The organism is Pseudomonas sp. GCEP-101 (genome assembly GCF_025133575.1).
GTDB classification, from domain to species: Bacteria; Pseudomonadota; Gammaproteobacteria; order Pseudomonadales; family Pseudomonadaceae; genus Pseudomonas; species Pseudomonas nitroreducens_B.
This window is the reverse complement of record NZ_CP104011.1, coordinates 4,237,808-4,295,478: the sequence shown is the minus strand read 5'-3', so window position 1 is coordinate 4,295,478 and position 57,671 is coordinate 4,237,808. Positions and strand designations below refer to the sequence as shown.

The 57,671-nt window shown below is 67.1% G+C and carries 46 protein-coding genes and 2 pseudogenes (2 of these 48 running past the window's edge); 25 read left to right on the top strand and 23 right to left on the bottom strand.

Going from position 1 to position 57,671, the window contains the following annotated elements; all coding sequences use genetic code 11:
• On the bottom strand, positions 1-1,220 hold the 5' portion of the coding sequence (locus tag N0B71_RS19675) for an amidohydrolase (RefSeq protein WP_259754389.1). The gene continues 529 nt to the left of window position 1, outside the view; 1,220 of the gene's 1,749 nt are visible here — the first part of the coding sequence; it begins with the start codon at positions 1,218-1,220; its stop codon lies off the left edge, out of view.
• A 111-nt stretch (positions 1,221-1,331) separates the two neighbouring features.
• Here N0B71_RS19675 and N0B71_RS19670 point away from each other — a divergent pair, with 111 nt between their 5' ends.
• On the top strand, positions 1,332-2,378 hold the full coding sequence (locus N0B71_RS19670; RefSeq protein WP_259754388.1) for an AraC family transcriptional regulator: 1,047 nt from the start codon (positions 1,332-1,334) through the stop codon (positions 2,376-2,378).
• A 482-nt stretch (positions 2,379-2,860) separates the two neighbouring features.
• Here the strand turns inward: N0B71_RS19670 and N0B71_RS19665 are convergent, their stop codons facing one another.
• Positions 2,861-3,277, bottom strand: coding sequence for a VOC family protein (locus N0B71_RS19665; protein WP_259754387.1), 417 nt, complete (start codon positions 3,275-3,277; stop codon positions 2,861-2,863).
• Positions 3,278-3,294: 17 nt separating this feature from the next.
• The gene (locus N0B71_RS19660) at positions 3,295-3,720 is read right to left on the bottom strand and encodes a YciI family protein (protein WP_138216636.1); all 426 of its coding nucleotides are present in this window, start codon (positions 3,718-3,720) and stop codon (positions 3,295-3,297) included.
• Between the two features lie 246 nt (positions 3,721-3,966).
• On the opposite strand from N0B71_RS19660, the gene N0B71_RS19655 reads away from it, so the two are divergent.
• The 14 genes from N0B71_RS19655 to N0B71_RS19590 all read left to right on the top strand — a co-directional run bounded on the left by N0B71_RS19655 (position 3,967) and on the right by N0B71_RS19590 (position 18,416).
• Positions 3,967-4,617, top strand: a complete 651-nt coding sequence (locus N0B71_RS19655; RefSeq protein ID WP_259754385.1) for a hypothetical protein — start codon at positions 3,967-3,969, stop codon at positions 4,615-4,617.
• A 72-nt stretch (positions 4,618-4,689) separates the two neighbouring features.
• Positions 4,690-5,157 carry a YbaK/EbsC family protein gene (locus N0B71_RS19650; RefSeq protein ID WP_259754384.1) on the top strand — a complete coding sequence of 156 codons (468 nt, stop codon included), beginning with the start codon at positions 4,690-4,692 and terminating at the stop codon, positions 5,155-5,157.
• 871 nt (positions 5,158-6,028) lie between these two features.
• On the top strand, positions 6,029-7,252 hold the full coding sequence (locus tag N0B71_RS19645; RefSeq protein ID WP_259754383.1) for an SfnB family sulfur acquisition oxidoreductase: 1,224 nt from the start codon (positions 6,029-6,031) through the stop codon (positions 7,250-7,252).
• Between the two features lie 151 nt (positions 7,253-7,403).
• A complete protein-coding gene (locus N0B71_RS19640; protein ID WP_259754381.1) occupies positions 7,404-8,774 on the top strand; it encodes an LLM class flavin-dependent oxidoreductase in 1,371 nt (456 codons plus the stop codon).
• Positions 8,774-9,439, top strand: coding sequence for a methionine ABC transporter permease (locus N0B71_RS19635; protein WP_151186665.1), 666 nt, complete (start codon positions 8,774-8,776; stop codon positions 9,437-9,439). The genes N0B71_RS19640 and N0B71_RS19635 overlap by 1 nt, the downstream gene beginning before the upstream one ends.
• A gap of 128 nt (positions 9,440-9,567) precedes the next feature.
• Positions 9,568-10,338: a MetQ/NlpA family ABC transporter substrate-binding protein gene (locus N0B71_RS19630; RefSeq protein ID WP_243804850.1), complete on the top strand. Its 771-nt coding sequence runs from the start codon at positions 9,568-9,570 to the stop codon at positions 10,336-10,338.
• 137 nt (positions 10,339-10,475) lie between these two features.
• A complete protein-coding gene (locus N0B71_RS19625; RefSeq protein WP_259754379.1) occupies positions 10,476-11,711 on the top strand; it encodes an SfnB family sulfur acquisition oxidoreductase in 1,236 nt (411 codons plus the stop codon).
• Between the two features lie 9 nt (positions 11,712-11,720).
• Positions 11,721-12,938: an SfnB family sulfur acquisition oxidoreductase gene (locus tag N0B71_RS19620; protein ID WP_259754378.1), complete on the top strand. Its 1,218-nt coding sequence runs from the start codon at positions 11,721-11,723 to the stop codon at positions 12,936-12,938.
• Positions 12,939-13,233: 295 nt separating this feature from the next.
• Positions 13,234-14,631, top strand: coding sequence for an LLM class flavin-dependent oxidoreductase (locus N0B71_RS19615; RefSeq protein ID WP_259754377.1), 1,398 nt, complete (start codon positions 13,234-13,236; stop codon positions 14,629-14,631).
• Between the two features lie 20 nt (positions 14,632-14,651).
• Positions 14,652-15,449, top strand: coding sequence for a MetQ/NlpA family ABC transporter substrate-binding protein (locus N0B71_RS19610; RefSeq protein WP_259754376.1), 798 nt, complete (start codon positions 14,652-14,654; stop codon positions 15,447-15,449).
• Between the two features lie 206 nt (positions 15,450-15,655).
• Complete coding sequence (locus N0B71_RS19605; protein ID WP_259754375.1) at positions 15,656-16,717, top strand: methionine ABC transporter ATP-binding protein; 1,062 nt, start codon at positions 15,656-15,658, stop codon at positions 16,715-16,717.
• Positions 16,680-17,354: a methionine ABC transporter permease gene (locus N0B71_RS19600; RefSeq protein ID WP_259754373.1), complete on the top strand. Its 675-nt coding sequence runs from the start codon at positions 16,680-16,682 to the stop codon at positions 17,352-17,354. The genes N0B71_RS19605 and N0B71_RS19600 overlap by 38 nt, the downstream gene beginning before the upstream one ends.
• 160 nt (positions 17,355-17,514) lie before the next feature.
• Positions 17,515-18,024: a hypothetical protein gene (locus N0B71_RS19595; protein WP_259754371.1), complete on the top strand. Its 510-nt coding sequence runs from the start codon at positions 17,515-17,517 to the stop codon at positions 18,022-18,024.
• Positions 18,025-18,062: 38 nt separating this feature from the next.
• Positions 18,063-18,416: a VOC family protein gene (locus N0B71_RS19590; protein WP_259754370.1), complete on the top strand. Its 354-nt coding sequence runs from the start codon at positions 18,063-18,065 to the stop codon at positions 18,414-18,416.
• An 80-nt stretch (positions 18,417-18,496) separates the two neighbouring features.
• On the opposite strand, the gene N0B71_RS19585 is transcribed toward N0B71_RS19590, so the two are convergent.
• Complete coding sequence (locus N0B71_RS19585; RefSeq protein ID WP_259754369.1) at positions 18,497-19,318, bottom strand: alpha/beta fold hydrolase; 822 nt, start codon at positions 19,316-19,318, stop codon at positions 18,497-18,499.
• Positions 19,319-19,457: 139 nt separating this feature from the next.
• Positions 19,458-20,357 carry a LysR family transcriptional regulator gene (locus N0B71_RS19580; protein WP_259754367.1) on the bottom strand — a complete coding sequence of 300 codons (900 nt, stop codon included), beginning with the start codon at positions 20,355-20,357 and terminating at the stop codon, positions 19,458-19,460.
• 117 nt (positions 20,358-20,474) lie between these two features.
• On the opposite strand from N0B71_RS19580, the gene N0B71_RS19575 reads away from it, so the two are divergent.
• Both N0B71_RS19575 and N0B71_RS19570 read left to right on the top strand, forming a co-directional pair.
• Positions 20,475-21,467, top strand: a complete 993-nt coding sequence (locus N0B71_RS19575; protein WP_259754366.1) for an aldo/keto reductase — start codon at positions 20,475-20,477, stop codon at positions 21,465-21,467.
• A gap of 67 nt (positions 21,468-21,534) precedes the next feature.
• Positions 21,535-22,002: a thermonuclease family protein gene (locus tag N0B71_RS19570; RefSeq protein WP_259754365.1), complete on the top strand. Its 468-nt coding sequence runs from the start codon at positions 21,535-21,537 to the stop codon at positions 22,000-22,002.
• Position 22,003: 1 nt separating this feature from the next.
• On the opposite strand, the gene N0B71_RS19565 is transcribed toward N0B71_RS19570, so the two are convergent.
• The 5 genes from N0B71_RS19565 to N0B71_RS19545 all read right to left on the bottom strand — a co-directional run bounded on the left by N0B71_RS19565 (position 22,004) and on the right by N0B71_RS19545 (position 32,013).
• Positions 22,004-22,810, bottom strand: coding sequence for a substrate-binding periplasmic protein (locus N0B71_RS19565; protein WP_259754364.1), 807 nt, complete (start codon positions 22,808-22,810; stop codon positions 22,004-22,006).
• Positions 22,811-22,905: 95 nt separating this feature from the next.
• On the bottom strand, positions 22,906-25,623 hold the full coding sequence (gene mgtA / locus N0B71_RS19560; protein ID WP_259754363.1) for a magnesium-translocating P-type ATPase: 2,718 nt from the start codon (positions 25,621-25,623) through the stop codon (positions 22,906-22,908).
• Positions 25,624-25,877: 254 nt separating this feature from the next.
• Positions 25,878-29,543: a translocation/assembly module TamB domain-containing protein gene (locus N0B71_RS19555; RefSeq protein ID WP_259759624.1), complete on the bottom strand. Its 3,666-nt coding sequence runs from the start codon at positions 29,541-29,543 to the stop codon at positions 25,878-25,880.
• 14 nt (positions 29,544-29,557) lie between these two features.
• Positions 29,558-31,285: an autotransporter assembly complex protein TamA gene (locus N0B71_RS19550; protein ID WP_442964619.1), complete on the bottom strand. Its 1,728-nt coding sequence runs from the start codon at positions 31,283-31,285 to the stop codon at positions 29,558-29,560.
• An 80-nt stretch (positions 31,286-31,365) separates the two neighbouring features.
• Entirely contained in the window at positions 31,366-32,013 is a 648-nt protein-coding gene (locus N0B71_RS19545; RefSeq protein ID WP_259754362.1) for a GNAT family N-acetyltransferase, read from the bottom strand.
• A 127-nt stretch (positions 32,014-32,140) separates the two neighbouring features.
• On the opposite strand from N0B71_RS19545, the gene xthA reads away from it, so the two are divergent.
• Positions 32,141-32,953, top strand: a complete 813-nt coding sequence (xthA, locus tag N0B71_RS19540; protein WP_259754361.1) for an exodeoxyribonuclease III — start codon at positions 32,141-32,143, stop codon at positions 32,951-32,953.
• A gap of 67 nt (positions 32,954-33,020) precedes the next feature.
• On the opposite strand, the gene N0B71_RS19535 is transcribed toward xthA, so the two are convergent.
• The 4 genes from N0B71_RS19535 to N0B71_RS19520 form a co-directional block, all read right to left on the bottom strand.
• Positions 33,021-34,082 carry a DUF4200 domain-containing protein gene (locus tag N0B71_RS19535; RefSeq protein ID WP_259754360.1) on the bottom strand — a complete coding sequence of 354 codons (1,062 nt, stop codon included), beginning with the start codon at positions 34,080-34,082 and terminating at the stop codon, positions 33,021-33,023.
• A 309-nt stretch (positions 34,083-34,391) separates the two neighbouring features.
• The gene (locus tag N0B71_RS19530) at positions 34,392-35,015 is read right to left on the bottom strand and encodes a response regulator (protein ID WP_259754359.1); all 624 of its coding nucleotides are present in this window, start codon (positions 35,013-35,015) and stop codon (positions 34,392-34,394) included.
• A 226-nt stretch (positions 35,016-35,241) separates the two neighbouring features.
• The gene (locus N0B71_RS19525) at positions 35,242-38,022 is read right to left on the bottom strand and encodes a hypothetical protein (RefSeq protein WP_259754358.1); all 2,781 of its coding nucleotides are present in this window, start codon (positions 38,020-38,022) and stop codon (positions 35,242-35,244) included.
• A 171-nt stretch (positions 38,023-38,193) separates the two neighbouring features.
• On the bottom strand, positions 38,194-38,388 hold the full coding sequence (locus N0B71_RS19520) for a hypothetical protein (RefSeq protein WP_259754357.1): 195 nt from the start codon (positions 38,386-38,388) through the stop codon (positions 38,194-38,196).
• A 188-nt stretch (positions 38,389-38,576) separates the two neighbouring features.
• Between N0B71_RS19520 and N0B71_RS19515 the strand changes: the two genes are divergently transcribed.
• From N0B71_RS19515 to N0B71_RS19505, 3 genes are all read left to right on the top strand, one after another.
• On the top strand, positions 38,577-39,959 hold the full coding sequence (locus N0B71_RS19515; RefSeq protein ID WP_259754356.1) for a phosphate ABC transporter substrate-binding/OmpA family protein: 1,383 nt from the start codon (positions 38,577-38,579) through the stop codon (positions 39,957-39,959).
• Between the two features lie 212 nt (positions 39,960-40,171).
• Positions 40,172-41,215, top strand: coding sequence for a TerC family protein (locus tag N0B71_RS19510; RefSeq protein WP_259754355.1), 1,044 nt, complete (start codon positions 40,172-40,174; stop codon positions 41,213-41,215).
• A complete protein-coding gene (locus N0B71_RS19505; protein ID WP_017518018.1) occupies positions 41,181-41,381 on the top strand; it encodes a hypothetical protein in 201 nt (66 codons plus the stop codon). The genes N0B71_RS19510 and N0B71_RS19505 overlap by 35 nt, the downstream gene beginning before the upstream one ends.
• 244 nt (positions 41,382-41,625) lie before the next feature.
• Here the strand turns inward: N0B71_RS19505 and N0B71_RS19500 are convergent, their stop codons facing one another.
• Positions 41,626-42,855: an acyl-CoA dehydrogenase gene (locus tag N0B71_RS19500; RefSeq protein WP_259754354.1), complete on the bottom strand. Its 1,230-nt coding sequence runs from the start codon at positions 42,853-42,855 to the stop codon at positions 41,626-41,628.
• A gap of 167 nt (positions 42,856-43,022) precedes the next feature.
• On the opposite strand from N0B71_RS19500, the gene N0B71_RS19495 reads away from it, so the two are divergent.
• Positions 43,023-43,955: a LysR family transcriptional regulator gene (locus N0B71_RS19495; protein WP_259754352.1), complete on the top strand. Its 933-nt coding sequence runs from the start codon at positions 43,023-43,025 to the stop codon at positions 43,953-43,955.
• A gap of 454 nt (positions 43,956-44,409) precedes the next feature.
• Here N0B71_RS19495 and N0B71_RS19490 read toward each other — a convergent pair whose 3' ends face one another.
• The 8 genes and pseudogenes from N0B71_RS19490 to N0B71_RS19460 all read right to left on the bottom strand — a co-directional run bounded on the left by N0B71_RS19490 (position 44,410) and on the right by N0B71_RS19460 (position 54,480).
• Complete coding sequence (locus tag N0B71_RS19490) at positions 44,410-45,537, bottom strand: acyl-CoA dehydrogenase family protein (RefSeq protein WP_259754351.1); 1,128 nt, start codon at positions 45,535-45,537, stop codon at positions 44,410-44,412.
• A gap of 10 nt (positions 45,538-45,547) precedes the next feature.
• Positions 45,548-46,732: an acetyl-CoA C-acyltransferase gene (locus tag N0B71_RS19485; RefSeq protein ID WP_259754350.1), complete on the bottom strand. Its 1,185-nt coding sequence runs from the start codon at positions 46,730-46,732 to the stop codon at positions 45,548-45,550.
• Between the two features lie 13 nt (positions 46,733-46,745).
• On the bottom strand, positions 46,746-47,516 hold the full coding sequence (locus N0B71_RS19480; RefSeq protein WP_259754349.1) for a 3-hydroxyacyl-CoA dehydrogenase: 771 nt from the start codon (positions 47,514-47,516) through the stop codon (positions 46,746-46,748).
• 18 nt (positions 47,517-47,534) lie between these two features.
• The gene (locus N0B71_RS19475) at positions 47,535-49,199 is read right to left on the bottom strand and encodes an acyl-CoA synthetase (protein ID WP_259754348.1); all 1,665 of its coding nucleotides are present in this window, start codon (positions 49,197-49,199) and stop codon (positions 47,535-47,537) included.
• 304 nt (positions 49,200-49,503) lie between these two features.
• A pseudogene (locus N0B71_RS28310) lies at positions 49,504-50,016 on the bottom strand (methyl-accepting chemotaxis protein); the annotation flags it as partial.
• 393 nt (positions 50,017-50,409) lie between these two features.
• Positions 50,410-51,480 (bottom strand): annotated as a pseudogene (locus tag N0B71_RS28305) (PDC sensor domain-containing protein); the annotation flags it as partial.
• Positions 51,481-51,732: 252 nt separating this feature from the next.
• The gene (locus tag N0B71_RS19465; RefSeq protein ID WP_259754346.1) at positions 51,733-52,749 is read right to left on the bottom strand and encodes an AraC family transcriptional regulator; all 1,017 of its coding nucleotides are present in this window, start codon (positions 52,747-52,749) and stop codon (positions 51,733-51,735) included.
• A gap of 51 nt (positions 52,750-52,800) precedes the next feature.
• Entirely contained in the window at positions 52,801-54,480 is a 1,680-nt protein-coding gene (locus tag N0B71_RS19460; protein ID WP_259754345.1) for an AMP-binding protein, read from the bottom strand.
• A gap of 498 nt (positions 54,481-54,978) precedes the next feature.
• Between N0B71_RS19460 and pbpG the strand changes: the two genes are divergently transcribed.
• The 3 genes from pbpG to N0B71_RS19445 all read left to right on the top strand — a co-directional run.
• A complete protein-coding gene (pbpG, locus tag N0B71_RS19455) occupies positions 54,979-55,911 on the top strand; it encodes a D-alanyl-D-alanine endopeptidase (protein ID WP_259754344.1) in 933 nt (310 codons plus the stop codon).
• Positions 55,912-56,137: 226 nt separating this feature from the next.
• Positions 56,138-56,614 (top strand): PaaI family thioesterase, encoded by a 477-nt coding sequence (locus N0B71_RS19450; RefSeq protein ID WP_259759621.1) that lies wholly within the window; start codon positions 56,138-56,140, stop codon positions 56,612-56,614.
• Between the two features lie 18 nt (positions 56,615-56,632).
• Positions 56,633-57,671: the 5' portion of a thiolase family protein gene (locus tag N0B71_RS19445; protein ID WP_259754343.1), read on the top strand. The gene runs 95 nt beyond the window's last position; the window shows 1,039 of its 1,134 coding nt (coding positions 1-1,039); it begins with the start codon at positions 56,633-56,635; the stop codon falls past the right edge of the window.

Sequence of the window (57,671 nt, the reverse complement as noted above, 5' to 3'; positions counted from 1 at the left end):
TCCAGCTCGCGGAAGCGCTTGAGGTTGCCCGGATGCAGGATGGTGCTGTGCGCGCACTGGTGGCGCACCCCGCTGAAACCGTTGCGTCGGCGCGCTTCGGCCACCGCATCGAGGAACACATCGGACGCCGCATCACCGGTGCAGTGGGCGATGACGCGGATGCCGCGGCGGTCCATGTCCACCACCATGTCGGTGATGTGCTCGGGGGTCAGGTTGAGCTTGCCGCGCCAGGCGTCCTCGCCCGGCCAAGGCGTAATAAGGAAGGAAGAGCGCGGCTCGACCGTGCCGTCGAAGTGGAATTTCACCGCGTTCGCCGACAGCCGCGCGCTGCGGTAGTAGTGACGCTCGCCGCTGAGCAGCTCCCAGCGGCGCCGCACCGGGAAGATGTCGTCCTGCCAGCTGATCGCCGCTTCCACGCGCAGGGTCAGCTGGCCGGCGTCGTCGAGGTACTTCAGGGCGTCCAGGCGGTTCTCGCAGACATGCAGGTACTTGGCCGCCGTGACACCGCGGGAACTCTGGAAATGCACGCCATCGCGATAGGACTGGCGCAGCACCTTGGCCGGGGTCGGCGGCATGGCCGCGTGGATCAGCGCGTAGGCGCCGTCGATCAGCAGGCCGTTGGGCTCGCCGGTCAGTTCGTCGCGCTCCAGGTAGCCGTTGCGCGGGTCGGCGGTGCTGGCGTCGATGCCGGCCAGTTGCAGCGCGCGGGAGTTGACCATCATGGTGCCCCACATGCGGTCCAGCAGCGCCACGGGGCGGTCCGGCAGGATACTGTCGAGCCACTCGCGGCCGGGTTTCAGCCCGGCTTCGCGGAAGGTGTAGCGCACCCAGTACTGGCCGTAGACCCAGCCGTCGCCCGGGTGGCTGTCGGCATAGGCGCGAATGGCGCTGGCCAGTTGCTCCGGGGTCGGGTCTTCGATGCCCACGTCGAGGTCGTCGGCGTAGCGCGGGTTCAGCGCCAGGTCCGGGTGGGTGTGCATGTCGTGCAGGCCGGGCATGCAGAACGCGCCGTCGAGATCGCGCACCAGGGTGTCGGGGCCGATCAGGTGCTCCATGTCTTCGCGGCGGCCCACCGCCAGCAGGCGGCCGTCGCGGATGGCCACGGCGTCGGCCCAGGGCTGGGCGGGGTCGAGGGTATAGAAGCGGGCGTTGTGCAGCAGCAGTTCAGCGAAGCGGTCGCTGGGGGAATGGGAGGAGCGGAAGCGGTCCGGAGCGGTCATGGCAGGCCCTTGTTGTTCTTGTTCGTGGAGCCAGTATAGGGCTCGGCCTTCCCTCCCCGACTAGCATAAGATGACAACTCACTAGCACAAGACGACAGCTTGAGCCCGCCCATGCCCACCGCCTCCTTCGACATCGATTACGCCGCGCGCCAACTGTTCCGCCATTTCCTCGACGAGTGGCGCGCCCGCCCCACCCTACCGCCGCTGTTACCGCTGCTGGGCGGTCTCGGCCTGCCCTCGGACGGCGAGGCGGCCGCGCCGAAGATGAACTTCGCCCGCTATTACCGCCTGCTGCAGCAGGCCGCCGGGCTGCTCGGCGAGACCGACTTCTTCCTGCGCCTGGGCCAGCGCTACAACCTCTACGACCTGGGGGTGATCGGCTACGCGCTGATCAGCGCGGCCAACCTGCGGCGCTCCTGGGACATCTCCCTCGGCCAGCCGTCGAGCCTGATGCCCCACCCGATCCACACCCGCCGCGAGGAGCTCGGCGAGCATATCCGCCTGACACTCAAGCTCCCGCCGTTCAACGAAGTGGAGCGCATCGCCCTCTGCGAGGAGTGGCTGAGCAGCACCTGGCGCTGGCTGTGCCAACGCCTGCCGGACCTGGAACGCTGCAGCGACATGCAGCTGCACCTGCCCTACCCACCGCCGGCCCATGCCGCGGTGTATGGCGAACTCTTTCCCGGCCCGTGCCAGTTCAATGCCGAGCAGCCCGAGCTGTGGATTCCGAAGGCGTTTCACGACCAGCCCTTTTCCACCGCCAACCCGTCGGTCAGCCGGCTCTGCCAGGCGCAAGGCGCGGCCACGCTGGCCAGCTTCGAGCGCGGCCCGTCGCTGCCCGACGATGTGCGCTACTACCTGCTGCAGAACGCACGCATTCCCCTGCCGGACCTGGAGCAGACCGCCGCGTGGCTGCGCCTGCCGCCGCACACGCTGCAGCGCCGGCTGCGCGACCACGGGCTGACCTTCAAGGGCATCGTGCTGGAAGTGCGGATGGCGCTGGCCCAGCGCTACCTGCTGGCCAGCCGGATGGCCTTGCAGGAGATCGCCTTCCTGCTCGACTATGAGCATGTCACCAGCTTCCACCGCGCGTTCCAGCGGTTCACCGGGACAACGCCGGAGCGGTTTCGCGCCGCCGCCGGTAAAGACACCCTGTAGGAGCGGGCCATGCCCGCGAACGCGGACATCGTCCGCTCTGCAAGAGCCACGTCGGCGGACTCCGTCCGCGAAATTCCGGTGCTCGATCCGTCGCAGGCATGGCCAGCTCCTACAGAAGCGAGCCCGCCACCACCCTGTAGGAGCGGGCCATGCCCGCGAACGCGGACATCGTCCGCTCTGCAAGAGCCACGTCGGCGGACTCCGTCCGCGAAATTCCGGTGCTCGATCCGTCGCATGCATGGCCAGCTCCTACAGAAATGCGAGCCCGCCACCAGCCTGTAGGAGCGGGCCATGCCCGCGAACGCGGACATCGTCCGCTCTGCAAGAGTCCCGTTGGCGGACTTCGTCCGTGGAACTCCGGTGCCCGATCCGTCGCAGGCATGGCCAGCTCCTACAGAAAATCGAGCCCGCCCCCATCCTGTGTAGGAGCGGGCCATGCCCGCGAGCGCGCCCATGGGGCGCCCCTACAGGGAGATGCTGCGTCAGGCCTCCTTCTCGCAATTGATCATCCACGGCACGCCGAAGCGGTCTTCCACCGCGCCGAACAGCTCGGCCCAGAAGGTCTGATCCAGCGGCATGGTGACCTTGCCGCCCTTGCCGAGGGCTTCGAACAGGCGCCGCGCCTCGGCCTTGGTGTCGACATTGAGGGTGATCGACACGCCCTTCAAACCCTCGTACTGGCCGCATTGCGGCGAGGCGTCCGAGCCCATCAGCACGTGGCCGTCCACCTCCAGGCGGACATGAATCACGCGGTTCTTCAGCGCCTCGGGCATGTCCTCGCAGCCCGGCGCGTCGGCGAAGCGCATCAGCGCCGGCAGCTCGGCGCGCAGCACCTCTGCGTAGTAACGGAAGGCTTCTTCACAGTTGCCGTCGAAAACCAGATAGGCATTCATCAACATGGCGGTATCCTCCAGGCTCAGGATTTGCTGGCGATTTCAGCGCGCAGGCGCTCTTCCTGCTCGCGCAGTTCAGGGGTGAATTCGGCGCCGAAGTCCTCGGCTTCGAAGATCTGCCGGATCTCGATCTCGGACTCGCCGTCGAAGGGGTTGGGCGAGCGCTTGACCCAGTCGATGCACTCCTGCAACGACGCGGTCTGCATGATCCAGAAACCGGCGATCAGCTCCTTGGTTTCGGCGAACGGGCCGTCGATCACCTGCCGCGACGCGCCATCGAAGCGCACCCGTGCACCCTTCACGCTGGGGTGCAGGCCCTCCCCGGCCAGCATCACGCCGGCCTTCACCAGTTCCTCGTTGTAGGCTCCCATGGCGGCGAGCAGCTCTTCCTTGGGCATCACACCGGCTTCGGAGTCGGCGGTGGCTTTGACGATCACCATGAAACGCATGGTCTTTCTCCTCTTGTGAGTCTCTTGTAATGGCTAGCGGGGCGGCCGGTGGCTACCGGTTCCTGACAAGTAGTCGATGGGCGTGACGGCAGATCGACAGGCCACGCAAAAAAATTTCAGCAGGGCAACGGGGCTTTGAGCATAGGTCGCGCCACAGCTTCCTGGCGGCGATATAGGAAAATTCGCTATGGACGCCCAGGGCCCGCGCCATTAGAACGTGCCGCTCGGCAAAATCCCGGCGCCCCCATGCAGGTTCAGCTCATCCCCGTCATCGAATTGTTCTACCTCGTGGACAGCGTTCCGCCGCCAGCCGAGGGGCCGTACTGGGAACACCGGGAACGCTGGCGGGCCTATCATGAGCGCAGCCTGCAGGCCCACGGCTTCGGCCCGGCGCTCAGGCCGTACCTGCCGGGCAGCGCCTTTCACCGCATTGCCGAACTGAGCGATGCAGACATCGCGCGACTGATCCGCCTGCATTGCCATGACCAGCTCAGCGGATCGGCGGACTGGCGCCAGGTCCGCCCGCTGCCCGGCGGCTACGTGCTGCGTGCGGGCAATGTGGATGCGCTGTTGCCGCAATGCTGCAGCGACCTGGGCGACTTGCGCAGCTGGAAGCGCATCGCCGCCGGCACGGGCGCCTACCTCTATAGCGGGCACCCGTCGCCGGAGATCAGCCAGCAGCACCAGACCGTCACCTTTGATTTCCGCAGCGCGAGCGAGGCGTTCTCCCCACCGGCGCCGCAGCGCTCGGTCAGCGTGCCGCACAGCGCATTGACGCGCGCCGTGCAGGCCGCCGAGCGGGAGCTGCGAATCTTCGCCGCGCGCCTGGAGCTGGTGAATGCCGAGCAGGGACTGAAGGTGCCTGGCATCGAAGCCCTGCTGATCCATGGGCGCTGACCCTTCCGGTCTGGACAGACGGGGCCGCGCTCCCTAGATTCAGAGGTTTTCGCACCACACGGAGCATTGCCCATGAGCCTGGAATCGGTTCGCGCCTTCTTTGCCGAAAAGGCCCCCGACATTGCCATCATCGAGCTGGAAACCAGCACCGCCACCGTCGCCCTGGCCGCCGAAGCCCACGGCGTGGAGCCGGGCCGCATCGCCAAGACGCTATCCCTGCGCGTCGGCGAGCGCACCGTGCTGGTGGTGGCACGCGGTGATGCGCGGCTGGACAACCGCAAGCTCAAGGACGCCTTCGGCGGCAAGGCCAAGATGCTCGGCGCCGAGGAAGTGGTGGAGCTGACCGGCCACCCGGTGGGCGGCGTCTGCCCGTTCGGCCTGGCCACACCGCTGCCGGTGTATTGCGATGTATCGCTGCAGGCGTTCGACGAAGTGCTGCCGGCGGCGGGTGCCGTGCACAGCGCGGTGAGAATCGAACCGCAGCGTTTGGCGCAGCTGGTGGCGGCGGACTGGATCGACGTGTGCCAGGACATCGCCTGATCGTCGACAGCGCCACCCTGTAGGAGCGGGCCATGCCCGCGACCTGCAATTGAATCCATCGCACCGAAGTTCGCCGGGCATATCGATGTATCTGCAAGGGACTTCGCGGACAAGGTCTGGTTATCCGCCCTACGCGCTTGGGATCGGGTGTTTCTGCGCCGCTTCGGCGTGCGCGAGGGCTCTGTGTTTCGCCCCCTCGGGCGAGTCCCTTTTGGCAAACGCCCCAAAAGGAACCAAAAGGTCTTGCCCCGGACATCCGGTTTTTCGCTTAGGCGAAAAATACCCTCGTTCCAGCGAAGTTTCAGGGGTACGCGTCGAAGGGCCATCCCTGGCCCATCGCCGCTCTCGCGACATCCCTGTCGCTCAACCCCTGAAACTCCGCTTCCACTCGGCCTCCTGAACGGGGCATTCGGCGCGTGCGGACATTTCTCTGGAAGTCTCTAAGAGCCAAAGCCAAGCCAAAGCCGGATCGGTTGGGCTCTTCGTAGGAGCGAGCTTGCTCGCGAACCCGCCCAGCTCGGCGCCTCCCTGTAGGAGCAGAAACGGGTTATTTGCCTGCCTCGACGGCGGAAACGCTGGCGCGCCCTGCAGTGCAATTGATGGGTATCGCTGCGCTCCACGCCATCCTACGTTGGGGCTTCCCGGGGCTTCCCTGTGGAGGCGCTCCTGCACGGCCAATCGCTGCTAAAGCACTGTTGCCCCAGCAACACCCACCCAACACTTTGCTGTCCGCCCAGCGCCTCAACTGTTGGACTAAAAACACAAGTAGTTGATTTAAAAGGAAATTAATTTCCGGCACAGCTTGTGCAATGACCTGATCAGACAGACCCGAACGCCGGGTCGATTCATCTGCCGAGGTCGCTGTACTGCCATGCCCCAACTCCCCGAATCCGCCCATTACGACATCCGCGAACCCAACGCGCAGCGCATCGGCTCCGACGCCGAAGCCCTCTCGGTCGCTCACAAGGTCGCCGCCTTCCTGCTCGAAGGCGCCGCCGAGCGCGACCGCAACCGCGAGGTCCCGCCGGAGGTCGTCGAGGTCTACTCCAACAGCGGCCTGTGGGGCATCACCGTGCCCCGCGAGTTCGGCGGCGCCGAAGTGTCCTACGCTACCCTCGCCGAGGTCATCGCGATCATTTCCGCTGCCGACCCGTCGCTGGGGCAGATTCCGCAGAACCACTACTGCCTGCTGGAAGACATCCGCCTGCAAGGCACCGACGAGCAGAAGCGCTTCTTCTTCGACCTCGCGCTCAAGGGCAACCGCTTCGCCAACGCGCTGTCGGAGACCGGCGGCAAGAACGTCCAGGACATCCAGACCCGCCTGCGCCACGACGGCGACAGCGTGGTCATCGACGGCCGCAAGGGGTACTGCACCGGCTCGCTGTACGCCCACTGGATCGGCGTGCTGGGCCTCGACGAGCAGAACAACGCCCAGCTCGCCTTCGTCCCGCGCGGCACGCCGGGCCTCGTCATCGTCGACGACTGGGCCAGTATCGGCCAGCGCACCACCTCCAGCGGCACCGTCCTGGTGGAAGGCCTGCGCGTGCCGGCGTTCAACGTCTTCCCCACGCACCGTTCCTACGACGTGCCGACCCTGGCCGGCCCGTTCGCGCAGATCACCACCGCCGCCATCGACGCCGGCATCGCCCGCGCGGCGCTGCGCGACACCATCGCCTTCGTCCGCGAACAGGCGCGCCCGTGGATCGACGCCGGCGTGGAGAAAGCCAGCGAAGACCCGCTCACCATCATCCAGGTCGGTGAACTGGGCATCCGCATCGAGGCCGCCGACGCCCTGCTGGAGCGCGCCGGCAAGGTGATGGATGCCGCCCGCCCGGCACCGGACGAAGACAGCGTCGCCCGCGCCTCGGTCGCCGTGGCCAAGGCCAAGGTGCTGACCACCGAGGTCGCCATCGACGCCACGAACAAGCTGTTCGAGCTGGGCGGCACCCGCTCCACCCTCGCCCGCCATGCCTTCGACCGCCACTGGCGCAACGCCCGCGTGCACACCCTGCACGACCCGGTGCGCTGGAAGTACCACCTGGTCGGCAACTGGTTGCTGAACGATAAGCGTCCGCCGCGCCACGACTGGAACTGAAAACGGTGAATACGCCTGCTGCGCGAACCGATAGCTGCGTTGGGCGGTGCTCGCTCCTCGCCTATCAAACTCGATATGTCTCGTCGCTGCGCTCCGTCCGCCTTGCTCTCGGATCGCTCGCGACGGCCTATTCACCGTTTTGGTACCCGCTATGAAAGAGATCCGCCTCAACGCCTTCGCCATGAACTGCGTCGGCCACCTGTCGCCCGGCCTCTGGCGCCACCCGCGCGACCAGCAGGCCGCGCGCTACACCGACATCCACTACTGGATCGAGCTGGCGAAGACCCTCGAACGCGGCAAGATCGACGGGTTGTTCCTGGCCGACGTGCTGGGCGTCTATGACGTCTACCACGGCAACGCCGACGCCGCGCTGCGCGCCGGCGCGCAGGTGCCGGCCAACGACCCGTTGCAGATCGTCCCTGCCATGGCCGCGGCCACGGAACACCTGGGTTTCGGCATCACCGCCTCGGTGTCCTTCGAGCACCCGTTCCCCTTCGCCCGGCGCATCTCCACGCTGGACCACCTGACCCGTGGCCGCGCCGGCTGGAACATCGTCACCTCCTACCTGAACAGCGGCGCGCGCAACCTGGGCCTGAAGCAGCAGCTCAACCACCAGCAGCGCTATGCCCTGGCCGAGGAATACCTGGAGGTCTGCTACAAGCTCTGGGAAGCCAGCTGGGATGACGACGCGGTGGTCGCCGACCGCGCCAGCGGCGTCTACGCCGACCCGCGCAAGGTGCACCCCATCCAGCACAAGGGCGAGCACTTCGAAGTGCCCGGCTTCCACCTCAGCCAGCCCTCGCCGCAGCGCACCCCGGTGCTCTACCAGGCCGGCGCGTCGAGCCGCGGCAAGGCATTCGCCGCCGGCAATGCCGAATGCGTGTTCGTGGCTGCGCCGACCAGACGCATCCTCCGCGACCAGGTCGCCGACCTGCGCCGCCTCGCCGTGGAAGCCGGCCGCCAGGCCAGCGACGTGCTGGTGCTGAACCAGCTCACGGTGATCGTCGCGCCGACCGACGCCGAGGCCCTGGCCAAGCTGGAGGACTACCGCCAGTACAGCGACCGCGAGGGCGCCCTGGCGCTGGTGTCCGGCTGGACCGGCATCGACTTCGGCCAGTACGCGCCGGACCAGGTGTTGCGCCACGTACAGAGCGACGCCATCCAGTCCGCGGTGGATGCCTTCAGCGCCGCCGACCCGGAGCGCCAGTGGACCGCCGCCGAAATCGCCGACTACTGCGCCCTGGGTGGCGACGGCCCGCTGCTGGTGGGCTCGCCGCAGACCGTGGCGGACCAGCTGCAGGCCTGGGTCGAGGAAACCGACGTCGACGGCTTCAACCTCTCCAGCCTGGTGGCACCGGAAACCTTCGTCGACATCGTCGACCTGCTGGTGCCCGAGTTGCAGGCACGCGGGCTGTTCAAGCGCGAGTACGAGCAGGGCACCCTGCGCCACAAGCTGTTCGGCCAGGGCGACCGCCTGCGCGCGCCGCACCGCGCGGCGAAGCTCCGCAGGAGTGAGCAGTGATGGACGGCTGGTTCCGCAACCTCGACTGGCACGACCTCGCCCAGGCCTGCCTGGACACCCTCGCCATGCTCGGCGGCGCACTGGCCTTCACCGTGCTGCTGGGCCTGCCGCTGGGCGTGCTGCTGTACCTCACCGGCAAGCGCCAGCTGCATGCCCGCCCCGGCCTGTACCGCGCGCTGTCGGTGGTGGTGAACATGCTGCGCTCGCTGCCGTTCATCATCCTGCTGATCGTGCTGATCCCGGTCACCACGCTGATCACCGGCACCTCGCTGGGCGTCGCCGGTGCCATTCCACCGCTGGTGGTGGGCTGCACGCCGTTCTTCGCGCGGCTGGTGGAAACCGCCCTGCGCGAGGTCGACCGCGGCCTGGTGGAAGCCACCCAGGCGATGGGCGCCAGCACCTGGCAGATCATCTGGCACACCCTGCTGCCCGAAGCGCGCACCGGGCTGATCGCCGCCGTGACCGTCACCGCCATCGTGCTGGTGGACTACACCGCGATGTCCGGCGTGATCGGCGGCGGCGGCCTGGGCGACCTGGCCATCCGCTTCGGTTACCAGCGCTTCCAGACCGACGTGATGATCATCACCGTCGCCCTGCTGATCCTGCTGGTGCAGGCGTTGCAGATGAGCGGCGACCGCCTCGTCGCGCGCTACACGAGGCGCTGAATTCCCCGCCCACTCCCCGCCCGGGAGCGGCACTTGCGATCCAGCCGCCGGCAGCCGGCCCCGCTGCCAACAAGGCCCCACGTCCACCCCACGACGGCCCACCCACTACTGTTCAAGGAGCAACACCCATGAAAAAGGCCATCGCCATCCTGGCAGCCGTCGTCGCCTTCTCCGCTCACGCGGGGGAAAAACTCGTGGTCGGCGCCACCCCGGTGCCCCACGCCGAGATCCTCGAGTTCGTCAAACCGGAACTGGCCAAGGAAGGCGTCGACCTGGACATCAAGGTCTTCACCGACTTCATCCAGCCCAACCTGCAGCTCGCGCAGAAGAACCTCGACGCCAACTACTACCAGTACCGCCCCTTCCTCGATGACTTCAACAAGACCCGCCACACCGACCTGGTACCGGTGGTGGGCATCCACATCGAGCCATTCGGCGCCTACTCCACCAAGTACAAGTCCCTCGCCGAGCTGCCCGACGGCGCCAGCGTGGCCATCCCCAACGACCCGGTGAACACCGGCCGCGCACTGGTGCTGCTGGCCGAGAACGGCCTGATCAAGCTCAAGGACCCGACCAACCCGCAGTCCACCGAGCGCGACATCACCGACAACCCCAAGCACCTGAAGATCCGTGAACTGGAAGGCGCCCTGCTGGCGCGCGCGGTGAAGCAGGTGGACCTGGCGTTCGTCTTCGCCAACTACGCGCTGGAAGCCGGGATCGACATCAAGAGCGCGCTGATCGTGGAGAAAGGCAAGGACCTCTACGCCGAGTTCCTCGTCGCCCGCCCGGACAATATCCAGGACCCGGGCATCCAGAAGCTGGCCAAGGCGCTGAATTCGCCGGAAGTCCGCCAGTTCATCCTGACCCGCTACAAGGGCGAAATCGCCCCGGCGTTCTAAGCGCCGTGCATGACCTGTAGGAGCGAGCTTGCTCGCGAGCCTTTCGCTCCGCAGCGCAGTTCGTTCGCGAGCAAGCTCGCTCCTACAAAGAGCTCCCCAGGAAAGGAATTCCCTGCTCCACAACCACAGGAAACCGCATGACCTACGAATCCGCACCCAAGGACCTTCGTGACCAGGCGCCCCGGCTACTCCCGGCGCGCCGCATCGACAACGACGCCCAGGCCATCGACGCCGCCCACGAAGTGGCCCGCCTGGCGAAACCCGGCGCCGCCGCCCGCGACCGCGAGCGCGCCCTGCCCTGGCGCGAGCTGGAGCACTTCACCGCCCTCGGCCTGGGCGGCATCAGCATTCCCCGCGCCTACGGCGGCGCGCAGGTCTCCTACGCCACCGTGGCCGAAGTCTTCCGCGTGATCTGCACCGCCGACCCGGCGCTGGGGCAGATTCCGCAGAACCAGTTCGGCCTGCTCAACGTGATCGACAACATCGCCAGCGACGCGCAGAAGCGCGTGCTGTTCGGCGGCGTGCTGAACGGTCGGCGCATCGGCAATGCCGGCCCCGAACGCAACACCCGCAACACCCTCGAACTCAAGGCGCGACTGGTTCGCGACGGCGAGAACTTCCGCGTCAGCGGCGAGAAGTTCTATTCCACCGGTGCGCTCTTCGCCCACTGGGTCGCGGTGAAGGCCATCGACGAGGAAGGCCGCGCCGTCATGGGCTTCGTCGAGCGCGGCGTAGAAGGCCTGCGCATCGTCGACGACTGGTCCGGCTTCGGCCAGCGCACCACCGCCAGCGGCACGGTGCTGCTGGACAACGCCCCGGTTTCCGGTTCCCTGGTGATCCACAACGGCCGGCTCGCCGATGTGCCGAACGTCCAGGGCGCCGTCTCGCAACTGATCCAGGCCGCCATCGATGCCGGCATCGCGGCGAACGCCCTGGAAGACGCCATCGACTTCATCCGCACGCGCACCCGCCCCTTCATCGACGCGAACGTCGAGCACGCCAGCGAAGAACATTTCACCATCGCCGAAATCGGCCGCCTGCAGGTCGAACTGCACGCCGCCGAGGCGCTGCTGGAGCGCGCCGGCCATGTGCTCGACGAGGTCAGCGCGCGGCCCATCGACGACGAGTCCGCCGCCCGCGCGTCCATCGCCGTGGCCGAGGCCAAGGTGCTGACCACCGAGATCAGCCTGGCCGCCAGCGAGAAGCTCTTCGAGCTGGCTGGCAGCCGCGCCACCCTCGCCGAATTCAACCTCGACCGCCACTGGCGCAACGCCCGCGTGCACACCCTGCATGACCCGGTGCGCTGGAAGGTCCAGGCGGTTGGCGCCTATCACCTCAACGGCGCCCGCCCGGCGCGTCATTCCTGGATCTGAGGAGCGCCGATGAACAGCCTCGTACAATCTCCCCTGCAACAGAGCAGCCCCATCCACATCATCCGCAGCGACGACGAAGCCCTGGACGTCGCCCGCGCCCTGGCCGCCGACTTCCGTGAAGGCGCCATCGCCCGCGACCGTGAACGTCGCCTGCCCTGGGACGAACTGGAACGCTTCAGCCGCTCCGGCCTGTGGGGCATCACCGTGCCCCGCGAGTACGGCGGCGCCGGGGTTTCCCGCGTCACGGTGGCCCGCGTGATCGCGATCATCTCCGCCGCGGATGGCTCGCTGGGGCAGATTCCGCAGAACCATTTCTACGCCGTCGAACTGCTGCGGGTGAATGGCAGCGAAGAGCAGCGGGCCCGCCTGTTCGCCGAGGTGCTGGCCGGCGTGCGCTTCGGCAATGCGCTGGCGGAAATCGGCACGCGCACCGCCCACGACCGCACCACGCGCCTCACGCGCGAAGGCGGCGAGCTGCGCATTCACGGCCGCAAGTTCTACTGCACTGGCGCGCTCTACGCGCAGCGCATTCCCACCCTGGTCATCGATGACGAGGGCCTTCATCAGTTCGCCTTCATCGCCCGCGACACCCAGGGCGTGGAAGTGATCGACGACTGGTCCGGCTTCGGCCAGCGCACCACCGGCAGCGGCAGCGTGGTATTCGATGGCGCGCCCGTGAGCGAGGACGACATCGTGCCGTTCCAGAGCGCGTTCGAGCGCCCGACCACCGTCGGTCCCTTCGCGCAGATCCTGCACGCCGCCATCGATGCCGGCATCGCCCGTGGCGCCTATGAGGATGCGCTGGTGTTCCTGCGCGAGAAGGCGCGGCCGTGGATCGATTCGGGCGTGGACAAGGCCAGCGACGACCCGCTGGCGATCAACGAAATCGGCCGCCTGGCGATCCGCCTGCACGCCGCCGAAGCGCTGCTGGATCGCTCGGGCCGCGTGCTCGATGCAGCCACCGCCGAGCCCAATGCCGAGAGCGTCGCCGCCGCCTCCATCGCCGTGGCCGAGGCGCGGGCGATCACCACCGAAGTCTCGCTGCTGGCGGGCTCCAAGCTGATCGAACTGGGCGGCAGCCGCGCCAGCCTCGCCGAGCTGGGCCTGGACCGCCACTGGCGCAACGCCCGCGTGCACACCCTGCACGACCCGGCGCGCTGGAAGTACTTCGCGGTGGGCAACTACTACCTCAACGACCAACTGCCGCCGCGCCGGGGGACGATCTGATGCCCCGCGCCTTGCGCCCACAAGAATCCCTCACCCTAACCCTCTCCCAAAGGGAGAGGGGACCGTTCGATGCAGGGAGAAACCACAGCATCAGCCGGCACGGCCTGCCCCCTCTCCCTCCGGGAGAGGGCTGGGGTGAGGGGAAAACGCTCGCTCCAGTCGTCCTCGAAATCAGCATCGTAGGGCGCATAACGCCCCCGGCGTTATCCGCCATGGCGGTAAACAACCCGTTCCGGGTGATTCGCCCTACGGCTGCCGCAGAGCCCTTACCGAGCCGCCCTCGCAAGGACTTCCCATGACCCAGAAGCAGATCCTCCTCAACGCCTTCAGCATGAACTGCGTCGGCCACATCAACCACGGCCTGTGGACCCACCCCCGCGACCGCTCCAGCGAGTTCAACAAACTCAGCCACTGGACCGACCTCGCCCGCCTGCTGGAGAAGGGCCTGTTCGACGGCCTGTTCCTCGCCGACATCCTCGGCGCCTACGACGTCTACCAGAACGGCATCGAGCTGACCGCTAAGGAAGCCATCCAGCTGCCGGTTAACGATCCGCTGATGCTGGTCTCGGCCATGGCCGGCGCCACGCAGCACCTGGGCTTCGGCGTGACCGCCAACCTCACCTACGAGGCGCCCTACCCGTTCGCCCGCCGGCTGTCGACGCTGGACCACCTGAGCGACGGCCGGGTCGGCTGGAACATCGTCACCGGTTACCTGGAAAGCACCGCTCGCGCCATGGGCCAGGAGCGGCAGATCGACCACGACCGCCGCTACGACCGCGCCGACGAGTACCTGGAGGTGCTCTACAAACTCTGGGAAGGCAGCTGGGAAGACGACGCCGTGGTCGTCGACCGCCAGCGCCGCGTCTACGCCCAGCCGGGCAAGGTGCACAAGGTCCGCCACCACGGCGAGTTCTTCGACGTCGAGGGTTACCACCTCAGCCAGCCATCGCCGCAACGCACGCCGTTGCTGTTCCAGGCCGGCGCGTCCAATCGCGGGCTGGCCTTCGCCGCACGCCACGCCGAGTGCGTGTTCGTCTCGGCGCAGAGCCGCGAAGCCACCCGCGTGCTGGTGGACCGCATCCGCCAGGCAGCCGTGGATGCCGGTCGCCGCGCGGACGACATCAAGGTGTTCATGGGCATCAACGTCATCGTCGCGCCGACCGACGCCGAGGCCCGCGACAAGCTCGCCGAATACCGCCGCTTCGCCAGCGCCGAGGCAGGCCTTGCGCACTTCGCCAGCACCACCGGCATCGACTTCTCGCGCTACGCGCTGGACGAGCCGATCCGCTACGAGAAGACCAACGCCATCGAGTCCGCCACCAAGGCACTGACCGTCGCCCGCACCGACGCCACCGTGCGCCAGCTGCTGGAGCAGTTCACCCTCGGCGGCCGCTACACCACGCTGGTGGGCGACCCCGTGCAGGTGGCCGATGAGCTGCTGGGCTGGACCAACGAGGCGGGCCTCGACGGTTTCAACCTCACCCGCACCGTGGAGCCGGAAAGCTACGCCGACTTCATCGACCTCGTGGTACCGGAACTGCAGAACCGCGGTGCCTACAAGACGGCCTACGCCGACGGCACCCTGCGGGAAAAACTCTTCGGCGCCGGCCGCGCCCGACTGCCCGCACGGCACGTCGGCGCGAGCTTCCGCCAGGCAACCGCCACTGGAGCGACTCCAGCCTTCTCCGTTTAAACCCATAAGGATTCGTTGCCATGCATGCACGCTTCAAGCTTACCCTCGGCCTCTCCCTGAGCCTCCTCGCCGCCGGCCTCGCCCAGGCGGCCGATACCCTGCGCCTGGGCACCACCGCCGCCTTCGCCCCACCGCTGGAAGTGGCGGTGAAGGAAGCCGCCCAGCAGGGCCTGAAGGTCGAACTGGTGGAGTTCACCGACTGGAACGCGCCGAACATCACCCTCGACCACGGCGACATCGACGCCAACTACTTCCAGCACACGCCCTTCCTGGAGAACGCCAACCGCGAGGGCGGCCTGCACCTGAAGGCCTTCGCGCCGGGGATCATCAACAACGTCGGCCTGTACTCGACCAAGTACAAGGCCATCGCCGACCTGCCCGACGGCGCCAAGGTCGCCATCGCCAATGACCCGATCAATGGCGGCCGCGGCCTGCAGCTGCTGCAGAAGGCCGGGCTGCTCAAGCTCAAGGATGGCGTGGGCTACAAGGCGACCCTGGACGACATCGTGGCCAACCCCAAGCACATCCAGATCATCGAGCTGGAAGCGGTCCAGCTGGTGCGCGCGCTGGACGACGTCGACCTGGCCCAGGGCTACCCGCACTACATCCGCCTGGCCGGGACCATCGACCCGAACAGCGCGCTGCTGTTCGACGGCATCGAGAACAAGGAGTACGTCATCCAGTTCGTGACCCGTGACGACTTCAAGGACCCGGACGGTCGGCTGAAGAAATTCGTCGATCTCTACCAGCATTCGCCCCAGGTCCGCGCCGCGCTGGACAAGGCCCACGGCTCGCTCTACCAGCCGGGCTGGAATTGACCCTGCAGGAGCGAGCTTGCTCGCGAACCAATCCGCGCTGCGGGGGCCGTTCGCGAGCAAGCTCGCTCCTACGAAGAGCATCTCGCCCGAAATCGCCGGCCAAAAGCCAATACCCCCGAACACACCGAACCAGTCCCCTCTCCTTCAGGGAGAGGGCTAGGGAGAGGGAAACAGCCCCGCTCCGAACTTGAGAACAGGCTCCCACCATGGTCAGCTTCAATCGCAATCTCGAACTCGCCACCCAGCACATCGCCCTGCGCGGGCTGGGCAAGACCTACGCCGGCCACCACGGCCCGGTGGAGGCACTGAGCGACATCGAACTCTCCGTCCGCCGTGGCGAAGTGTTCGGCATCATCGGCCGCAGCGGCGCCGGCAAGAGCTCGCTGATCCGCACCCTCAACCGCCTGGAACAACCCAGCGTCGGCCAGGTGCTGATCGACGGCGAAGATATCGGCGCCTTCGACGCCCAGCAACTGGTCGGCCTGCGCCGCCGCGTCGGCATGATCTTCCAGCACTTCAACCTGATGTCGGCCAAGACCGTGGCGCAGAACATCGCCCTGCCCCTGCGCGTGGCCGGCGTGCCCAAGGCGCGCATCGCCGAGCGGGTGGATGAGCTGCTCGAACTGGTCGGCCTGACCGAGAAGCGCCATGCCTACCCGGCGCAACTCTCCGGCGGGCAGAAGCAGCGCGTCGGCATCGCCCGCGCCCTGGTGCACCAGCCGGAAATCCTGCTCTGCGACGAAGCCACCTCGGCGCTGGACCCGGAGAGCACCCAGGCCATCCTCGCGCTGCTGCGCGACATCAACCGCCGCCTGGGCCTGACCATCGTGCTGATCACCCACGAGATGGCGGTGATCCGCGAAATCTGTGACCGCGTGGTGGTGCTCGAGCGCGGGCGTATCGTCGAGCAGGGCGATGTCTGGGAAGTCTTCGGCAACCCGCAGCACGAGGTCAGCCGCACCCTCCTCGGCTCGCTGCAACAGCACCTGCCGCCGGACCTGCTGGCGCGCCTGGAGCATCCTTCGGCCGACGAAGTCATCCTCGACCTGCACTACACCGGCGTACGCGAGCAGGAGCCGGACCTGCTGGCCATCGCCCAGGCGCTGGGCAGCCGCGTCAGCCTGCTGCACGGCGGCATCGAGCGCATCCAGGGCCGCGCCCTGGGCCGCCTGCTGCTGAGCGTCGCCGCGCCTGCCGCCAGCGCCCCGCAACTGCTCGAACGCGCCCGCGATGTCGCCGACCGCCTGGAGGTGCTCACCCATGCCTGATCGCCTGCTGCAAGGCCTGCTCGACACCCTGCTGATGATCGGCGCGTCCTCGGCCATCGTCTTCCTGGTGGGCATCCCGCTGGCCCTGGTGCTGGTCACCACCGGCCCTGGCGGGATCTTCCAGGCGCGCCTGGTCAACCAGAGCCTGGGCAGCGTGGTCAACGTGCTGCGCTCGATCCCGTTCCTGATCCTGATGGTCGCGCTGATCCCCTTCACCCGGCTGATCGTCGGCACCAGCTACGGCGTCTGGGCGGCGGTGGTGCCGCTGACCATCGCCGCCACGCCGTTCTTCGCGCGCATCGCCGAAGTCAGCCTGCGCGAGGTCGACCACGGGTTGATCGAAGCGGCGCAGGCCATGGGCTGCCAGCCGCGGCACATCATCTGGAACGTGCTGCTGCCCGAAGCGCGGCCGGGCATCGTCGCCGGCTTCACCATCACCCTGGTGACCATGATCAACTCCTCGGCCATGGCCGGCGCCATCGGTGCCGGCGGCCTGGGCGACCTGGCCTACCGCTACGGCTACCAGCGCTTCGACACCCAGGTGATGCTCACGGTGATCATCCTGCTGGTAGCCCTGGTGACGCTGATCCAGTTCGGCGGCGACCGCCTCGCGCGCTGGCTCAACAAGCGCCTGTGACGTTCGTCGGCTGAGCCGGGCACAGCCCTTCTACCCGGCGGGTTGCGTCTACCCTGACAACACACCCGCCCCTCCGTGCTCCGGCACAGCTCGTGGATGCGTGGCGCCCCTGTTCACGAAAAGCGTCCACGGACGAGTGTCCGCTCGCGAGGTGCTGGTCATGGCCAATCCGCTTTCCACCCTGGGTATCGTGCATACCGCCATCAGCCTGGTGCCGCTGGTCGCCGGGTTGTGGGCGTTCTACCAGGCGGGTCGCATCGACCCGCGCAGCCCCGCCGGGCGCTGGTACATCGTCGGGATGATCCTCGGCGTACTGACGGCCTTCGGCCTGTCCAGCACCGGCGGCTTCAATGCCGGGCACGCCATCGGCATCCTCTGCCTGCTGGCCCTCGCGGTCGGCAGCTACGCACAGCGCATCGGCGCCCTGGGTGGCCTGCGGGAATACCTGGAGACCGCGGCGATGAGCTTCAGCTTCTTCCTGATGATGATTCCCACGCTCAACGAATCCCTGTCGCGCCTGCCGCCGTCGAACCCCATCGGCCACGGGCCGGACTCGCCACCGGTGCAGATGGCGGTGATGGTCGCGCTGCTGGTACTGGTGATCGGCGTGCTTTACCAGTTCTACCGCATCCACCGCCGGCGGATGCCGCCGGCACGCCCGGCGCACTGAGCGTCTATGCTGGCGGACTCCAGCCAAGGAGTTCAGCCATGACCGTCCGCCGCATCGTCGCCAACCTAGCTACCGGCAAGCCCGCCGACGTCGCGCGTTTCTACCGCGAGCTGTTCGATCTGGAGGTGGTGATGGACCACGGCTGGCTGATCACCCTCGCCAGCGCCGACAGTGCGCCCGCACAGATAAGCCTGGCCAGCGAAGGCGGCTCGGGAGCGCCGGTGCCGGACCTGTCCATCGAAGTGGACAATCTCGACGAGGTACACGAGCGCGCCCTCGCGGCCGGCCACGAAATTCCCTATGCGCTGACCCTAGAGCCCTGGGGCGTGCGGCGCTTCTTCGTGTGTGATCCGTTGGGGACGCTGGTGAACGTGCTCCAGCACGTCCATTGAAGAGAGAGTTCACGAGCAAGCTCGCCCCTACAGGAAGAGCACCCAGGCACCTGTAGGAGCGAGCTTGCTCGCGAACGGCTTCAGCGGTTGAGGAACCCCAGCAGGTCCTCGTTCACCTGGTCGGCCATGGTGGTGCACATGCCGTGCGAACCGCCCTTGTAGACCTTCAGCTCGCCCTTCTGCACCAGCTCCACCGAGCGCTGGCCGGCAGCACCGATGGGCACGATCTGGTCGTCGTCGCCATGGAGGATCAGCGCCGGCACGTCGATCTTCTTCAGGTCCTCGGTGTAGTCCACCTCGGAGAACTCGCGGATGCACAGGTACAGGCCCAGGTGCCCGCCCATCATGCCCTGCAGCCAGAAGTTGTCGATCACCCCCTGGGACGCCTTCACACCCGGCCGGTTGTAGCCATAGAACGGCAGCGCCAGGTCCTTGAAGAACTGCGAGCGGTCTTCCTTCACCCCCTTGCGGATGCCATCGAACACGTCGATCGGCAGGCCGCCGGGGTTGGCCGCGGTCTTGAGCATCAGCGGCGGCACCGCACCGATCAGCACGGCGCCGGAAAGCCGCTTGGTACCATGGCGGCCAATGTAGTGCGCCACCTCGCCACCGCCGGTGGAGTGGCCCACCAGCGTGGCGCCCTTCAGATCCAGCGCGTCGATCACCGCCGCCAGGTCGTCGGCGTAGGTGTCCATGTCATTGCCCTTCGCCGGCTGGCCCGAACGACCATGGCCGCGGCGGTCATGGGCGATGACCCGGTAGCCCTTCTGCACCAGGAACAGCATCTGCGCGTCCCAGGCATCGGCATTCAACGGCCAGCCGTGGGAGAACACCACCGGCTGCCCGCTGCCCCAATCCTTGTAGAAGATCTCGGTGCCATCTTTTGCTTTGACGATGCTCATTTGGGTCGTTTCCTTCAGGGAATGGTTGAAAAGAAACGCCGCAACTCCAGCGACTGCGCAGCGCTCTACGGCGGGCTTGAGCATAGCCAGCGCATTGACCCAGGCAGGCAAATCCCGCAGCTTTCCGACGAGCGCGAGCTCAATCGATGCCGGCTTCGAACAGCTCCCCGAGCCAGTCGGAGAACACCCGCAGGCGCCGCGACATCTGCCGGCGCACCGGGTACAGGACGCTGACCGGCAGTGGCGGCGGCTGCCAGGCGCGCAGCACTTCCACCAGTTCGCCGCTGGCCAGCCCCTCGTTCAGGTGATAGCGCGGCGCCTGGATCAGGCCGAAGCCCGCGCGACAGGCGGCAATGTAGGCGTCGGCATGATTCACCGTGACCCGGCTGGGCAGCCGCTGGGTGCGCAGGTGGCCGTCGAAGCGGAACTCCAGGTCGAAGATGCGCCCGCTGGAGGCCGACTGGTAGTTCACCGCCAGGTGCCCTTCGAGCCGATCCGGGTGCTCGGGCAGGCCGAACGCTTCGACGTAGGCGCGACTCACGCAGGTCAGTTGCTCCAGCTCGGCGATGCGCCGGCCCACCAGGCTGGAATCGGGCAACTCGCCGGCGCGCAGCACGCAGTCCACGCCTTCGCGCACCAGGTCCACCTGGCGGTCGTTCAGGCTCAGCTCCAGCTCGATCTGCGGGTAGCGCCGGCAGAACGCCGGCAGCGCCGGGATCACCACCAGCCGCCCCAGCGAGCTGGGCAGGTCCACCCGCAGCTTGCCGCGCGGGTTGTCGGGCGAGTCGGAGAAGCAGTTTTCCGCGTCCTCCAGGTCCTCCAGCAGGCGCACGCAGCGCTCGTAGTAGGCCTGGCCGTCGGCGGTGACGCTGACCTGCCGCGTGGTGCGGCGCAGCAACTGGACACCCAGGTGCGTCTCCAGTTGCTGGATCAGCTGGGTCACGCTGGCGCGGGGCAATTGCAGGCTGTCCGCCGCCTTGCCGAAGGCCTTGAGTTCCACGATGCGGGTGTAGACCTGCATGGCCTGCAAGCGGTCCATGGCGCACTCCGATTATTCATCCAGGCTGAATAGTTAAACCGCAAACAGCCAGTTTATCCATGCCGAACAAACAACAAGAATGGTCCTGCCCCCTTTTTTCCCCTCGGAGCATTCGCTATGAAGACTCGTCGCCTTGGCCAGCAAGGCCCTGTCGTCTCCGCCATCGGCCTCGGCTGCATGGGCATGTCCGACTTCTACACCACCGGCAGCGATGAGGCAGAATCCATCGCCACCCTGCACCGTGCACTGGAGCTGGGCGTGACGCTGCTCGACACCGCCGATATCTATGGCCCGCACACCAACGAGGAACTGCTCGGCCGCGCCCTGAAGGGCAAGCGCGAGCAGGTCTTCCTCGCCACCAAGTTCGGCATCGTGCGCACACCCGAGCAACCCCAGGCGCGTGGCGCCAACGGGCGTCCGGAATACGTCCGCCAGGCCGTGGAAGGCAGCCTGAAACGCCTGGGCACGGACCACATCGACCTGTACTACCAGCACCGGGTTGACCCCGACGTGCCCATCGAGGACACCGTCGGCGCCATGGCCGAGCTGGTGCGGGCCGGCAAGGTGCGCTACCTCGGCCTCAGCGAAGCCTCGGCGCAGACGCTGGAGCGCGCGCACAAGGTCCACCCGATCACCGCGCTGCAAAGCGAATACTCGCTGTGGACCCGCGACCCGGAAGAGAACGGCGTACTGGACGCGTGCGCGCGCCTGGGTGTCGGCTTCGTCCCCTACAGCCCGCTGGGCCGCGGCTTCCTCACCGGTGCACTGAAGAGCCCGGATGATTTCGCCGAGGACGACTACCGTCGCTCCAGCCCGCGCTTCACCGGCGACAACTTCGCAAAGAACCTGCGCCTGGTCGAAAAGGTCGCCGAACTGGCAGCCGCCCGCGGCGTGAAGCCGTCGCAACTGGCACTGGCCTGGGTGCTGGCCCAGGGCGAGCACCTGGTGCCGATCCCCGGCACCAAGCAGCGCAAATACCTGGAAGAGAACGTCGCCGCCGTGGACCTCGTGCTGACTCCGGCGGAGCTGCTGGAGCTCGACGCGATCTTCCCCAGCGGCGCGGCTGCCGGCGGGCGTTACGGCGAGCAGGTGATGTCGCTGATCCAGTAAAAGCTGCAGATCGGAACGCCGGTGGACAGCCGCAGCGGTTATGCTGACAGGGTCCACCGGAGGTTCCATGCCATTCGTTCGTGCCGCACTGCTCGTGCTCTTCGTCCTTCCCCTCGCCGCCCAAGCGGATGAGGAATGCCAGGTGACCGCCGTCTTCAGCGGCGACCAGCTGACCTGCCAGCGCGCCGACGGCCGCGACGTGACCATTCACCTGCGCGGCGTCAGCGCCCCGGCACTGGAACACCCCTTCGGCCAGCGCTCCCGCGCGGCCCTGGTGCAGCTCGCGCTGGGCAAGAGCGCCACCCTCAAGCACGCCGAGCCGCTGCCCGACGGCAGCCTGCGCGCGGCGGTGTGGGTCACGCCGGCGGAGTGCCCGAACTGCGGTCATACCCTGGATATCGGCCGGGCGCAGCTAAGCATCGGCCTGGCGAGCTGGCGGCAGAGCGACGCGCAGACGCCGGAGGAAGTCGGCCAGTACCAGTTCGAGGAACATGAAGCCAAGGCGCGCCGCACCAACCTCTGGCGCTCGCCCTGATTCAGTTGCTCACGTAGTGCTGCAGGATGCGCCGGTCCTCGCCCGCGTCCACCAGCGTCTTCAGCGTCTGCGCGTAGCGGCGGACGAAGCCCTCGTCCTGGGTGCGCTTGCTGAAGGCGACTTCCGCCGACTCCGCCGAGACCACCACGCCGGTGGGCTCGATGCGCTTGGCCAGGCCCAACTGCTGCAACTCGTACCGGCCGCTGTGCTCGTCGGCGATGATGCCGTCGATGCGACCCTTGTCGACCATGTGCCAGAGGTTGGTCCGGCTGGGGTTGAAGAACACCCGCGCCGCATAGTCGGGGTCGGCCATCAGCTGGCGATAGGGTTCGCCGTAGGACACGTCGATCTGCGCGCCCAGGCGGAAGTCGCGGCCCGGCAGGTCGGAGAGCTGCCGCAGGCTGTCCCGCTCGGGCAACCCGTGGCGGACGAAGAGGATGTTGCGCGAGGGCGGCAAGACGGCGCCGGAAAACCAGGCATAGACCTCGCGCTCGGGCTTGCGGAAGGCGCCGGGCAGCACGTCGAGACGGCCCAGTTCCAGCTCCTTGAGCGCCCGCGCCCAGGGCAGCTTGACCAGGCGCACCTGACAGCCCAGGCGCTCGAGCACGGTGCGACTCAAATCGACGTAGAGACCGCCGACGCTGCCGTCGGGCAACTGCATGCTGAAGGGCGGATCGTCATCCCAGCGCAGGGTCTTCTCGCAGGCGGCCAACGGCACGCTGGCCAGTGCCAGCCCCAGGATGACCAGGCGCTTGAGACGGGCACGCGGGAACAACGGCAGGCGAAGGGCTTGCAACGGCAAGATCACGACTCACGACAGGAGAAGACGGATGCCGTGAGTGTAGTGAACCCGACGCCCGCGTGACCAGCGGTGATCGGGTTCGCACGTTGGTTCCGCGTCGTCTACTGCCAGCCATAGCGGCGGGCGAACCAGCCCTTCACCGCCTGCGTCAGCGCCATGTAGCCCAGCAGGATCGCCAGCAGCCACGGCCAGTAGCCCAGCGGCAGGGCCTGCAGGCGGAACGAATGCGCCAGCGGCCCCATGGGCAGGAAGATCGCTACCGCGATGATCGCCAGGGTCATGCCCAGCAGCGGCCACGCAGCGCGGCTCTGCAGGAAGGGAATGCGCCGGGTGCGGATCATGTGCACCACCAGCAGCTGCGAGATCAAGCCTTCGACGAACCAGCCGGACTGGAACAGCGTCTGGTGTTCCGGCGAGTTGGCGCCGAACGCGTGCCACAGCACGAGGAAGGTGGCGATGTCGAAGATCGAGCTGATCGGCCCGAAGAACACCATGAACCGCCCCAGCCCGTCCGGATTCCACTGCTGCGGCTTGCGCAGCAGTTCATCGTCGACGTGGTCGAAGGGAATGGCGATCTGCGACAGGTCGTAGAGCAGGTTCTGCACCAGCAGTTGCAGCGGCAGCATCGGCAGGAACGGGATGAAGGCGCTGGCCACCAGCACGCTGAACACGTTGCCGAAGTTGGAGCTGGCGGTCATGCGGATGTACTTGAGCATGTTGGCGAAGGTACGGCGCCCCTCGACCACGCCCTCCTCCAGGACCATCAGGCTCTTTTCCAGGAGGATCAGGTCGGCCGCTTCCTTGGCGATGTCCACCGCCGAGTCCACCGAGATGCCGATGTCGGCGGTGCGCAGCGCCGGCGCGTCGTTGATGCCGTCGCCGAGGAAGCCGACCACATGGCCGCGCTCGCGCAGCACGCGCACCAGGCGCTCCTTGTGGCTGGGGGTGAGCTTGGCGAACAGCGTAGTGCGTTCGGCCAGTTCCCCCAGCGCGGCATCGTCCAGCTCGTCGAGCTGCGGGCCGAGCAGCACGCCGTCCACCACCAGGCCCACGTCGCGGCAGACCTTCAGGCTCACCCGGTCGTTGTCGCCGGTGAGCACCTTCACCGCCACGCCGTTGTCCGCCAGCGCGCGCAGGGCCGGCGCGGTGGTTTCCTTGGGCGGGTCGAGGAAGGCGATGTAGCCGGCCAGGCACAGGCCGCTTTCGTCGGCTACGCCGTAGGTGTCACGGGTGGGCGGCAGCTCGCGCGTGGCCACGGCCACCACCCGCAGGCCTTCCTGGTTGAGCCCGTCGGCGACCGCGCGGATGCTCTCCAGGCGGGCACCGGTGAGCGGCTCGATGCCCTCGGCGGTCTCCACGGTGGCGCAGACCGCGAGCACCTCTTCCAGCGCGCCCTTGCAGATCAGCAGGTGGTTGTCCTCGCGCTCGCTGACGACCACCGACATGCGCCGGCGGGCGAAGTCGAAGGGAATCTCGTCGAGCTTGCGGAAGCGGCTGTCCACCTTCAGTGCGTGGCGCAGTTCGACGTGCTCCAGCACGGCGACGTCCAGCAGGTTCTTCAGCCCCGTCTGGTAGTGGCTGTTGAGGAAGGCCAGCTGCAGCACGCGGTCCTGCACCTGGCCAAAGGCGTCGGTGTGGCGTTCGAGGACGATGCGGTCCTGGGTCAGGGTGCCGGTCTTGTCGGTACAGAGGATGTCCATGGCGCCGAAGTTCTGGATGGCGTCCAGGCGCTTGACGATCACCTTGCGTCGGCTGAGCACCACCGCGCCCTTGGCCAGGGTCGAGGTGACGATCATCGGGAGCATCTCCGGGGTCAGGCCGACGGCAATGGACAGCGCGAACAGCGCGGCCTCCAGCCAGTCGCCCTTGGTGAAGCCGTTCAGCAGCAGGACCACCGGCGCCATCACCAGCATGAAGCGGATCAGCAGCCAGCTCACCCGATTCACCCCGGCCTGGAAGGCCGTGGGCGTGGGGTCGCTGGCAATCACCCGTTCGGCCAGGGAACCGAAATAGGTGCGCGTGCCGGTGCCGATCACCACCGCCAGGGCGGAGCCGCTGACCACCGTGGTGCCCATGAAACACAGGCTGTCGCGCTCCAGCGGATTGCCCTGGCGGGCGTCGCGCAACTGGGCGAACTTCTCCACCGGCAGGGATTCGCCGGTCAGCGCGGCCTGGCCGACGAACAGGTCCTTGGCGCTGAGCAGGCGCACGTCCGCCGGCACCATGTCGCCGGCCGACAGCCATAGCACATCGCCGGGCACCAGTTGACGGATCGGGACTTCCAGACGCAGCGCGGTGCCGTCGGCCTCGGCGCTGCGGAAGACCGTGGCGGTGTTGCTGACCATCGCCTTGAGCTTCTCGGCGGCGCGGTTGGAGCGTTTTTCCTGGATGAAGCGCAGCAGCGTGGAAATGCCCACCATGCTGCCGATCACCACCGCGGCCTCGACGTCCTCGGTGAACCAGGAGATGCCGGCCAGCACGCTGAGCAGCAGGTTGAAAGGGTTGCAGTAGCAGTACCACAGGTGCATCCAGGCGCCGATGGGGCGATCCTGGTCCACTTCGTTGAGCCCCTCGCGCTGGCGGCGCTCGCCCGCCTCGCTCTCGCTCAGGCCTTCGCGCCGGCTCTCCAGACGCTCCAGCACCGTGGTCGGCTCCAGCGCCGACCACTCCAGCAAGGCGGTCGTCAGCGCATTGGGCGCCTGCCGCCCGGCGGCGGAACCACGCAGCAGGTCGCGCGCGGCCAGCCGGCGCAATTGACGGGCCGGGAAGCCCTTGTTGATGAATTCGAGCAGGTGGGTCCTGATGAGATCCAGGCGCATGATGACTCCCCTTGTGCGCACAGCGTCCGGCGGCGGGGGGAGTCTGTGCCGGGTACCTTAAGGGGCCATGAAGGTAAGCGACGTGCCAGGGCAAGCCAGTCTTGCAGGGGTCGCAGGGCAGATAACCCGCTCAGGATTGCTCGCCCTGCGTCGAGACGCCCTGTGGGAGCGAGCTTGCTCGCGAACAGCACCGTGGCTGTCCACGCGCAAGGCAGGTCATGCGGTTCGCGAGCAGGCTCGCTCCTGCGAAAGCCTCAGAAGTCGCGCTTGTAGAAGATGTCCAGCGAACTGGCCAGGCCGCTCGCGGCCTCCAGGTAGACCTTCTTGCTCAGCAGGTAGCGCAGCGCGATGGTGTTGGCCGGCTCGAACACGCCCACCCCATAACGCAGGCTGAGACGCTCGGAGAGCTTGCCGCTGGCGACCACGCTGGTGCTGTTGCCGGTGCCTTCGGTATCCAGCTGGAAGTCCTGGATACCCAGGCGCTGGGCGACCTCGCCGGTCAGCGGTGCACTGCCGGCCAGGCCGAGCGCCAGCGCCGCCTCGCCGAGCATGTTGCTGTCCTCGCCGGTGGACATCGGCCGGCCCAGCACCAGGTAGGACAGCGCCTGTTGCTGGCTCATGGCGGGCTCGGAGAACACCTCGCTGCGCGGCTGCTCGGCATTGCCGGTCAGGCGCAGGCCCGCCACCACGTCATCCACCTTGCGGATCGCCTCGATATCCAGGAACGGCTGGTCGATGGGCCCGGCGAACAGCAGACGCGCGCGGCGGATCTCCAGCTTCTGCCCGTAGGCACGGTAGCGGCCGTTGTTCAGCCGCAGCTCGCCGCGGGTGTCCATGTTGTCGCCCACGTGCACCTGGCCGGCCAGTTCGGCGTTCAGGCCGAATCCGCTGAAGGTCAGCTTGTCGCTACCGACCTTGACGTCGATGTCCATGTTCAGCGCCAGCGCGCTCTTGGGCTCCTGCTTCGCCCCGACGATCACCGTGTCGTCGGAGACCTTGACCGTGGAGGGCGGCAGCTGGCGGATGGTGATGGCGCCACGCGGCACCTGCACCGTGCCGGCCACCGCCAGGCGCTCGGCAGCCATGGTGATGCTCAGGTCCGGCTCGACTTCGAGGTTGGCATAGGGCTCCACCGTGACGGGCAGGCGATTGCCGCGCAGCTTGACGTCGACGTCGAGCCCGCTGGCCCAGGCAATGCGCCCGGACAGGGTGCCGTTGCCGCGCTCGCCGGCCTTCCAGTCGCCGCTGAGATCGACCTGCTCGCCCGCGATACGCGCCGTCACCTGCAACTGCTCGAAGCGGGTCGGCAGGTCGCCGCCGGAAATCTCGCCGTCGCTCAGGCGCAGTTCGCCCTCCACCCGCGGCGCCATCAGGCCGCCGCTGATCTGCCCGCTGCCATTGAGGTGGCCCTTCAGGGTTTCCACCATGGGCGCAAACGGCCGTGCCACGGAGATGTCCAGGCCATTGAGGCTGAAGGTGCCGTTCACCGGCTTGTTCTTCGGCCGCGGGTCGAGTTGCACCTGGGCTTGCAGGCTGCCGAGCTTGTCGCCCTGGAACTGCAGGCTGGTATCGACACGGCGCGGGGTCAGGCGGCTTTCCAGCTGCAGGCGCTGGTACGGGAAATCGACCCACTCCTCCTGCTCCTTGATGCGCAGGGTGCCGTTGTTGGCGTTGACCAGGATGGAGCCATTGGGGCCGCTGGCGGGCAGGTCGAGCTGCACGTCGCCATCGAGCTTGCCCTTCCAGGCGAAGTCCTCCGGCATCCAGCGGGCCAGGCTGTCCAACGGGAACTCGCGCAGGTGCAGGCGCAGGCGCGGGTCCGGCAGCAGGCGCTGGTCCTCCATGCACAGGCTGGCGGGGCCGGAGGTCCAGCAATGGGCGCCCAGGTTGATCCGTCCATCCGCCAGTCGCTCCAGGCGCGCCGGCTGTTGCAGGCGCCAGTCCTGGCCGCCGCTCTGGATGCCGCCCTTGGCGAGGCGTCCGCGCCAATCCTTGCCGTTCCAAGTGCCGTCCAGGCCGAGGTCGAGCGCCACCGGTTTGCCTTGCAGGTTCACGGTGAGTTGCTGACGTTGCAGGTCGCCACTGCCATCGAGCTTGAGCACACCGAAATCGCTATCGCCACTGTGCAGGCCCTGGGCCGTCAGGTTCACCCGGCCACGCTGGGCGGCATCGAGGGACGCCGTCAGGTCCAGGGTGCGCAGGCCCTGGTCGGCGAAGGCGACGCGCTGCCCGGCGAGCGTGAGTTGCCCCTGGGGCGCTTGCAGCGTGCCCGCCAGATCGAGCCGGCCACTGACCTGGCCGAACAGCTGCGGCCAGAGCTGGCCCAGGCGATTGAGGGCGATGTCCAGGCGGCCGGACAGCCGCTGGTCCTGCGCGGCCTGGCCGCTGACGCGGTTGTCGCCCAGTTGCAGGGTAAGGCCGTCGACCTTCCAGGCCTGCCCCTGCGCCTGGGCATTCGCCTTGAACACGGCGGGCTGGCCGCGCAGGCGGCCCTGCAGGTCCAGGTGGGCGTCGAGGTTCACGACATCGCCCTTCAACGTACCCTGGCTGCGCAGCGGGCCGCCCAGGCGACCCGGCATCTCCGCCAGCCAGTAGGCCGGGTCGAAGTCGGACAGATCCAGGGCGGCATCCCAGCTCACCGCGTCGGCAAAGCCGACCTTCAGGTGCCCTTCCGCCTTGCCCTGCCCCGCCACCAGCTTCAACGAGGGCAGGAAGACTTCAGTGAGGTTGCCCGACACCGGGCTGGCCAGGGTGAAATCGCCGGCCGGGCCCTTGAAGGCGCCGTCGAAGTTGCCCAGGTAGGCACCGTCGCTGTAGCTCACCTCGGCCTTGAAGGTGTGCACGCTCACCGGCGGCTCGTCGATGGCCGGGTACAGGCGGCGCCAGGGGAAGTCCAGCCAGTCGAGCTGGGCGTTGGCGGCGAAGGCGTCCTTCCAGTCGAGGCGTCCGGTAACGGCCACGCGCTGGTCCTTGGCGGCGCTCAGGTCCAGCGCGGCGATGTCTGCGCCCTGCGCGTCCACGCGACCGCGCAGGCTCAGCGCCACCGGGCTTTGCTCGGCAGGCAGCACGGCGGCGCCGGCCAGTTGGTAGCCATCCTTGAGGTTGCCGTTGGCACTCAGGCGCAGCTGGTTCAGCGTGAGAGTGTCGGGCAACGAGGCGTCGGCCTTGAAGCCATCGGCGGTGAGAAGCGCGCTGGCCGGCAGGTTGTCCGCCAGCGGCTGCAGGTCGCCCTCCAGTTGGCCGTTCAGGTAACCGCTGCTCTGTGCCTGCAGCTTCAGATGGCCCATCAACTCGCCCTTGGCCTGCAGTTGCAGAGTCCAGGGCTTTTCACCCGGCGCGGGCAGGCCCAGGCTGCCTTCGGCCTCCAGCGGCCAGCCCTGCGTCGGTTTGAGCAAGCCCTTGAGCGACAGGTTAAGGCCGTCGCGGGCAAGCTTCACCGAATCGATGTGCAGGCCTTCGTGGTCCCAGTGCGCCGCCAACTCGGCGTCGCGCAGTTGTTCCTGCCCATCGAGCAGGAAGCGGCCGATGCGGATGTCACCCAGTTCCAGCGACAGCGGCAGGCTCAGATCGGGCAGTTCGATGGGGCCGGACGACTCGCTCGGCTCGCTGGGCGGCAGGGTCAGCAGCACCTCGTTGGCCACGACCCTGTGCAGGCACAGGCTCATGCGCAGCAGGCAGGCCGGCGACCAGTCGATCTGCGGCTGGTCGAGGACCAGGTGGGTGGCACCGTCGGTCCATTCCAGGCGCTTGGCGCTGAAGCCACCGGCAAGGCGGCCGTCGAAGGCGTCGACGCTCAGGCCCGGCACCCAGCCCAGCAGCGCGCGGCTGCCCGCCGCCGTGCCGAGCAAGGCGGCCAGGGTGAGCACCAGCAACAGGATCAGCCCGAGCAGGCTGCCCAGGCTCCAGCGCAGCGCGCGCATCCAGCCGGCGCGGCTCACAGCTCAGGCCCCATGGAGAAGTGCAGGCGGATGCCGCCGTCCTCGTCGAGGCCGTCGGCCAGGTCCAGGCGCAGTGGCCCGACCGGGGAAATCCAGCGGATGCCGAAACCGACGCCGGTCTTGATCGAGGGGAAGTCCAGGGAGTTGAACGAGTTGCCCTGGTCGACGAAAGCCGCGAGGCGCCAGCGCTCGGCGATGGGGTACTGGTACTCGACGCTGCCGGCGACCATGTAGCGGCCACCGATGCGATCGCCGTCGGAGTTCTTCGGCGACAGCGTCTGGTAGTCGTAGCCGCGCACGCTCTGGTCACCACCGGCGAAGAAGCGCAGCGACGGCGGGATCGCACTGTAATCGTTGGTGGCGATGCCGCCGACCTGGATGCGCCCGAGCAGGCGCTGCCCGCCGCCGAAGCTGGTGACGCCCTTGGCCATGGCGCTGATGTGGGCGACGTCGGCATCGGCCAGCAGCCCTTCCTTGGCACCCTTCACGTCGAACTGCAGGCGGTAGCCCTTGCCAGGGTCGACCTTGTTGTCGGCTTCGAGGATCGAGTAGCCGATCCCCGGCATCAGGAAGCTGCTCAGGCCCGAATCGTCGCCCAGCTTGTATTCCTCGCGCTGCCAGTTCAGCGAGACGACCCGCTGCCAGCCGCTGTCCAGCTTGTGGTGCCATTCGCCGCCAAGCGTCAGCAGCTTGCTCTCGGTGTCCACCAGGTCTTCGTACTGGTAGCCGCTGGTGAAACGCAGCTTGTCGGTGAGGGGTGGGTCCAGCGGAATCTCGTACCAGGCGCCGACGTTCTGCCGTGGCGCGGCCACTTCCGCTTCGAAGCCCAGGCTGTGGCCCTGCGGGTTGACCCAATGGCGGGTCCAGGTGGCGCGAGCACGCGGCCCGACGTCCGTCGAGAAGCCCAGGCCGAGGCCCATGGTGCGCGGCTTGCGCGCGTCCAGGTGGACGTACACCGGCACCACCTCGCCATCGGCATTGCCCGGCGCGGCGTCTACGCGCACGCCATCGAAGTAGCCGCTGGACTGCAGGGCCTGGTTGAGGTCGGCGATCTGCTCGGAGTCGTAATCGGCGCCTTCCTTGAACGGCACCATGCGTTGCAGGAGTTCGTCGTCGAAGGGGAAATCGCCGGCGAAATCGACCTTGCCCAGTCGGTAGCGCGGCCCGCTGGCGTACACCAGTTCGATGTCCGCCACGCCGGCCTCGGGGTCGATACGCAGTTGCTGCTGGGTGAACTGGCCGCGGAAGAAGCCAAAGCGCGACGCCTGGTTCTGGATCAGCCGCTTGGCATCCTCGTAGGCGCCATGGTTGAGTTGCGCACCGGGCTTGAGGGCATCACCGCCGGGTACGCGGAAGCTCTTGAGCTGGGCCGCCGGCCCGTCGATGCGCACCGTCACGTTGCGCAAGTGGATCGGCTCGCCGGGGCGGACGTTCAGGCGCAGGGTGGGCACCGTGTCATCGGTCACCCGGCTGCGAATGCGCGCCTGGTAGTAGCCCAAGGCCTGGGCGGCCTTCTGCGCCTGCTCCTCGGCATTGCGCCGAAACCGTTGCAGGGCCGCCTGATCACGCTCGCCAAGGCTGCCCACATAGGCCTCGATATTGGCCTTGAGCGCAGCGTTGGCGGGGGTGATACGAACGTCGAGATGGGCTTCGGCCGCCAGGGCTCCCTGCAAGCAGAAGGCCATTACCAGCAGCAGCCCAAGCAATCCTTGGACAACTCTCATGGCGCGGAATGCTAGCACGGGTTTTCCCCGCAATGCCTTCCTCTAGAGCGTAGGAGACTTCCGACGATGCGAGTCGCCGGCTAACCCGAGGACGTCTTCGCCGCCCCGTGCCCCAGGGTGGAATGAAACAGCACGTGCTCGCGGATCGGCCCCAGGGCCACCTCTCCCAGCTCCTCGTAGCCATGCCGCCGATAGAACTCCAGGTAGCGGGCGTTGCCGGTGTCCAGCACCAGCCCCTGCGAGCCGCCCTCCTCGGCGCACCACGCGTGCAGCGCGTCGAGCAATTGCTCCCCGAGATGCTTGCCCTGGAATTCCGGGTGCACGCCGATCAGCGGCAATACGTGGTACGGACCCGGCGGCAGGCAGGCCAGCACCGCAGCGTGATAGTCCAGGTAGCGACGGGTGCACCCCAGGCCGGTGGTGAGCAGCATGCGCATGCGCCAGAACCAGCTTTCGGTGACATCCAGTCGGCGTTGCGGCGGCACCACCAGCGCCACGCCCACCAGGCGGTCCTCGATCAGCAGGCCGATGGCCGGCAGCTCTTCGAGAAAGTGCTGGTTGACCAGTTCGCGCACGGTGGCCCGCACACGCTGGTCAAAACCGGCGCGGTCGGATTCGAACAGATAGGCGAACGTGGGTTCGTGGCGGTAGGCGTGGTACAGCAGCGAGCGCACTTCACGGCTGTAGTTGCCGTCCAGCAGACGGACTTCGGCGAGGGTATCGGGCATGCGGACGCCTCTTGGGTGAGTTCTTCTTATGCTTATGAGTCCAGCCACAAAACCCTAGCAGCGCCTTGCCGGGGTCGCCAGGATCGGCCGCCTGGGCTAGCATCGTGCTTTTGCCAGGGCGCTCAGGATGAAAATCGTCTCCTTCAATATCAACGGCTTGCGCGCACGTCCCCACCAGCTGCAGGCGGTCATCAAACGCCACCAGCCGGACGTGATCGGCCTGCAGGAAACCAAGGTCGCCGACGAGCAGTTCCCCCGCGAGGAAATCGAAGCCCTCGGTTATCACGTGCATTACCACGGACAGAAAGGCCACTACGGCGTCGCCCTGCTCTCCCGCCAGGAGCCGCTGGAGCTGCAACGCGGCTTCCCCAACGACGGCGAGGAATCCCAGCGGCGCTTCATCTGGGGCACCTTCAAGGACGCGCAAGGCCAGCTGATCACCATCATGAACGGCTACTTCCCCCAAGGGGAAAGCCGCGACCACCCGGTGAAATTCCCCGCCAAGCAGCGCTTCTACGCCGACCTGCAGGACCTGCTGGAAACCCGCTTCCAGCCCGACCAGCAACTGATCGTCATGGGCGACATCAACATCTCGCCGGAAGACTGTGACATCGGTATCGGCGAAGAAAACCGCAAGCGCTGGCTAAAGACCGGCAAGTGCAGCTTCCTGCCGGAAGAGCGCGAATGGCTCGCTCGCCTCAAGGGCTGGGGCCTGGTGGACAGCTTCCGTCTGCAGAACCCCAGCGTGGACGACCGCTTCAGCTGGTTCGACTACCGCAGCCGCGGCTTCGAGGACAACCCCAAGCGCGGCCTGCGCATCGACGTGATCCTCGCCTCGGAAGCCCTGCGCGGACGCATCGCCGATACCGGCGTGGACTACGATATTCGCGGCATGGAAAAGCCATCGGACCACGCGCCGATCTGGCTGCAACTGAGCTGACGAAAAAACGCCCGGCACACTGGCCGGGCGTGGGTCCCGCGGCGTCGCGTGGGCGACGCCGGGTCGATCACTCCTCTTCCGGCACGCCGACCGTCTTGCTGATCGCGCTGAAGGTGGTATTGAAGCGCACCGTCTCGTTGAAGCCCTTCACGATGGCGCCGAAGCGTTCCTTGGCATCGAGCAGTTGCTTGAAGCGCGCCGCCAGATCGGCACTGTGGCGTTGCAGGCCGGCTTCGCGCTCGTCCAGATCATGGGCACGTGCGCGCAACTGCGCGATCTGACGCTCCACGTTCTGCTGTTCCTTCTGCAACACCTCGGCACGCTTGGCGGTCGCGCGGTCGCGGCCATCCACGGTTTCGGCCAGGGCCTGCAGAGCGCTGCTGCGCTCGGCCAGGATCGTTGCGTTCTGTTCGGCGTGGCGCTCGATGCTGTGTTTCTCTTCCTGCAGACGCTGCTCCTGCTGGGCCAGGCGCTCTTCCCGCTCGGTCAGTTGCCGCTCGCGTTCCAGCGCCGCCGCCCGGCGCTCTTCCAGCGCCTCCTGCACCCGCATCATTTCCAGCTTCTGCTGGGACAGGCCATGAGCCATGCCGGCCAGCGAGTCGAGGCTGGACTGTACGTCACGCAGCACGCCATCGGTCTCCAGGGATGGCGCGCTTCCCGCCGGAGAAGCGGCATCGGCGACCAGCGAGCTATCGGCGTGGTTCTGCTGGAGTTGGTTATGGACGTTCATGGTGGAAAATTCCTCGATGAAGGATGGCGCTGCAGAAGGGTTGGCAAAGGCTGGAGCGGGTCGCGGCGTGGCAGATGACGGCTCGACGGCGACAGACTCGGTAGAAAATTTCGAGGTGTGCGGCTCGGGAGCCGCCTGCCGGTCGAACGCGAGCCCGTCGCTCGATTCGTTGACCGATGACGGTGCCTCGGCTGGATAGGCGCAGGTTGACTCGAGGGCGGCCAGGTCACGCTCGAAGGACGCGAAGGCATCGATCACCGACTGGCCTTCGAGATCACCGTCGCTGGGCATGACGGCCGAAGCGGCGTCAGCGGTCTGCTCATGCGGCTGGGTCGGATGGACCACAGTCGACTGCTCAGGCCCGTCGTGTTCTTCGGACCGTTCCGTATTCAGACTCATGGGAAGTCCTACCGTAAGAATGATCGAGCGCGCCGCACGTCATCGCGCTGGAGCGTGACGGCGCATGGCCCGGGAGGAACCCTGGAAGCAGGCGCTACCCCAGCCACGACATCGCACGGCTCAATCAAATACCTAAGGGCTGTCCGCAGTACTGGGAGAAATGAGCGAACAGATTCAGGGCAATTCTTACGATCTCGGGAAATTTTGGCTGTCAGGGAATTCCTGCACGGATGAAGGAAAACAATTAACCGTCCCCTTTTTCCGGCCACCAGACTCCAGCGACGCGCCGCATGACGCTAAAGCCTGTCTCTACAACAGGCCGATGTTCTCGCAGATGCACAGCAGTTCATCGAGGGAGGATGCCGACATCTTGCGCATCAGTCGCCCTTTGCACTGATCGATGGCCGTGCCGGGCAAGTCGAATATCTCTGCCAGGGATGAGGCCGAATGGCCGCGATTGAACCCGTGCAGCACCGCGATCTGATGGGAGGAGAATTCGCGCGCGATTCCGAGCCGCGGATCGTCCTCGGCACACAGCGGAGGATGCTCCGGCAACACCGAACCGCCTGCCAGAAGCGTCTCGATGGCGCCGCCAAGCAAGGGCAAGCGATCGCCCAGCAGGAGGAATCCGGAAATCCCCACACGCACCGCCTGATGGATGCTCAACGAGGTATTGCGGTGGGAACACACCATGACGGGCGTCGCCGGGTCCAGCTGGCCACGTTGGCGAAGCATCACGATCAGTTCCAGCCCATGGATGTCGGGCAGGTCGAGCGTCACCACCAGCAGGTCGCATTCCCCGGCCTTGAGTTGTCGCAAGGCCTGTTGCGCATGTTTGAGGTGCAGCGTTTCCTTGAATCCGCCAGCCCTCAGGTGGCGGCGTAAGGCCAGGAAATCAGGCCCGGAAGGTTCGACGAATACGATGCGGGGCATGACATGTCCTGTTGCCTGAAGCGGAGCGCCACAGCGGCTGTCGAGCGCTGAAGCGGATCCGTTGGTCATACGGCTATGCCTGTTATTGTTTGGCAGAGCGGCAGGACATCGTCTTTCGATGCCCGCCGCACCAGAGCCTGGAGCGTGGTGCCTCGCTCCCGTTCCACCTGCGCGTGAAAGCTGGTCAGTCTGGCCAGTGCGCCGGCCGCCGCACTGGCCCACCGACTTACTCGGCAACGGTCTTGGAAATGGCCGACAAGGTGCTGTTGAACTGCACCGTCTCGTTGAAGCTCTGAACGATGGCGCTGAACTTGTCCTTGGCGCTCTGCAACTGCTTGAGGCGCACCGAAAGCTCCTCGGCCTTGCGCTTGAGGTGGCTTTCGCGCTCATCCAGCTCGGCGGAACGGGCCCGCAGGCTGGCCGCCAGCTCGTCGATGCGCTGCTGCTCCGCCTGGATAGCCTCGGCCTTGCGCAGGGTCGCCCGGTCACGGGCGTCGACGGTCTGGGCCAGTTCCTTGAGCGCTTCGCTACGCTCTGCCAGCAGACGATTGTTCTCGGCGGCCATGCGATCCAGGTTGGTCTTGGCTTCCTTCAGATGGGTCTCCATCTGCGCCAGGCGCTCTTCCTTGTCGCCCGCCAGGCGCTCGCGCTCCATCAACTGGTTGTTCCACTCTTCCAGCTCGTCCTGCAGGCGCCCGGCAGCCTGCTTCTGCTGGCTCAGCCCCTGAGCCATGCCGGCGAGGGAGTTGAGGGTGCTCTGCACATCGGAAAGGACGTCGTCCGGATCGGCATCGAGTTGCGGCACGTTGAGCGTCGTGGCGACCTCCTGAAGCTCCGCCGAGGAAATCGGGGCGGCATGCAGTTCGGCGTCGGCCGTCACGTCTTGGGTATCGGTCATTGCATCATCCTTCTGTATCAAGATTCCACGAAGCACGAAGGCCTCAAGGTTGCGGTCGCCATCGACGCGCGAAAGGTTGTAGGTCTCGGCCAGTCGCCGGTCGCGGCGGGTCGGCGCGGTAAAGGACTGGACGCTGCTGATATCGGGCAGCACCAGCTTTTCTTCGAGCATTTCGGCAAAGGCGGCCTCGATGCCGGCGATGGACCGGGCCAGGTCCGACTCGGCGGGCTTCTCGACAGCCGTCTCGACCTGTTCGGCCGCAGCGGACGGCCCGCGCGTGGCTGCCTCGCCTGTCCTGGTTTGCTGCGCAGCCACGTGAAGTTCGGCGGCGGGCTCCTCGGCGACGCCGTCTTCGGCAGGCAGTGCTGCTGCGGCGCTATCCCGCTCGGGCGGTGCAGGCGGCCCGACGAAGAGCGAAGTGTCCACGGCGCCCTCGTCGGCATAGGTCGGCGCAATCGACACCTGCTCTTCGACTGCTGCGCCGATCTCGGCAACCTGCTGGGGGACCTCGGCAACCACATCCGGCAGCGAGTCCTGGTGCCCCGGTTCGGTTGGGATGACAGGTTCGCTGGACGGCGGCTCGGCAGCCGTGGCCTGCTCGGCTTGCACGCCCGCGGGGGTGGCCGAAGTGGCCGCCATGTAGCGTTCCGCGACGGTGGCCGCCGCCTCGGTGATGCTCGGCGACGCGGGCGTTTGCTGCTCGCTGGCGGCTTCGACGTGATGCGGCTGCGGCTCGGTGATCAGCGTCTCGTCCACGGCAGGCACCGCAACTTCGGCCATAGGTTCAGATACCTGCGGCTCGGCAGCGACAGGTTCCAGTTCCGGAAGCGTTGGGAGCTCCGGGTGCTGCGGTTCAAGAACCGGCCCGACGTCGACGAACTGCGGCTCGGTGTACGGCACCTCGTTCACGGCCGGAACCACAACTTCGGGTGGCAGTTCGGACACCTGAGGCTCGACAGCCGTGGCTTCCAGCTCCGGAAGTGCTGCGAGTTCATGGTCCTGGGAATCGACGACAGCCTCGACGTCGACGGGCTGCGGGTCGGCGTAAGGCGCCTCGTTCACGGCAGGGGGCGCCGCTTCGGTTGGCAGTTCGGACACCTGAGGCTCGACAGCCGTGGCTTCCAGCTCCGGAAGCGCTGCGAGTTCATGGTCTTGGGAATCGACGACAGACTCGACGTCGACCGGCTGCGGCTCGGCGGCCACGACCTCGTCCACGGCAGGCGCCGCAAGCTCAGGCGGCAGTTCGGGTACGTGGATCTCTGCGACAGTAGCGTCCGGCTCAGGGAGTACGGGGGCCTGGGGTTCGAAAGCAGGCTCGATGGACGACGCCTGCAGCACCGGAATCTCCGCTGGCGCTTCCCGTGCGGCGGATACCTCGACGGCCTCGGCCTGCTCGATCACCGACTCGATATCCTCAGGCTCACCCACGACGTCCTGAATAGTCAGTCCGACGGTGCTCGCCAGTGCAGCCGCCGGCGATGCAGGGAGGTCTGCCACGTTCACTGGTGCAGCCTGTTCAGACTCTGCCGCGGTGATCATCGGTGCGGCAGGCGCTTCGTCAGCCAGTGGCGCGCTGTCGTTCACCAGGGTTTCCATGAACTGCTGATCGACGGAGTCCGGCGCAGCAAATTCCGCCAGCCCCGCTTGCAGCAGAACGGCGGCTTCGGCCTCGGCCACAGCCTCGACGGCGGCATGATCCGTTGCGCCGGGCGTTGAGGCCGTCGGCGTGTCCACCTCGCTGGCGACGGATGCCACAGCCGACTGCTTGCGGCTCCGGGAGATATTCGCGAAATCGATCATCATCTCTCGCGACAGCTCGGCCTCCAGCGCCCCCGCGACCGGCGCCGCCGGCTGGGTATCACCCGCCAAGGCGGCAGCCAACGCGGTATCGCGGGAGAACATGCTCATCCACGACAGCCACGAATGCATAACCAGCCGGGAGCCTTTGAACTTGACCTCGCGTGGCCGCTGAACGCTCAGCGCGCCCCTGCGCCAGGTACGCCCCCAGCACGGGACGGCGGCCTTGCGAAGGGCCAGGGGGACCAGCACGAGATGACGCAAGATCTGTTGCGAGTTTTGCCGCCTGGAGGCGGATTGAAACAGAGCCATTTTCACATTCCAGCGGCGGATTCCTTGAACCGCGTAAGTTTCGCCGGGGTCCACCGCCACTGTTATCAGTCTCGTCCGATCCACCGTCGGACATTTCTCATGAACCCAAAGAACCGGCGCGCGGCGTGCGCCCCATTGGCCAGGAAAATCCGTAGACGGTGACCAGAACCGTCAACGCCGACGCAACCCCTCCGTGAGATCCAGGAGCAGGGTCAGCAGGAACATCGGCGCGATCAGCAGAAGCACGGCAGGCGCCACGGCGAAGGTCTTGTCGGGCAGCACCATCACCGAGCAGGCCATCAGCATCACGCACAGGATGATCACCAGCTTCATCAGCAACGACGCGGAGTCGATCATGTCGTTCATCACAGTCTCCGTAGGTCCGGTCCAGAGCTGTGCTGTTTAACGATTGGCGCTGGCGGGGAAAATCGGAAACATCCCACGCCACCCCGGCTTTCTCCGAAACGATTCCGCGTCGCCGGAATGCGTCATATCGATGCAATGATTCCGACTTAATCTGCCGCGCCAACGATGCCTCAAATGGAAGTTGACCCATGCAGTACAAGTCGAGCCCCAGCGACGCCCAACCCTGGCCCGTCACCATCGCCTGGCTCACCATCGTCTTCATCTGCTACGCCTTTCCGTGGTCGGCCTTCGCCGCCCTGCCCTCGTCCCAGGGCGGTGAGCCGGTGCTGCGTATCCAGGGTTCCAACACCATCGGTGCGCACCTGTTGCCGGAGCTGGTGAAGGGCCTGCTGGTCAGCGAGGGCTACAGCAACGTCAGCGCCCAGCCGGGCAAGGCGGAGAACGAACAACGCATCATTGGCCGCAGCCAGGACGGCAAGGAGGCCATCGTCGACCTGGCCGCCCACGGCTCCAGCACCGGCTTCGTCGCCCTCAAGGACAACAGCGCAGAACTGGCCGCCGCCTCGCGTCCGATCAAGGACGCCGAAGCGGCGGGCCTGTCGGCGTCGGGCAACTTGCGCAGTGCCAAGGCCGAACAGGTGATCGGCATCGACGGCCTGGCGATCATCGTCAACGCAGCCAACCCGCTGGATGAACTGAGCACCGAGACGCTGGCGCGAATCTACTCGGGCGAGGTGAAAACCTGGGAAGAAATCGGCGGACGTGGCGGTGCCATCCGGCTGTACTCCCGCGACGATAATTCGGGCACCTTCGACACCTTCAAGGAACTGGTACTGGCCAGCCACGGCAAGGCGCTGGCCAGCGGCGTGCAGCGTTTCGAGTCCAGCGACCAGTTGTCCGCCGAGGTCAGCAAGGACCCGCAAGGCATCGGCTTCGTCGGGCTGTCGTCGATCCAGAAGGCCAAGGCCCTGCGCATCGCCGACGGCGACTCCCAGGCCATGGCGCCGTCCACTACGCTGGTCGCGACCGAGGACTACCCGCTGTCGCGCCGCCTGTTCCTCTACATGAAGCCCGAGGAGCCCAACCGCTGGGCCCGCGCCCTGGTGCAGTTCGCCCAGGGCGACCAGGGCCAGGCGCTGGTCAGCGCCAGCGGCTTCGTCGGCCAGCGTGTGCAGGCGGTGAAGATGGCGCCGCGCGCGAGCATGCCGGCGAACTACCAGGCCCTGGCCCGTGAGGCCGAGCGGCTGTCGGTGAACTTCCGTTTCCGCGAAGGCAGCGCGACCCTGGACAACAAGGCCCAGCGCGACATCGACCGGCTGCTGGCGTACCTGCAGCAGAACGGCAAAATGAACAAGCAGGCGGTGCTGGTCGGTTTCGGCGATCCGAAACAGGACCCGGCCCGCGCCGAACTGCTCTCCAAGCTGCGCGCCATGGCCGTGCGCCGCGAATTGGCCAAGGAGGGCGTGATGTTCCGTGAGATCAGCGGCATGGGCGACGCACTGCCGGTGGCGGCCAACAGCGACAACGACGGCCGGGTGAAGAATCGCCGCGTCGAAGTCTGGGTGTATTGAGCCACGCACCACCCTGCCGAGAGCCAGCGTCTAGACTTTGCGTCAGACGCTGACGCCTCTTTCTCGAATTGATGTAGGAACTTGTTACGTTCCATCGCTTGCCTGCCGCGTCCGCTCTGCTATGTTCCCGCCAGTGACGCCGGGCCCCTCTGACGGTTGCCAACCGCCATGTCGGAGTCACTTTTCGACAACGACACTAAGGGAGGGGCCACATGACAGCTCTGCACGCCTTTTTGACCGAACCATTCCTCGGAACCGCCACCTGGTTCTGGCTGGCCTTCCTGGCCATCGTGATTCTTCTGCTCGTACTCGACCTGGGCGTGCTGCAACGCGATCACCACGAGATCGGTGTGCGCGAGAGCCTGATGCTGTCCGCCGGCTACTTCGCCTGCGGCCTGGCCTTCGGTGGCTGGGTCTGGTACGAGTTCGGCGCCACCAGCGCGGTGGAGTACTACACCGGTTTCCTCGTCGAACAGTCGCTGTCCATGGACAACGTGTTCGTCATGGCGATGATCTTCGGCTTCTTCGGCATCCCGCGCCGCTACCAGCACCAGGTGCTGTTCTGGGGCATCCTCGGCGCCATCGTCATGCGCGCGCTGATGATCGGCCTGGGCGCCGCGCTGGTGAAGGAGTTCGAGTGGATCATGTACGTGTTCGGCGCCTTCCTGCTGTTCAGCGGCGTGAAGATGCTGTTCAGCAGGCATGAGGCCGAGCCCGACCTGGCCAACAATCCCGTGCTCCGGTTCCTGCGCAAGCACATCCGCATGACCGACACCCTCCACGAGCACCATTTCTTCGTGAAGAAGCCGGATGCCTCGGGCAAGCTGGTGCGCTACGCCACCCCGCTGTTCCTGGCGCTGATTCTCATCGAGCTGGCCGACCTGGTGTTCGCGGTGGACAGCGTGCCGGCGATCTTCGCCATCACCCAGGACCCGTTCATCGTCTACACCTCGAACATCTTCGCCATCCTCGGCCTGCGCGCCCTGTACTTCTCGCTGGCGGCGATGATCCACCGCTTCGTCTACCTGAAGTACGCCCTGGCGCTGGTGCTGGTGTTCATTGGCACGAAGATTTTCCTCCACGGATTCATCGGCAAGGTTCCCGCCGCCCTGTCCCTTGGCGTAACCTTCGGCCTCTTGGCAGGTGGCATACTGCTATCCTTGCTCAAGACCCGCCGGACCAGCGAGGAACCGCTGGAAATCGTCAGCCAGGAGAGGACCCATGCAAGCGCTGGAGGTGAGGATCGAAGCCGTTGAGTTTCGCGGCCGGGCCTATTGGCAGGTCCGCCTCGGTCGCCGTGCGCTGCGCTTTCCTCACGAGGCCGCCGCGCGGGCCTTTGCGGCCCAACTGCACACGCGGCGGCAGTGGCTGATCGAGCAGCGGGCGAAGGCCGAGGGGCCGGAGCCCTCTCCTTCGCAATGAATGAACAAGGCCAGCGCATGCTGGCCTTGTTCGTTGGAGGGGCTGTTCGCGAGCAAGCTCGCTCCTACGAAGAGCGCCCCGGGTAATGCCCAAGCGTAGGAGCGGACGTTGTCCGCGATAGGTTTCCGGCGACTCGGAGCTGGCCTGTTGCACATCGCGGACAGAGTCCGCTCCTACGCACAGCATGATTCCCCGCCCATGAAAAAGGCCCGCATCAGCGGGCCTTTTTCCGGGTTGCCTAGGCTCAGCGGCTGCTGCGCAGGGCGTCACGCGGCACGTACTTGCCGATCTCGTACTTGCCGATGGCTGCGCGGTGCACTTCGTCCGGGCCGTCGGCCAGGCGCAGGGTGCGCTGCATGGCGTACCAGTAGGCCAGCGGGAAGTCATTGGAGACGCCGGCGCCGCCGTGCATCTGGATGGCGCGGTCGATCACCTGGAGGGCGACATTCGGCGCCACCACCTTGATCTGGGCGATCTCGCTCTGGGCGATCTTGTTGCCGGCGGTGTCCATCATGTACGCCGCGTTGAGGGTCAGCAGGCGGGCCTGGTTGATCTCGATGCGCGAGTTGGCGATGTGGTCGATGTTGCCGCCCAGGCGCGCCAGCGGCTTGCCGAAGGCGGTGCGGCTGACGGAGCGTTTGCACATCAGTTCCAGCGCGCGTTCGGCCATGCCGATGGAGCGCATGCAGTGATGGATGCGGCCCGGGCCGAGGCGGCCCTGGGCGATCTCGAAGCCGCGGCCTTCACCCAGCAGCACGTTCTCGTAGGGCACGCGGACGTTCTCGAAAAGCACTTCGGCGTGGCCATGCGGGGCGTCGTCGTAGCCGAACACCGGCAGCGGGCGGAGGATCTTCACGCCGGGGGCGTCGGTGGGCACCAGGATCATCGAGTGCTGCTGGTGGCGCGGCGCGTCCGGGTTGGTCAGGCCCATGAAGATCATGATCTTGCAGCGCGGGTCGCAGGCGCCGGAGGTCCACCACTTGCGGCCGTTGATGACCCACTCGTCGCCCTCGCGCACCGCGTTGGCTTCCATGTTGGTGGCATCGGACGAGGCCACGCCCGGCTCGGTCATGGCGAAGGCGGAGCGGATCTCGCCGCGCAGCAGCGGTTCCAGCCAGGTGCGCTTGTGCTCCTCGCTGCCGTAGCGCACCAGCACTTCCATGTTGCCGGTATCCGGCGCGGCGCAGTTGAACGGCTCGGAGCCGATCAGCGAGCGGCCCATGATTTCGGCCAGCGGCGCGTATTCCATGTTGGTCAGGCCGGCGCCCAGTTCGGACTCGGGCAGGAACAGGTTCCACAGGCCTTCGGCCTTGGCCTTGACCTTGAGGTCTTCCATGATCTGCGTGGGCTGCCAGCGGTCGCCTTGGGCCACTTGCTCCTCGAATACCTTCTCGGCGGGATAGACGTAGGCTTCCATGAACGCGGTAAGGCGCTCACGCAGATCCTGAACCTTGGCGGAATAAGCGAAATCCATGGGGGCTGACCTTCTGGCGGCGGTTGTTTGTGTGGTGATGATGCTAGAACAGCGAAAGGCATTTACCCAGCCTATTATCCGAATCAATGAACATTCATAACCCGTATGGACCTGAGCGTTCGATCGGGTATGATCGGCCGCAGAACAATTACAAGCGGAGCCCTGGAATGAACCTCAGCAAGGTCGACCTGAACCTGTTCATCGTCTTCGACGCCATCTATACCGAAGCCAACCTGACCCGCGCCGGACAGATAGTCGGCATTACCCAGCCCGCCGTCTCAAACGCCCTCGCCCGTCTGCGTGAGACCTTCAACGACCCGTTGTTCGTGCGGACCGCGCAGGGCATGGTGCCAACGCCCATGGCGCAGAACATCATCGGGCCGGTGCGCAACGCGCTGCAGCTGCTGCGCGTCTCGGTGCAGGAGAGCCGCACCTTCACGCCGACCCAGGCGAGCAAGACCTACCGCATCAGCATGACCGACCTCACCGAGGCCATCGTCCTGCCGCCGCTGTTCCAGCGCCTGCGCCGCCTGGCGCCGAACGTGCACATCGAGAGTTTCCTCTCCAAGCGCCGCGAGACCACCAAGGAGCTGGCCGCCGGCCGCCTGGACTTCGCCGTGGATGCGCCGCTGAACACCGACCCGCAGGTGCGCCACGTCAAGCTGATGGAGGACCGTTACGTCTGCGCGATGCGCCAGGGCCACCCGCTGGCCAAGGACAAGCTGACGCTGGAGGAATACCTCTCGGTGGCGCACATCCAGATATCCAGCCGTCGCAGCGGCCTGGGCTATGTGGACCTGTCGCTGGGCAAGATGGGCCTGCAGCGCAAGATCGCCCTGCGCTCGCAGCACTACCTGATGGCCTCCACCGTGGTGCAGCAGACGGACATGGTGGTCACCGTGCCCGAGCGCTTCGCCCGCCACCACGGGCTGCATTTCGTCGACCTGCCGGTGAACGACGTGCCCAAGCTGGAAACCCACCTGTACTGGCACGAAAGCACCGACCAGGACCCGGCCAACCGCTGGATGCGCGAGCAGATCATCGAGCTGTGCCAGCAGGTGACGGCGCGGGAAGCGCGCGAGGCGGCGGAGCGCGCCTGATGTTTCGGGCTATGCCCATCGATGGGTATCGCTTCGCTCCACGCCATCCTACGTTTGCCATCCCCGGATGCCTGTAGGCGCGCCATGCGCGCGATTGCGGGCATGGCGCGCTCCTACAGGGAAATGCCGGCGCGACCCGCTCTGGCAGGTGCGGAGCTTCTCCGCGATCCTGCCGCACGGCTGGCATTCCCGGCGCAGGCACTGTCCCGGCTACGCCGGGATTTCGCGGATAAGATCCGCTCCTACAGTCCAGCACTCGCCGGACCAGTAGGAGCGAGCTTGCTCGCGAACCGCCCAGCGGTGAAATCTCAGGCGAGCACGGATCGCGAGCAAGGACCCGGCGTCCCCCTCGGCCCAACAAAAAACAGTCCGCGCTACCTGATAAGCCACCGGCAGACCCCGCCCTGCCGAAGTGCCTGTCCAACGAACAGGCCGGGGTCTGCCGGCGAACCCGTTACAGACTGCGCGCGATGACCAGCCGCTGCACGTCGCTGGTGCCTTCGTAGATCTGGCACACCCGCACGTCGCGGTAGATGCGTTCCACCGGGTAGTCCTGCAGATAGCCATAGCCGCCGAGGGTCTGGATCGCCGCGGAGCACACGCGCTCGGCCATTTCCGAGGCGAACAGCTTGGCCATGGAGGCTTCGGTCAGGCACGGCAGGCCGGCTTCGCGCAGGCTGGCGGCGTGGTGGACCATCTGCCGCGCCACGGCGATCTCGGTCGCCATGTCGCTCAGGCGGAAGGCCACGGCCTGGTGCTGGATGATCGGCTTGCCGAAGGTCTCGCGCTCGTGGGCGTAGTCGCGGGCGTATTCGAAGGCCGCACGGGCCATGCCCACCGCCTGGGAGGCGATGCCGATGCGCCCGCCCTCCAGGTTCGCCAGAGCGATGGCGTAGCCCTGGCCCTCCTCGCCCAGCCGGTAGCTGGCCGGAATCCGCACGTCGTCAAAGGCGATCTGGCAGGTATCGGACGCATGCTGGCCGAGCTTGTCCTCGACGCGCACCACGCGGTAACCGGGGGTGTCGGTGGGCACGATGAAGGCGCTGATGCCCTTCTTGCCCGCCGCTGCATCGGTCACCGCGAAGACGATCACCAGGCCGGCGTGGCTGCCGGAGGTGATGAACTGCTTGCTGCCGTTCAGCACATAGTGATCGCCGTCGCGGCGCGCACGGGTCTTCAGGAAGCTGGCATCGGAGCCGGCCTGCGGTTCGGTCAGGGCGAAGGCGCCGATCATCTCGCCGCGGGCCAGGGGCACCAGGAACTGGCGCTTCTGCTCGTCGTTGCCGAACTTGGCGATGGGCATGCAGCCCACCGAGTTGTGCACGCTCATGATGGTCGAGCAGGCGCCGTCGCCGGCGGCGATTTCCTCCAGCGCCATGGCGTAGGCCAGGTGGCCGGTCTGTGCGCCGCCCCACTCCTCCGCCACCAGCATGCCGAGGAAGCCGAGGTCGGCCATTTCCTTCAGCGCTTCGGCCGGGAAGCGGTGCTCGCGGTCCCAGTCGGCGGCAAAGGGCTTGAGCCGCTCCTGGGCGAACTGGCGGGCCACATCGCGGATCTGCAGGTCTTCTTCGCTGGGAATCATCTCTCGCTCCTTAGGCCAGGCGCTCGACCGCGATGGCCGTGGCTTCGCCGCCACCAATGCACACCGATGCCACGCCGCGCTTGACGTCGTACTGCTTGAGCGCCGACAGCAGGGTCACGATCACCCGCGCGCCGGAAGCGCCAATGGGATGGCCGAGGGCGCAGGCGCCACCGTGGACGTTGAGCTTGTCGTGGGGAATGTCCAGGTCGCGCATCGCGGCCATGGCGACCACGGCGAAGGCCTCGTTGACCTCGAACAGGTCGACATCGCCCAGCGACCAGCCGGTGCGCTGCATCAGGCGCTCGACCGCGCCCACCGGGGCGGTGGGGAACAGATTCGGCGCGTCAGCATAGGACGAATGCCCACGGATCGCCGCCAGCGGTGTCAGGCCGCGCTTTTCGGCTTCCGACAGACGCATCAGCACCAGTGCGGCGGCGCCGTCGGAGATGGAGCTGGCATTGGCCGCCGTCACCGTGCCGCCGTCGCGGAACGCCGGTTTCAGGGTGGGAATCTTGTCCAGCCTGGCCTTGGGCGGTTGCTCGTCTTCGCTGATGGCGCGCAGCTCCTTGCCGGACTTGACCGTCACCGCGACGATCTCGTCCTTGAAGCGGCCTTCGCTCATGGCCTTCTGCGCGCGGGTCAGCGAGGCGATGGCGTAGTCGTCCTGCTGCTCGCGGGTGAAGCCGTATTTCTCGGCGCAATCCTCGGCGAAGGTGCCCATCAGGCGGCCCTTGTCGTAGGCGTCTTCGAGGCCGTCCAGGAACATGTGGTCGAGCACCTTGCCGTGGCCCATGCGGTAGCCGCTGCGGGCGCGTTCCAGCAGGTAGGGCGCGTTGGACATGCTCTCCATGCCACCGGCCAGGGCGACGCGGGCGCTCCCGGCGAGGATGGCGTCGTGGGCCATCATCGCGGCCTTCATGCCCGAGCCGCACATCTTGTTCACCGTGGAGCACGGCGTGCCGCGCGCCAGGCCCGCGCCCAGCACGGCCTGGCGCGCCGGCGCCTGGCCCTGCCCGGCGGCGAGGACGCAGCCGAGCACGGCTTCGTCCACCTCTTCGGCGCCCAGGCGGGCGCGTTCGACGGCCGCGCGGATCGCGGCCGCGCCGAGGGTGGCGGCGGTGACGTCCTTGAAGTCGCCGAGGAAGCCGCCCATGGGCGTGCGGGTGGCGCTGACGATGACGATGGGATCGTTCATGGTTCTCTCCTCCTTACTTCGCGGCCATGCGGATGGCGCCGTCGAGGCGGATCACTTCGCCGTTGAGCATGCTGTTCTCGATGATGTGGCGGGCCAGCGCGGCGTATTCGTCAGGGCGACCGAGGCGCGGCGGGAACGGTACGCTGGCGCCGAGGGAGTCGCGCACTTCCTGGGGCATGGCGGCCATCATCGGCGTCTCGAAGATGCCGGGGGCGATGGTCATCACGCGGATGCCCGAGCGGGCCAGTTCGCGGGCAATCGGCAGGGTCATGCCGACCACCGCGCTCTTGGAGGCGGAATACGCCGCCTGGCCGATCTGCCCGTCGAAGGCGGCCACCGAGGCGGTGTTGATGATGATGCCGCGCTCGCCGCCGGCGTCCGGCTCGTTCTTCGCCATGGCCTCGGCGGCCAGGCGCAGCATGTTGAAGGTGCCGATCAGGTTGATGTTGATGGTGCGGGTGAAGCTGTCCAGCCCATGCACGCCGTTGCGGCCGATGACTTTTTCGGCCGGCGCGACGCCCGCGCAGTTGGCCAGGCCGTGCAATGCGCCGAAGGCATCCAGGGCGAGCTGCACGGCGGCCTTGCCGTCCGCCTCGCTGCACACGTCGGTGCGGATGAAACGCGCATTCGCCTCACCCAGTTCCGCCGCCTGGGCCGTGCCGGCTTCGGCGTTGACGTCGGCCAGCACTACCTTGGCGCCAGCGCTCACCAGCAGCTTCGCAGTGGCCGCGCCGAGGCCGGAACCGCCGCCGGTGATGAGGAATACCTTGTTCTGGATCTGCATGAAGTCTCTCCGCTGTACCTAGTGAGCCGCCGCTTTTTCGGCGGCCTCGCGTTGCTTGGCGATCTCCTGATTGCGCAGGAGGAAGCGCTGGATCTTGCCGCTGGGGGTCTTGGGCAGTTCGTCGACGAACTCCACTTCCCGCGGGTAGCTGTGCGCGGACAGTCGCTTGCGCACGTACTGTTGTAGTTCCTCGGCCAGCTCCGCGCCCGGCCGGAAGGACGAACAGAGCACCACGAAGGCTTTGACCAGTTCAGTGCGCTCCGGGTCCGGCTTGCCGATCACCGCCGCTTCGATCACCGCCGGGTGCTCGATCAGCGCGCTCTCCACGTCGAACGGGCCGACGCGGTAGCCGGAGGTCGTGATCAGGTCGTCGGCGCGGCCGACGAAGCTGATGCTGCCGTCGGCGTTCAGCTCCACGGTGTCGCCGCTCAGGTAGTAGTCGCCGACGAAGGCCTTGGTTTCCATGCCCTGGTAGCCGGCGAACCACATCAGCGGCGAGCGGCGGCGGTCCAGGGCCAGCACGCCGGGTCGGCCGGCGGGCAACTCGTTGCCCTGCTCGTCCAGCACCACCACGCGGTGGCCAGGGATGGAAAAGCCGGCGGCGCCCAGGTGCACCGGATGCTCCAGCTCGTGGTGGTTGGCCAGCACCATGCCCAGCTCGGTCTGGCCATAGTGGTCGTGAATGGTCACGCCCAGCTCGCTGGCGAACCAGCGGATCACTTCCGGCGTCAGCGGCTCGCCGGCACTGCTCACCGCGCGCAAACGGCCCCTGAGCGGTTTGGACACCGCCTCGCCGGCAGCGATCAGCAGGCGGTAGGCGGTGGGCGAGCCGGCCAGGTTGGTGATGCCGTACTTGCGCACGATGCGGCAGGTGCTCTCCACGGTGAAGGCACCTTCGTAGAAGGTGATCGGGTGCCCCATGGCCAGAGGACCGGTGACGCCGTAGTAGAGACCGTAGGCCCACCCCGGATCGGCGAGGTTCCAGAACGAATCCTCCTCGCGCAGGCCCACCGCATCGCGCATGTAGCCGACGAAGGCGACGATGGCCTTGAGCGGCACGGCCAGCGGCTTGGCCAACCCGGTGGTGCCGGAGGTGAACATCAGCAGGAAGGGGTCTTCGCCGCTGCGCAACACCGGTTCGAAGTCCGGCGAATGACGCTCCAGTTCGGCCCAGAAGCTGTAGTCGCCGTGGCGGATGCCCTGCCCCTTCGGCCCACCGACCGTCACCCGCGCGAAGGCGTCGGGCACCTCGTCGAGCTTGCCGCGGTTGGCGCCGTCGGTGACGACCACCTTGCTGCCGGCCAGCTTGACCCGGTGTTCGATGGCCTTGGGCCCGAAGGCGGTGAACAGCGGCTGGTAGACCGCGCCCAGGCGCCAGGTGCCGAGCACGGCGATGAGCAGTTCAGGGGTACGCGGCAGCATGCCGGAGACCACATCGCCGGGGCGCACGCCCAGGCCGTGGAGGAAGCTGGCGAAGCGGCCGGAGAGTTCCTTGAGCTGGGTGAAGGTATAGGAGGCGCTGTCGCCATCCTTGCCCTCCCAGAACAGCGCGACGCGGCCGGGAATGGCATGGCGGTCGCAGCATTCGACACAGGCGTTGAGGGCATCGAGGTTGCCGGCCAGGACGGCGTCGGCAGTGGCGCGGTAGTCGAACTCGGCCGTGGCGGCAGTATGGGAACGCATCGCGGAACTCCTGGGTTTGTTCTTGTGTGGAGTTCCCTGATGTTCCCGCTGCGCTGGCGTGCGGGCAATGTCGAAAGCCGCCAATCTGGATGAGCGGATTGGACAGCAAGGGCGTTTGGAGGGTGGGCGTCGCGTAGGGACGGACTTCGTCCGCGATGGGGTCGTGCCGTGCGGTTCGCGAGCAAGCTCGCTCCCACAGGTACTGCCTTGCTCTTGTAGGAGCGAGCTTGCTCGCGAACCGGATCTGGCGCCGGCGTTACCGGCGGATCGCGGGCATGGCCCGCTCCTACAGGGTTCGGGAGGCTCAGACGCGGAACTGATCCATCAATCCCTGCTGGTGGTTCGCCAGCTTGTTCAGCGACTGGCTCACCTGCGCCGATTCCTGTGCCTGGCTCGACAGCGATTCGGTCACATCGCGGATGCCGGCGACGTTGCGGTTGATCTCCTCGGCCACCGCGCTCTGTTCCTCGGCGGCGCTGGCGATCTGCAGGTTCATGTCGGTGATCACGCTGACCGCCTCGCCGATGCGTTGCAGCGCGGCCACGGCCTGTTCGACCTGGCTCACGCTGTCCTGCGCCTGGCGGTGGCTGTTGCTCATGGCGCCGACCACGTCGCGGGTGCCGTTCTGCAGGCCTTCGATCACCTGGCGGATTTCCTCCACCGAATCCTGGGTGCGCTTGGCGAGGTTGCGCACCTCGTCGGCGACCACCGCGAAGCCGCGCCCGGCTTCCCCGGCGCGGGCCGCTTCGATGGCGGCGTTGAGCGCCAGCAGGTTGGTCTGCTCGGCGATGCCGCGGATCACGTCCAGCACCGAGCCGATCTGCTCGCTGCTCGCCGCCAGGCCTTCGACCTGGCTCATGGCGCTGCTCATGTCGCTGGCCAGCTCGTCGATCAGGCGGGTGGTGTTGTCGATCACGCTCAGGCCGTCACGGGTCGCACCGTCGGCGCCGCGGGCGGCATCGGCGGCCATGGCGGCACTGTTGGCGACGTCGTGGGCGGTGGCACTCATTTCCTGGGAGGCGGTCGCCACCTGGTCGACTTCGCGGAATTGCTGCTGCATGCCGGCGCTGGTCTGGCTGGCGATTTCCGAGGATTGGTCAGCGGTGGCGCGGGCGTCCTGCACGGAGGATTTCACGTCGCGGATGATCGGTTGCAGCTTGTCGAGGAAGCGGTTGAACCAGCCGGCCAGCTCGCCCAGCTCGTCCTTGCCGCTGTAGTCCAGGCGCTTGGTCAGGTCGCCTTCGCCGCTGGCGATGTTGCGCAGCATGGCGGCGACGCCGAGGATCGGCCGGGTCACGCCGCGGGCGGTAAGCCACACCAGCAGCAGGCCGACCACGGCGGCGATCAGGCCAAACAGGGTCTGCCACAGCGCGCCGCTGGAGTTGCGCTCATCCAGTTGTTTCTGCAGCTCCAGCGCCGGTGCCAGCAGCACGTCCTGCGGCACGTCGAGCACCACGGCCCAGGGTTTGGTGGCATCCGGGATCGGCAGCAGCGGCTCGACCACGCGCAGCTGGCCGTCGTGCTCCAGAACCTGCGGTCGTCCGCCGGCCTGCAGGCTCAGCAGCTCGGCCGCCTGGCCGGGGATGGCCTTGGCCAGCGGTTGGCCAAGCAGCGCTTCGTCGCTGCTGTAGCCCGCCAGCAGGCCGGCCGGGCTGACGATACTGACGCTGCCGGCGCCGTCGTAGAGCTGGCGGTCGCCGTCGACGGCGAGCTGCTGCAGGCGGCTGAGGCTGATGTCGATGCCGATCACGGCGATGACCTTGCCCTGGTCGATCAGCGGCAGGGTCACGGTGGTCATCAGCACCTTGGTGCCGGAGGCGCTGTCGAAATACGGGTTGAGCACGCAGGCCTTGCGGGTCTGCAGCGGGCACAGCTGCCAGGTGTTGAAGGGGCTTCCGTCGAGCATGGCCGAGGTGTCGGCGATCATCTCCTCGGTCACCGCCAGGCCGGTCATCTCGCCGGAGGCCTTCTGCGCCCAGTAGGCGCCGAAGCGGCCCTTCTCGTTGCTGCCGGCATCGGCCTGGTCATGGAAGCTGGCGTCCTGGCCGTCCAGCGCATCGGGTTGGAACACCACGTAGAGGCTGAGCAGGTTCGGGTTGCTCTTCAGGCCGTCGCGCACCAGCTGGTTGAGGTCCTTGCGCACGCTGGCGGCGTCCACGCCGTGCCGGGTGGTCTGCTCGCGCAACTGGGCGACCTGGCGCGAGAACTGGTTGCCGAAGAGGTACACGTCGGTGAAGAAGCGCTGGATGATCTCCGCCTGCTGCTCGCTGCGCGCCTGCATCCGCGCCTTGGCCGCGTCCTTGAGCATGTCCGCGTTGGCCGCCTTGATCAGTTGTGCATCATGGTTCATCCGCAGCAGCGAGAGGCCGACCAGCAGGCTGACGATGCAGAGCAGGCAGAGACCGGTCAGTAGCGTGATCTTCCACTGGATCGAGAGGCGGGACAGGGGCATGGCGGGGCGTCCTTGTGCGTGAGCAATTCTGTGTTGTTGTATCGGCTTCAAAGGCGGCCACTTGAGCCTGGCCCTTAAATATCAGGGCTCCTGGCGAATCAGCGCGCGGTATTGCCCGGGCGTGGATCCGGTCCATTTGCGGAAGGCCTTGTAGAACGCGCTGGTGTCGGCGAAACCCAGCTCCTCGGCAAGGTCCGCGAAGTTGCCGTCGCCGCTGTCCAGCCGGGCGATGGCCAGGTCGCGGCGCAGTTGGTCCTTGAGCGCCTGGTAGGACTGCCCCTCGGCGGCGAGCTTGCGGCGCAGGGTCGACGGCGCCATGTAGAAGTGCCCGGCCAGGGCGTCGAGGTCGGGCCAGCGCTCGAACTTGAGGCTGCGCAGGTAGGCCTTGGTGCGCGCGGCAAGGCTCTGCGGGTCGCGGTAGCGCACCAGGATGTTGGCCGGCGCGCCGCCCAGGAAGCGGCGCAGCTCGCGCTCGTCGCGGCGCACCGGCAGGCCCAGGGCTTCGGCGTTGAACAGCAGGCGCGACTGGCGGCGGCCGAAGTGGAGGTTTTCGGTGAACATCACCCGGTAGTCGGCGATGAAATCCGGCTGCGGGCAGCGCAGCTCCACGGCGAGGATGGGAATGCGCCGGCCCACCAGCCAGCAGGCCAGGCCGTGCAGCATCAACCACAGGGTGAAGTAGCAGAAGGCGCGCGGCGCCGGGCCTTCGGGCTCGTCGAGAACGATGCCGGCGAGACCGTCCTGGCGGGTCAGGCGCGGGGTGAAGTCATCGAACACCAGCCCCATGAAGCGCAGCGCGGCATTCAGCGCCGCTTCCAGGGTCGGCTCGCGGACGGCCGCGGCGGCCATGAAGTTGAAGCTGCCCGACTTCATGCGCCGGGCATTCATGCCGAAGAACTCGTCGTCCATTTCCCTGGCCAGGCGCAACCAGAGCCGTGCGTAGACCTGGCAGGACACCCGCGCGTAAGGCTTGCCAAGCAATTCGGGGGCGATGCCGGCGGCGGCCAATAGCGGGCCGTCGTCGCGGCCGGCGCGACGAAACTCGGCCAGCGCCTCGCTGACCAGACGGATGGAGATGGTGCCCTTCTCTACGCCCATGGCGCCCCGACTTCACGTGAGGGCACCAGGGCGCGGGCCGGCCCGAAACGATCAGCCACGCTTGCTGCGCACCTCTTCGATGCTGATCTCGCGCATGCGGAACTTCTGGATCTTGCCGGTCACCGTCATCGGGAACTCGTCGCAGAAGCGGAAGTGCCGCGGCACCTTGAAGTGGGCGATGGCGTTCTTGCAGAAGGCGCGCAGCTCCTCTTCGGCGACGCTGTGACCGGGATGGAACTTGACCCAGGCCACCAGTTCCTCGCCGTACTTCTCGTCGGGGATGCCGATGACCTGGGCGTCGGCGACGGCGTGGTGGGTGTAGAGGAACTCCTCGATCTCCCGCGGATAGATGTTCTCCCCGCCGCGGATGATCATGTCCTTGCTGCGCCCGACGATGCGCACGTTGCCGGCTTCGTCCATCACGGCGAGGTCACCGGTGAGCATCCAGCGCGCCGGGCTGATCGCCTCGGAGGTTGCCTGCGGATTGTTCCAGTAGCCGAGCATGACGCTGTAGCCACGGGTGCACAGCTCACCAATGGTGCCGCGCGGGACGATACGGCCATCGGCGTCGATGATCTTGCTTTCCAGGTGCGGCTGGGTGCGGCCGACGGTGGTGACGCGGGTTTCCAGGTCGTCTTCCGGCCCGGTCTGCAGGGACACCGGGCTGGTCTCGGTCATGCCGTAGGCGATCTGCACCTCAGCCATGTGCATCTCGTCGATGACCCGGCGCATCACTTCGATCGGGCAGGTGGCGCCGGCCATGATGCCGGTGCGCAGGCTGGACAGATCGAAGTCGCGGCGGGTCGGGTGGTCCAGTTCGGCGATGAACATGGTGGGCACGCCGTACAGCGCGGTGGCCTTCTCTTGCGCCACCGCCGCCAGGGTCGCCTCGGGCTCGAAGCTGGGCGCGGGATAGATCATGGTGGAACCGTGGGTCAGGCAGCCGAGATTACCCATCACCATGCCGAAGCAGTGGTACAGCGGCACCGGGATCACCAGACGGTCGTGTTCGGTGAGGCCGAGGCTGTCGCCGACCATCAGGCCGTTGTTGAGGATGTTGTAGTGGCTGAGCGTGGCGCCCTTGGGAAAACCGGTGGTGCCGGAGGTGTACTGGATGTTGATCGGCTCGTCGAACTGCAGCAGCGCCTGGCGCTCGGCGAGCTCGGCGGCGGCGATGCCGCGACCCAGCGGCTCCAGCTGGCTCCAGCGCAGGAAGCCGGCGGGCGCGGTGTCGGACAGGCTGATCACCCCGCGCAGTTCCGGCAGGCGGTCACTGGACAGCTCGCCCGGCCTGCCCTGCCCCAGCTCGGGTAGCAGGTCGGCGAGCATGCCGTGGTAATCGGAGGTCTTGAAGGCATCGGCGCACACCAGCCAGCGGCAGCCGGACTGCTTGAGCGCGTACTCGAGCTCGTTGACCCGGTAGGCCGGGTTGATGTTGACCAGCACGGCGCCGACCTTGGCGCTGGCGAACTGGGTGATGCACCACTGGGCGCAGTTGGGCGCCCAGATCCCCAGGCGATCACCGGGGCGCAGGCCGAGGGCGAGGAACGCGCGGGCGACGCCATTGACCACCTCGGCCAGTTCAGCCCAGGTGTAGCGCAGGCTCTGGTGCCGCACGACCAGTGCCTCGCGCTGGGCGAAGCGCTCCACCGTCGCGTCGAAGGCCGCGCCGACGGTCATGGCCAGCAGGGGTTTGTCCTGCGGGCCGCGGGTGTAACTCAGGTGGTTCATGGCTTTCCCTTGTTGTGCTTGTTCTGGGATCAACGCTGAACGATCGGCTCGGGCAGCGGTGCCAGGCACCGCGAGCCAACCTGCCGCGACGGTGACTGACCGGTCGAGGGCTGCGAAACATGTTTACGTTAACGTAAAGGTAAACGCAACCCCGACCATCGACAGCACGACAGGCCGGGGCCTCCCTTCAAGCAGAATAGTCACTCACAAAACGTGCCAGAGGCCCTGCATGCCCGATTTGGCGCGGCGTAGAGGCAGTTTCAAGACGCTGGACGGGACGCCGTTCCGGTTGCATTTCGCAACAGCTCGGGCAAGCTGCCGCGCCGCCATGGCTGTGCAGAGCGCGGCCTTGCCGGCAGGACTTCTGGCACGTCTCACGGCGTCGCAATCTGAGACGCCCCGCGCCAGGTGCGCGGCGGCAGACGTTGCATTAGAATTCGCCGAAAATGCCTACATGGATGTAGACACATTCCCACCTCATGCTTGCGAATCACATCCATGCCTAGTCGTCGTTCGATACTGAGCCTGCTGTTTGCCTGTGCCGCTGTTGTCTGTTCATCGAACACCTTCGCCGCCTCCCCCGCCAAGGCGGCCTCGCCCAAGGAGCTGGTACTCGCCTCCGGCAGCGCCCTGGTCGTCGATCTGGAGAACGGCAAGACCCTGTACTCCAGCAATCCCAACCTGGTGGTGCCCATCGCCTCGGTGACCAAGCTGATGACCGCCATGGTCACCCTGGACGCCAAGCTGCCGATGAACGAGCTGATCCCCGTGGACATCTCCGAGACCGCCGAGATGAAGGGCGTGTTCTCCCGCGTCCACCTGGGCAGCATGATCAGCCGCGAGAACATGCTGCTGCTGGCGCTGATGTCCTCGGAAAACCGCGCGGCTGCAAGCCTCGCCCACAACTACCCGGGCGGCTCGAAGGCCTTCGTCGCGGCGATGAACGCCAAGGCGAAATCCCTGGGCATGACCAGCACGCACTACGTCGAGCCCACCGGCCTTTCGATCCACAACGTCTCCGACGCCAACGACCTGATCCGCCTGGCCAAGGCCGCCTACACCTACCCGCAGATCCGCCAGCTGAGCACCACGGCGACCAGCGATGCGCGCTTCAGCAAGCCCAGCTACTCCCTGAGCTTCTTCAACACCAACCCGCTGGTGCGCAGCGGCAAATGGGACATCCGCCTGACCAAGACCGGCTTCACCAACGACGCCGGCCACTGCCTGGTGATGGTCACCATGATGAACGGCCGCCCGGTCGCCCTGGCCCTGCTCGATGCCTTCGGCAAGCGCACCCACGTGGCCGACGCCGCGCGCATTCGCCGCTGGGTGGAAACCGGCGTCGCCTCGCCGGTGCCCGCCGTCGCCCTGCAGTACAAGGCCCAGCGCAGCCAGGCGCGCGCGGCCAGCATCACGGCCACCGCCGAGTAAGCCTCCTCGCGCTGGCGGAGCACGCTCCGCCAGCCACTTCTCTTTCCTCCTTCCCCGTCTCCTGCTGTCGCTTCCGCCCTGCTGCTTGGCGCTTCCGTCACTTATATGCCGAGTATCATCCAATGATAGTATGATGATCGTAATATTTGATTGGAGCCTTGCGATGACCGAGCTGACACTGACCCGCGAACAGAAGATTGCCGCCTGGGAAGCGGCGGCGGCGCAGATGCGCCAGCGTCTCGCCGAGCCCGGCGTAGTGTCGCTGCAGGAACTGCGCGGCAAGACGCCCCAGGAATTCTTCGATGGCATCGGCGCGGGTGAACTGCCCGCCCCGCCGATCAATGCGCTGATCGGCTTCGTCCCGCTGGAATGGAGCCAGGGCCGCTTCGTCTTCCAGGGCACCCCGGACCTGCGCCACTACAACCCGCTGGGCACCGTGCACGGCGGCTACGCGGCCACGCTGCTGGACTCGGCCATGGGCTGCGCGGTGCACACGATGCTCGAACCGGGGCTGGGCTATACCACCGCCGACCTGCGCATCAGCTATATCCGCGCGCTGACCCGCGACACCGGGCCGATCCGCGCCGAAGGCACGCTGGTGCACATCGGCCGCTCCACCGCCCTCGCCGAGGGCCGCCTCTATGACGTGGACGGACGGCTGTACGCCACCGGCTCCACCACCTGCCTGATCCTCGGGCGCTGATCCTCCAGGAGAACGACCATGACTTCCGTCGTCATCGCGGGTTATGCCCGCTCCCCGTTCCACTTCGCCAAGAAAGGCGCGCTGATCGACGTGCGCCCGGACGACCTCGCCGCGCAAACGGTGAAAGGCCTTGTCGCGCGTAGCGGCCTGGATGCCCGGCTGATCGAGGACCTGATCATGGGCTGTGCCTACCCCGAAGCCGAACAGGGCATGAACCTGGCGCGCATCACCGGCTTCCTCGCCGGGCTGCCGGAAACGGTGGCCGGCGCCACGGTGAACCGCTTCTGCGGTTCGTCCATGACGTCCATCCATTTCGCCGCCGGGCAGATCCAGTTGGGTGCGGGGGACGCGTTCATTTGCGCGGGCGTGGAATCCATGACCCGCGTGCCCATGGGCGGCTTCAACCTGTCGCCCAACCCGCACCTGCTGGCGGAGTTCCCGCAGGCCTACATGCCCATGGGGCAGACCGCCGAGATCGTCGCCGAACGCTTCGGCATCTCGCGCGCAGACCAGGAAGCCATGGCCGTGGACTCCCACGCCAAGGCCGCACGCGCCCGCGAACAGGGCCTGCTGGCGGCGGAGATCGTGCCCATCGAGACGCCCACCGGCGTGGTCGGCGAGGACGGCTGCATCCGCCCCGGCACCAACCTGGAAGCGTTGGCGCAGCTCAAGCCGGCCTTCGGCGGCAGCGTCACCGCCGGCACCGCCTCGCCGCTGACCGATGGCGCGGCGGCGGTGCTGGTGTGCAGCGAGGACTTCGCCCGCGCCCACGGGCTGGACATCCTGGCGCGGGTGAAAACGGTGGCGGTGGTCGGCTGCCCGCCGGAGATCATGGGCATGGGGCCACTCTACGCGACCCGCAAGCTGCTCGACCGCGCCGGCCTGCGCATGGCCGACATCGACCTGGTGGAAATCAACGAGGCCTTCTCCAGCCAGGCGCTGGCCTGCCTGCGCGGGCTGGAGCTGGATATCGATCGGGTCAACCTGCACGGTGGCGCCCTCGCCATCGGCCACCCGCTGGGCGCCACCGGCGCGCGCATCACCGGCAAGGCGGCGG

Coding starts and splice junctions, on each gene's coding strand:
- N0B71_RS19670 (WP_259754388.1), top strand. CDS start 1,332: ATGCCCACCGCCTCCTTCGACATCGATTACGCCGCGCGCCAACTGTTC.
- N0B71_RS19665 (WP_259754387.1), bottom strand. CDS start 3,277: ATGTTGATGAATGCCTATCTGGTTTTCGACGGCAACTGTGAAGAAGCC.
- N0B71_RS19660 (WP_138216636.1), bottom strand. CDS start 3,720: ATGCGTTTCATGGTGATCGTCAAAGCCACCGCCGACTCCGAAGCCGGT.
- N0B71_RS19655 (WP_259754385.1), top strand. CDS start 3,967: ATGCAGGTTCAGCTCATCCCCGTCATCGAATTGTTCTACCTCGTGGAC.
- N0B71_RS19650 (WP_259754384.1), top strand. CDS start 4,690: ATGAGCCTGGAATCGGTTCGCGCCTTCTTTGCCGAAAAGGCCCCCGAC.
- N0B71_RS19645 (WP_259754383.1), top strand. CDS start 6,029: ATGCCCCAACTCCCCGAATCCGCCCATTACGACATCCGCGAACCCAAC.
- N0B71_RS19640 (WP_259754381.1), top strand. CDS start 7,404: ATGAAAGAGATCCGCCTCAACGCCTTCGCCATGAACTGCGTCGGCCAC.
- N0B71_RS19635 (WP_151186665.1), top strand. CDS start 8,774: ATGGACGGCTGGTTCCGCAACCTCGACTGGCACGACCTCGCCCAGGCC.
- N0B71_RS19630 (WP_243804850.1), top strand. CDS start 9,568: ATGAAAAAGGCCATCGCCATCCTGGCAGCCGTCGTCGCCTTCTCCGCT.
- N0B71_RS19625 (WP_259754379.1), top strand. CDS start 10,476: ATGACCTACGAATCCGCACCCAAGGACCTTCGTGACCAGGCGCCCCGG.
- N0B71_RS19620 (WP_259754378.1), top strand. CDS start 11,721: ATGAACAGCCTCGTACAATCTCCCCTGCAACAGAGCAGCCCCATCCAC.
- N0B71_RS19615 (WP_259754377.1), top strand. CDS start 13,234: ATGACCCAGAAGCAGATCCTCCTCAACGCCTTCAGCATGAACTGCGTC.
- N0B71_RS19610 (WP_259754376.1), top strand. CDS start 14,652: ATGCATGCACGCTTCAAGCTTACCCTCGGCCTCTCCCTGAGCCTCCTC.
- N0B71_RS19605 (WP_259754375.1), top strand. CDS start 15,656: ATGGTCAGCTTCAATCGCAATCTCGAACTCGCCACCCAGCACATCGCC.
- N0B71_RS19600 (WP_259754373.1), top strand. CDS start 16,680: ATGTCGCCGACCGCCTGGAGGTGCTCACCCATGCCTGATCGCCTGCTG.
- N0B71_RS19595 (WP_259754371.1), top strand. CDS start 17,515: ATGGCCAATCCGCTTTCCACCCTGGGTATCGTGCATACCGCCATCAGC.
- N0B71_RS19590 (WP_259754370.1), top strand. CDS start 18,063: ATGACCGTCCGCCGCATCGTCGCCAACCTAGCTACCGGCAAGCCCGCC.
- N0B71_RS19585 (WP_259754369.1), bottom strand. CDS start 19,318: ATGAGCATCGTCAAAGCAAAAGATGGCACCGAGATCTTCTACAAGGAT.
- N0B71_RS19580 (WP_259754367.1), bottom strand. CDS start 20,357: ATGGACCGCTTGCAGGCCATGCAGGTCTACACCCGCATCGTGGAACTC.
- N0B71_RS19575 (WP_259754366.1), top strand. CDS start 20,475: ATGAAGACTCGTCGCCTTGGCCAGCAAGGCCCTGTCGTCTCCGCCATC.
- N0B71_RS19570 (WP_259754365.1), top strand. CDS start 21,535: ATGCCATTCGTTCGTGCCGCACTGCTCGTGCTCTTCGTCCTTCCCCTC.
- mgtA (WP_259754363.1), bottom strand. CDS start 25,623: ATGCGCCTGGATCTCATCAGGACCCACCTGCTCGAATTCATCAACAAG.
- N0B71_RS19555 (WP_259759624.1), bottom strand. CDS start 29,543: ATGCGCGCGCTGCGCTGGAGCCTGGGCAGCCTGCTCGGGCTGATCCTG.
- N0B71_RS19550 (WP_442964619.1), bottom strand. CDS start 31,285: ATGAGAGTTGTCCAAGGATTGCTTGGGCTGCTGCTGGTAATGGCCTTC.
- N0B71_RS19545 (WP_259754362.1), bottom strand. CDS start 32,013: ATGCCCGATACCCTCGCCGAAGTCCGTCTGCTGGACGGCAACTACAGC.
- xthA (WP_259754361.1), top strand. CDS start 32,141: ATGAAAATCGTCTCCTTCAATATCAACGGCTTGCGCGCACGTCCCCAC.
- N0B71_RS19535 (WP_259754360.1), bottom strand. CDS start 34,082: ATGAGTCTGAATACGGAACGGTCCGAAGAACACGACGGGCCTGAGCAG.
- N0B71_RS19530 (WP_259754359.1), bottom strand. CDS start 35,015: ATGCCCCGCATCGTATTCGTCGAACCTTCCGGGCCTGATTTCCTGGCC.
- N0B71_RS19525 (WP_259754358.1), bottom strand. CDS start 38,022: ATGGCTCTGTTTCAATCCGCCTCCAGGCGGCAAAACTCGCAACAGATC.
- N0B71_RS19520 (WP_259754357.1), bottom strand. CDS start 38,388: ATGAACGACATGATCGACTCCGCGTCGTTGCTGATGAAGCTGGTGATC.
- N0B71_RS19515 (WP_259754356.1), top strand. CDS start 38,577: ATGCAGTACAAGTCGAGCCCCAGCGACGCCCAACCCTGGCCCGTCACC.
- N0B71_RS19510 (WP_259754355.1), top strand. CDS start 40,172: ATGACAGCTCTGCACGCCTTTTTGACCGAACCATTCCTCGGAACCGCC.
- N0B71_RS19505 (WP_017518018.1), top strand. CDS start 41,181: ATGCAAGCGCTGGAGGTGAGGATCGAAGCCGTTGAGTTTCGCGGCCGG.
- N0B71_RS19500 (WP_259754354.1), bottom strand. CDS start 42,855: ATGGATTTCGCTTATTCCGCCAAGGTTCAGGATCTGCGTGAGCGCCTT.
- N0B71_RS19495 (WP_259754352.1), top strand. CDS start 43,023: ATGAACCTCAGCAAGGTCGACCTGAACCTGTTCATCGTCTTCGACGCC.
- N0B71_RS19490 (WP_259754351.1), bottom strand. CDS start 45,537: ATGATTCCCAGCGAAGAAGACCTGCAGATCCGCGATGTGGCCCGCCAG.
- N0B71_RS19485 (WP_259754350.1), bottom strand. CDS start 46,732: ATGAACGATCCCATCGTCATCGTCAGCGCCACCCGCACGCCCATGGGC.
- N0B71_RS19480 (WP_259754349.1), bottom strand. CDS start 47,516: ATGCAGATCCAGAACAAGGTATTCCTCATCACCGGCGGCGGTTCCGGC.
- N0B71_RS19475 (WP_259754348.1), bottom strand. CDS start 49,199: ATGCGTTCCCATACTGCCGCCACGGCCGAGTTCGACTACCGCGCCACT.
- N0B71_RS19465 (WP_259754346.1), bottom strand. CDS start 52,749: ATGGGCGTAGAGAAGGGCACCATCTCCATCCGTCTGGTCAGCGAGGCG.
- N0B71_RS19460 (WP_259754345.1), bottom strand. CDS start 54,480: ATGAACCACCTGAGTTACACCCGCGGCCCGCAGGACAAACCCCTGCTG.
- pbpG (WP_259754344.1), top strand. CDS start 54,979: ATGCCTAGTCGTCGTTCGATACTGAGCCTGCTGTTTGCCTGTGCCGCT.
- N0B71_RS19450 (WP_259759621.1), top strand. CDS start 56,138: ATGCGCCAGCGTCTCGCCGAGCCCGGCGTAGTGTCGCTGCAGGAACTG.